The following is a 57,671-nucleotide window of genomic DNA, read 5'->3' as shown; positions in this document are numbered from 1 at the left end:
CATAAGTTCCGGGCCGTCCGTCCGGATTGGGAGTTTCGCCGGAACCGGCCCCGCTAGCGTGCTCCTTGTCCACGTTCCCCAGCGGATCGAGGCAGGAGCGGATGAGCAGCATCGCCGTACAGCGGTGCCGTCCGGGCGGACGGCGGCGGCCGATCGCCGATGCGACCGTGGCGGCCCTCGTCGCGGTCGGCGGACTCGTCCTGGCCGGCACGGTGACGGCCGGGCCGCGGTGCGCGCCGGACCCCACGACCGGCGCGACCGGGGCCCACCACCGGCTGTCGTACGACGGCGCGGAGGGCGGCCCGGCCGGGCCCGCCCACCGGGCACTCCTGCCGACCTCCACCCCCCACCACGGGGAAGGGGCCCCCTAGGCCCCGTCGCGGACCAGCCACCCCCCACGACAGGCGGGGCGCAGCGGTCTCCACCCCCCACACCCGCTGCGCCCCGCCCAGGGCTGTTCCCCCTCGGGCCGTGTCCTCGGGGTCCTCGGGCCGTGCCCCGGGCCGCCTCCGTCAGTCGGCCACCGGCTCCCGCACCGCGTCGGGCTCCCGCAGTTCACCGGTCCGGGCCACCTCGGCGTACCACAGGGCGCTGGACTTGGGGATGCGGGCCAGGGACTCGAAGTCCACGTACACCGTGCCGAACCGCTTGCTGTAGCCGTAGGCCCACTCGAAGTTGTCCAGCAGGGACCACAGGAAGTAGCCCCGCACGTCGGCGCCGTCGGCGATCGCCCGCTGCACGGTGCTCAGGTGGCTGTGCAGGTAGGCGATGCGGTCGGGGTCGTGGACGGTGCCGTCGGGGGACGGCTTGTCGTCGCAGGCCATGCCGTTCTCGGTGATGTAGAGCGGGACGCCGCCGGTCTCGCGGTGGTAGCGCATCAGCAGCTCGTGCAGGCCGGTCGGGTCGATCGTCCAGCCCATGTCGGTGGTCTCGCCCGGGGTCTGGTGGAAGGCGATGTCCTCGGCGGCGGGCCAGGGGGACTGGGCGCCGCCGCCGTGGCCGTCCCGGCGCGGCAGCTTCCGGTCGGCGGAGGCCGACACCAGGGTGGGCGTGTAGTAGTTGATGCCCAGCGCGTCCAGCGGCTGGTGGATGTCGGCCAGGTCCCCGTCCCGGACGAAGCTCCAGTCGGTGACGCGCGCGGTGTCCTGGATCAGGTCCTCGTCGTACGCGCCGCGCAGCAGGGGGCCGTCGAAGACGCGGTTGGCCAGGGCGTCGATGCGGCGCCGGGCGTCGAGGTCGTCGGGCTCGTCGGTGAGGGCGCGCACCGCGGCCGGGTTGATGCTGATGCCGACCTGGGCGCGGCCCGGGAGGGTGGCGCGCAGCGCCTGGGTGCCCAGGCCGTGGGCGAGGTTGAGGTGGTGGGCGGCGCGCAGGGCGGCGGCGTGGTCGGTGCGGCCGGGGGCGTGCACGCCCGAGCCGTAGCCGAGGAAGGCGGCGCACCAGGGCTCGTTGAGGGTGGTCCAGCGCTCCACGCGGTCGCCGAGCGCGTCGGCGACCAGCGACGCGTACTCCGCGAACCGCTCGGCGGTGGCGCGCTCCGGCCAGCCGCCGGCGTCCTCCAGCTCCTGCGGGAGGTCCCAGTGGTAGAGGGTGATCCACGGGGTGATGCCCTTCTCCAGCAGGGCGTCGACGAGCGAGCGGTAGAAGTCCAGCCCGCGCTGGACGGCGGGGCCGCGGCCGGTGGGCTGGACCCGGGACCAGGAGATGGAGAAGCGGTAGGCGTTCAGGTTGAGGTCGGCCATGAGCTGGACGTCGTCGCGCCAGCGGTGGTAGTGGTCCACGGCGACGTCGCCGGTGTCGCCTCCGAGCACCTTCCCGGGCGTGCGGCAGAAGGTGTCCCAGATCGACGGTGTGCGGCCGTCCTCGTCGGCGGCGCCCTCGATCTGGTAGGCCGAGGTGGCGGAGCCGAAGAGGAAGTTGGCGGGGAATGCGGACTGGCTCATATGGGAGCGCTCCCATCAAAGGTCGTACGGAAGGGATGGCGTGGGGGTCGGAAAACGATGGCGTGAGGGTCGGAAAACGGGCGGGACGGCCGGTCAGCCCTTGACGGCTCCCTGCATGATGCCGCCGACGATCTGCTTGCCGAAGACGGTGAGGATCAGCAGCAGGGGGAGGGTGCCGAGCAGGGCGCCGGCCATGATCACCGACTGGTCGGGGATGTAGCCCCGGCCCAGGCCGGTCAGGGCGACCTGGACGGTCGGGTTCTGCTGGGTCAGCGCGATGATCGGCCAGAAGAAGTCGTTCCAGGCCATCACGAAGGTCAGCATGCCGAGCACGGCCATCGCGGGCCGGGCGGCGGGGAAGACCACGTGCCACACCACGCGCAGGCTGTGCGCGCCGTCCACCCGCGCGGCCTCGATCAGCTCCGTGGGCAGCGCCTCCACCAGGTACTGCCGCATGAAGAACACGCCGAAGGCGCTGACGAAGGTCGGCAGGATGACGGCCTGGAGCTGGTTGGTCCACTCCAGTTCGGCGATCGCCATGAACATCGGCACCACGCTGAGCTGCGGCGGCACCATCATGGTGCCGATCGTCAGCATCAGCAGGACGTTGCGGAAGCGGAACCGCAGCTTGGCGAAGGCGAACCCGGCGATCGTGCCGAACAGCACGGTGCCCACCGCGATCGAGCCGGCGACGATCGTGGTGTTGAGCAGCGCCAGACCCATGTTGGCGTCGCTCCAGGCGATCTCCAGGTTCTTGAAGAGGTTGCCGCCGAACCAGAACGGCGGCGGCGACTCGGCGAGCCGGGTGTTGTTGCGGGAGGCGGCGACGGCCGTCCAGAACAGCGGGAACAGGGCGACCACGGTGACGACGATCAGCACCGCGTACGTCAGCTTGCCGCCGTGGAGCTGTCCGCCGGCGCTGCGGGCCTTCCCCCGGCGGCGGCCCGGTCCGGCCTGGCCGGGCGCCGTACCGCCGGGCGCCGTGCGGTCGGGCGCCGCACGGTGGGACTTCGTCATACTCATGAGCGCCTCCTCGCGGGCTTCCGGCCCAGCTCGCTCTTCCGCATGGCGCGCGCGATCAGCCAGTTGGCCAGCGCGATCAGCAGCAGGATCAGGAACATCATCCAGGCGATGGCCGAGGCCCGGCCCAGGTGCAGGTTCACCCAGCCCTGCTCGTACAGGTACAGGCCCAGGGTCTGGTACTGGTGGTCCGCGCCTCCGTTGGCGCCGCCGCCCGGGTTGAACAGCAGGGGCTCGCCGAAGAGCTGCATCGCGCCGATGGTGGAGACCACGATCGTGAACAGGATCGTCGGCCGCAGGGCGGGGACCGTGACGTGGACGAACTGCTGCCAGCGCGAGGCGCCGTCCAGCGCCGCCGACTCGTACAGGTCCTTGGGCACCGCCTGCATGGCGGCCAGGTAGATGAGGGTGTTGTAGCCGGTCCAGCGCCAGATCACGATCGAGGAGATGGCGACCTGCGAGGCCCAGGTGTCGTTCTGCCAGTCGACGGGGTCGATGCCGACGGTCCCCAGGGCCCAGTTGATCATGCCGTAGTCGCGGCCGAAGATCATGACGAAGACCAGGGTCGCCGCGGCCACCGAGGTGGCGTACGGGGCGAGCATCGTCACGCGGAAGAACATCGAGCCGCGCAGCTTGTAGTTCAGCAGGTGGGCCAGGCCGAGCGCCATCAGCAGCTGCGGGACGGTGGAGATCACCCCGATGGTGAAGGTGTTGCGCAGGGCGTTCCAGAAGAAGTCGTCCTCGAGCAGCCGGGTGTAGTTGTGCAGCCCGGCCCACTCCATCTCGGTGGGGGCCGTCAGCGACACCTTGTGCAGGGAGGACCAGCCCGTGTAGAGCAGCGGGAAGAGTCCGAAGGCGCCGAAGAAGACGAAGAACGGGGCGATGAAGCCGTACGGGCTCCACTTCACGTCGCGCTGGTACCAGCGGCTGCGGCGTTCGCGCCGCCGGTCCTCGCGGGAGGGTGGAGCGGTCCTGTGGCGCGGGCCCGCGCCCCCCTGCTTCACGGGGGGCGCGGACACCGGCGAACCGGTGGTGGTCACGTGATGATCACTCGTCCAGGGCGTTGTCGACGGTCTTGGTGGCCGCGGCCCACGCCTTGTCGGGGGACAGACCCTTCTGCTCGACCTGGAGGAGGCCGCTGCGCGTGATGTTCTCCTGGATGATCTGGTCCTTCGGGCCGATCACCTGGGTGGGAATCCCCTCGGCGGCGTCGGCGAAGATCTTGCCGATGGGGGCGTTCTCGAAGTACTCGTGCTTGGCGTCGGCGACCTCGGGGGTCTCGTACGACTTCGGGGCGCTGGGGAAGCTGCCGCGCTTGGCGAAGAGCTTGGCCTGCTGGGTGGGCGCGGTCAGCCAGGCGGCGAGCTTGATCGCCTCCTCCTTGTTCTTGCCCGCCTCGGGCACGCCGAGGAAGGAGCCGCCCCAGTTGCCGGGCTTGGGCGCGGGCGCCACGTCCCACTTGTTCTTGCCCTTGGCGCCGCCCTTGTCCTGGATGTAGCCGAGCATCCAGGCGGGGCAGGAGATGGTGGCGAAGGTGCCGTTGTTGATCGCCTTGTCCCACGGCGGCGTGAACTGCTCCTTCTTGTCGGTCATCCCCTCGGAGGCGGCCTTGGCGGCGATGTCCCAGGCCTTCTTGACCTCCGGGTTGGACTTGTAGATCACCTCCCCCTGCTCGTCGTAGTAGCGGGTGGCGCTGGAGGAGATGGCCGCGTTGAACAGGCCGCCGGCGGAGTCGACCCAGGCCACGCCCTCGGGGGCGTTCTGCATGAACCGCTTGCCGGTGTCCAGGTACTTCTGCCAGTCGCCCGCCCAGAGCTTGCCGACCTCCTCGCGGTCGGTGGGCAGGCCGGCGGCCTGGAAGTGGTCCTTGCGGTAGCAGATGGCCATCGGACCGATGTCGGTGCCCAGGCCGATGGTCTTGCCGTCCTTGGTGGTGGCCTGGTTCCACTTCCAGTCGAAGTAGTCGCTCTTGGAGACGCCGCCCGCCTTGGACAGGTCCGCGAACTTGTCGGCCTGGGTGGCGGTCACCTCGGCGATGTTGCCGACCTCGATGCCCTGGATGTCGGCGAGACCGCTGTTGCTGGCGAGGCGGGTGAGAAGCTGCGGGTAGTAGTTCTCGTTGCGCTCGATGACGGTCTGCTGGATCTTGACCTTCGGGTTGAGTCTCTCGTACTCCTCGTAGAGACCGGCCTCCTTGAAGCCGAACGTCCCGAAGAGGCCGACGGTGATGACGGTCTTGCCGTCGCTGTCACCGCTGCCGCCGGTGCCGCTTCCCGTGTCCTCGTCGCTCGCGCACCCGGCGAGCAGGCTCGTGCCGATCGCCGCGGCGGCCATGAGGGCCACGGCTCGGCGGGTGGTGCGGGTCTTGCGCACTGCGTCCTCCTAGCGCCCTGAACGTTTCACTCCCGGCCGAGGGAAGGTGTGGGGGGCCGCGGTGTCGACCGTTGCTGCGGCTCGGGTGGGAACGTGCGGGTTCTGTATGGGTCAGGTCCTTTGGGAGCGCTCCCAGGCGTGATGAGTTGAAGGGTCGCGGCTCCCTGGCGGGGGTGTCAAGGGAATGGACACACTGACCCGATGCAGTTATCCGGCTGTTAGCTTCGGTGGCTGATCGATACTTATGCGCAGGACCGATCGGTACTGTGCGCTTGAGCAGGTACGACCCGGGGAGGCGGTCATGACAGTGAGCGGACGGCGGGGCCGGCGGCCCACCCTGGAGCAGGTCGCCGCCTACGCGGGGGTGGGCCGCGGCACCGTCTCCCGGGTGATCAACGGCGCCGCCAACGTCAGCGACCAGACCCGCACCGCCGTCCAGCGGGCGATCGCCGAGCTGGGCTACGTGCCCAACCGGGCGGCCCGGGCCCTGGCCGCGGGCAGTACCGACGCGATCGCGCTGGTGATCCCCGAGGCCGAGACCAGGCTGTTCGCCGAGCCGTACTTCTCCGGCATCATCCGCGGGGTCAGCGCCGAGCTCGCCGACACCGACATGCAGCTCCTGCTGACGCTGATCCGCACCCCCAAGGAGCGCGAGCGCTTCGCCCAGTACGTCACCGCCCACCGCGTGGACGGCGTGCTGCTGGTGTCGGTGCACGCCGACGACCCGCTGCCGGACCTGCTGGAGGAGATCGAGATGCCCGCGGTCCTCAGCGGCCGCCGCAGCGGCGAGGAGCCCGTGCCCTACGTGGACTGCGACAACACCGGCGGCGCGCAGGCCGCCGTCGAGCACCTGATCGGCCGCGGGCGGCGGGCGGTGGCCACCGTCACCGGGCCGCCGGACATGTACGTCGCCCAGTGCCGCCTCCAGGGGTACCGCGACGCGCTGCGGGCCGCGGGCCTGGAGGAGGACGAACGGCTGGTCGCCACGGGCGACTTCACCGAGGAGGGCGGGCGCCGCGCCACCCGCGAGCTGCTGTCCCGCCGCCCCGACCTGGACGCCCTCTTCTGCGCCTCCGACGTGATGGCCGCGGGCGCCCGGGCCGTGCTGCGCGAGACGGGCCGCCGGGTCCCCGAGGACGTGGCCCTGGTCGGCTTCGACGACTCGGCCGTCGCCCGCCACATGGACCCGCCGCTGACCAGCGTGCGGCAGCCGATCGAGGAGATGGGCCGCGCCATGGTCCGGGTGCTGCTGGAGGAGATCGCGGGGCGCAAGGAGGGGCGGGACGAGCGGTCGAGCCGGGTGCTGCCGACCGAACTGGTCCGCCGCGCCTCGTCGTAGCCGCCGTAACCGCCGCGGCGGGCATGACGCGTGTGGCTCACGCGCCCTGTGCGGCCCGTGTGGCTGCTGCGGCTGTCGCGGCTCCATGGGCGCGGCCTCCTTCCCTTGCGGCGGCTTCGGTGGATTCGGCGGCCCCGGTGGAACTTACCGGTCGAGGGCCCCGGGAGGTACCCCGGTGCACGGTACGCGGACACGGAGAAGGGGCCGGTCGGCGAACCGACCGGCCCCCTGTGCCGTACCGCTCTCTCAGATCACGCCGTACCGGTGGTCACCGGTGATCAGTTGACCGGCGGGTAGGCGTTCCGGAGCAGCTCCTCGAACTGCGCCTGGAACCAGTGGCCGGAGAGCGGCGCGTCGGGCAGGGCCCCCGACTTGTTGTTGTTGTTCCGCGGGTTGCCCTCGTAGGTCGGGTCGCACATCCGGTCGAAGCCCTTGCCCTCGTCGTTCGGGATCTCCCGGCTGGCACCGTCCGACTCCCCCGGAGGCTTGATCCACGCGTAGGCGTCGATCCCCGTGGCGGGCGCGGCCTTCGGCCGCTCGCCGAGGCCGGCACCGGCCTGGTTGCACCAGTTGCCCGTGTGGATGCGGCGGTCGATGCGGCCGCCCTCGACGTAGGCGTCCACGCTGGTCTTCGGACCGGCGCCGGTGGGCCGGTTGGGACCGCCCCAGCCGTTGCGGGAGGTGTCGATGATCACGCCGACGTCGGAGCGGAAGCCGGCCTTGATGGCCTCCTGGCGGAAGGCCTGGGCGTAGGACAGCTCGTCGACGTAGCGGTTCCAGTCGACCCACTTGGACTGGCGCACCGAGGTGCCGTTCACGGAGTCGTTGATGGTGAAGTACGGCTCCTTGAGCGCGCCGTAGTTGGCGACGTTGGCGGCGAAGCCGGCGACGTCGTTGACCGTGGCGCCCTCGGCGGTCGCGGCCTTGTAGAGCATCTGCGCGGCCGCGCTGAAGTTGTCGTCCCAGCCCAGCCAGCCGTGGTGGCCGATGTCGATGTAGTTGTAGACGTTGTCGAACTGGCCCAGGGTGGCCAGGTTGTAGCCGACGCCCTTGACGTAGTTGCCGTTCGCCAGCATCTCGTCGCACTCGGGCGTGGCCGTCGCGCGGCTGCCGACGTTGGTGACCAGGTTCGGCAGCGAGTCGATCTCGACGATGTTGACGATCCGCAGGTCGGCGTACTTCGGGTCACCGACGATCTCGGCGATCGGGTCGATGAACTCGCGCTTGTAGATGTCGATGTCGTTCGGGCCGAGCTCGCCGTTGGAGGCCAGCGCGGCGCAGTCGCGGCCGGGCAGGTTGTAGGTGACGATCTGGACCAGGTCGGCACCCTGCTCCAGGGCCGCGTCGAGGTGGTCGCGCAGACCCATGCTGTTCTCGCCCGCGGAGCCCGAGGTGATGGCGGCCCGGCGGTCCAGCCACACCGCGGTCGGCTGGTTGGCGATCGCCGCACCGCCGCTCTCGCGGGCCTGGGCGGACCAGTCGGGGTTCACGTAGACCTGGGCGCCCTGGTACGGGTTGTCGACGCGGTCACCGCTCGGGTCGCCCGGGTCCTCGCCGCCGGAGTCGACGTTGCAGGTGACGCCGTTCAGCGTGAAGGCGCTGGGGACGGAGTTCGTCCCGGAGTAGGAGGCGTTGAAGCCGAAGCTGGCGGAGCCGCCCGCGGACAGCGTCGAGTTCCAGGAGGGCGCCGTGGCGGTCACGCGCGTACCGCTCTGGGCCACGGTGGCGTTCCAGCCCTGGCCCACTTTCTGGGCCCCGGAGAACTCCCACTCCACCTTCCAGTTGCTCAGGGTGGAGGCGGCGTTGTTGGTCACGGTGACCGAGGCGGAGAAGCCGGAGCCCCAGTCGTTCGAGATCTTGTAGTCGACCAAGCAGGCGGGGGCTGCCACTGCGGTGCCCTGCAGCATGCCGCCCGTTCCGAGCGCGCCGGCCAGCAGCGCGCCCGCGGCGAGTAACGCCGTCCGACGCTTGCGCGTCGGTGTTTCGGTGCCTGTCATGCGATCTTTCCTCTTCCTTCCGGTGGTCCTCCGGATGACGACGGAGCCCGGCTCCGTGTGTCGGTGGATTGCGGTCGTGTCACGGTCGCCGTCCCAGGGCGGGCGGCCTCCGTCGTGGTGGGGAACGACCGCGGTCGCGGCACGGAGCGAGACCTCGCTCCGGTCCCGTCTCCCGGCGGGTCCGCCGGGGGCGTGCCCCGCGACAACGGGAGCCGGGGGAGAGCGGGGCGTGATCGGAGGAACTGAGCCGGCCGCGGGGGCCGTGGGGGGAGGCGGCGGCGGGCGCCGCGGTGGGGGTGAGCAGCGCCCGGGGGCGCGGTGGGGGGTGCATGAAGCGGCTCCTGTCGGTCGAACGCGTCGTCCCGACGCACGACTGTGGAAGCGCTCCCACTGGTTGGGAGAAGAACGTAGCGTCAACTTCCGGTTGTGGCCAGACTGTCTTCAGGAATTGGCGAATCGAATTTCTTCGCCAGGGTCATCTCGTTCAGACCCTTGACAGGTGTCATGTCCGGCTTGACCCTTGGGAGCGCTCCCACTGGTTTCAGTTCCCCAGCACACGCGCCAGGCACAGCTCCTCCCCCCACCCCCGAGCCGCGAGGAGGGAACCTCCGCATGCGAGCGTTACCAGTACCGGAAGCGCCACCGAGGCACAGCAGGGGCAGATCCACGAGGCTGCTGGTAGCGGCCGCCGCGGCCATCTCCCTGCCGCTGGGCATGACCTCGGCGCTCAGCGGCACCGCCCAGGCCGCCGCCCTCCAGTGCAGCGTCGACTACAAGAAGAACGACTGGGGCTCCGGCTTCAGCGCCAGCGTCACCATCACCAACCGGGGCTCCGAGTCCATCGACGACTGGACCCTGACGTACGACTACAGCGGCAACCAGAAGCTGCTCCAGGGCTGGAACGGCCAGTGGTCGCAGTCGGGCAAGACCATCACCGTCAAGAGCCCGCAGTACAGCACGAAGATCGCCGCCGGCGCCGCCGTCACCGCGGGCGCCAACTTCAGCTACAGCGGCACCAACGCCGACCCGACCTCCTTCTCCGTCAACGGCACCCGCTGCGGCGGCGCCCTGGCCGCACCCGTCGCCACCCTGACCGGCCCGGGCGCGGGCGCGGTCTACTCCGCGGGCGCCACCATCCCGCTGACGGCCACCGCACGCGCCGTCCAGGAGGGCGCCTCCATCGAGAAGGTCGAGTTCTACAGCGACACCGAGCTGCTGGGCACCGACACCACGGCGCCCTACGGCTTCGACTGGGAGGACGTCCCGGCGGGCAACTACTCGATCTACGCCGTCGCCCACGACTCCAACGGCATGTCGAGCGAGTCCACCCCCGTCGGCATCCAGGTGACCGCCGGGCCCGCGGTGGTCGTGACCCCGGCCCAGCTCGGAGTGCGCCAGGGCGAGACGGCCTCGTTCGCCGTGAAGCTCTCCAAGCAGCCGTCCGCCAACGTGACGGCGACCGTGCGGCGCACCGAGGGCAACACCGGCCTCTCCGTGCTGAACGGCTCCCAGCTCACCTTCACGCCGTCCAACTGGAACACCCCGCAGACCGTGACGGTCTCGGCCGCCCAGACCGGTTCCGGCGCCGCGACCTTCACCGTCAGCGCCCCCGGCCACGACGACGCCGAGGTGACGGTGACCCAGCTCGCCGCCGGCGGTGACGCCACCGAGTACGAGGACCGGTTCCTGGAGCTCTACAACAAGATCTTCGACCCGGCCAACGGTTACTTCTCGCCGGAGGGCATCCCCTACCACTCGGTCGAGACGCTGATGGTCGAGGCGCCCGACCACGGTCACGAGACGACCTCCGAGGCGTACAGCTACCTGATCTGGCTGCAGGCCATGTACGGCAAGGTCACCGAGGACTGGGGCCCGTTCAACGAGTCGTGGGCGATCATGGAGAAGTACATGATCCCCACGCAGTCGGACCAGCCGACGAACAGCTTCTACGACGCCTCGAAGCCGGCCACCTACGCGGCCGAGCACCCGCAGCCGTCGAACTACCCGTCGCAGATCGAGTCCAGCGTCCCGGTCGGCCGTGACCCGATCGCCGCCGAGCTGCGCAGCGCCTACGGCAACAACGACATCTACGGCATGCACTGGCTGCAGGACGTGGACAACGTCTACGGCTACGGCAACGCCCCCGGCAGCGTCTGCCAGGGCGGACCGGGCCAGGAGGGCCCGTCGTACATCAACACCTTCCAGCGCGGCTCGCAGGAGTCGGTCTGGGAGACCGTGCCGCAGCCCACGTGCGACGACTACAAGTTCGGCGGCAAGAACGGCTACCTGGACCTGTTCATCAAGGACCAGGGCTACGCCAAGCAGTGGAAGTTCACCAACGCCCCCGACGCCGACGCCCGCGCCATCCAGGCCGCCTACTGGGCCGAGATGTGGGCCGAGGAGCAGGGCAAGAAGTCCGAGATCTCCGCGACCCTGACCAAGGCCGCGAAGATGGGCGACTACCTGCGCTACTCCTTCTTCGACAAGTACTTCAAGAAGGTCGGCAACTGCGTCGGTGCCACCTCCTGCGCCGCCGGCACCGGCAAGGACAGCGCGCACTACCTGCTCTCGTGGTACTACGCCTGGGGCGGCGCCACCGACACCAGCGCCGGCTGGGCCTGGCGGATCGGCAGCAGCCACAACCACTTCGGCTACCAGAACCCGATGACGGCCCATGCGCTGACCACGGTTCCGGAGCTGAGGCCCAAGGGCTCCACCGCCGTGGCGGACTGGCAGAAGAGCCTCCAGCGCCAGATCGAGTTCTACCGCTGGCTGCAGTCCTCCGAGGGCGCCATCGCCGGTGGCGCGACCAACAGCTGGGGCGGCAACTACGGCACCCCGCCGTCCGGCACCTCCACCTTCTACGGCATGTTCTACGACGAGAAGCCGGTCTACCACGACCCGCCGTCGAACCAGTGGTTCGGCATGCAGGCCTGGTCGATGGAGCGCGTCGCCGAGTACTACCACCAGACCGGCAACTCCATGGCCAAGCAGGTCCTGGACAAGTGGGTGGACTGGGTGCTCGGGGAGATCACCGTCAACCCCGGCGGCAACTACCAGATCCCGTCCACCCTCCAGTGGTCGGGCCAGCCCGACACCTGGAACGCCTCCAACCCCGGCAGCAACGCGAACCTGCACGTGACGGTCCGCGACTACACCACCGACGTCGGCATCACCGCGGCCCTGGCCAAGACCCTGATGTACTACTCCGCCAAGGCCGGCGACGAGGAGGCCAGGACCACCGCCAAGGCGCTGATGGACGCGATGTGGGACCACCACCAGGACGCGATGGGCATCAGCGTCGAGGAGACCCGCACCGACTACAACCGCTTCGACGACAAGGTCTACATCCCCTCGGGGTGGACCGGCACCATGCCGAACGGTGACAAGATCGACTCGAACTCCACCTTCCTGTCGATCCGGTCCTTCTACCAGGACGACCCGCAGTTCAACAAGGTGGAGAGCTACCTGAACGGCGGCGAGGCGCCGACGTTCACCTACCACCGCTTCTGGGCCCAGGCGGACGCCGCGCTCGCCCTGGCGACCTACGCGGACCTCTTCGGCGAGTAACGGCCGGAGGGAGCACGAGCCGGCCCCCCGGTCCGGTCTGGTCGACGGCGGCCGCACCGGGGGGCCTTCCAACCCCGATCCGCACACCGATCCGGGAACCACCGATCGGGGAACCACCGATCCGAGAACCGTCCGACCCACGCGATCCGCACCACCAGCACCACCGCACCACCGGCACGATCGCACCACCGGTTCCACTAGCCGGTGACGAGCTGAAGCAGTGGTCTGTCCTCCCCCGCCTCTCTGCTGCTCAGCCTCACCTGATGGCCGCGGCCGTCCTGCGCCAGCACCAGGGTGAACTCCCCGGTCGCCGCGCGCCGGACGGCCGCGGTCACGTCCAGGCCCGTCCAGTCGTCGTAGCTCGTGATCCGCCCCTCGCCCAGGGCGGGGCCCGGCGGCGGGGCGCTGTCCCAGGTGATGCCCGTCTCGCTCCAGCCGTTCCCGGCCGGGCCGTACGCGCGCAGGGACGCGGTGAGCATGTCGTCCGCGCGGGTGCCCGGGTCGTTCGGGACGTGCCCGCGCACCCAGAGCACCGCCCGGCGGACCGTCCCCGGCGCGACCGTGCGCGGCAGCCGGAACCGCAGGTACGCCCGCCGTACGTCGTCGGCGTACGGCTCGCCGGCGGTGTGCACGGTCAGCACCGCCGACGAGCCGTCGTTCTCCCCGGAGTACCGGCCGCCGCGCACCGTCGCGTCCGCCACCGGCTCCAGCAGCAGTCCCTCCCGCCGCGGCGCGGAGCGCGCCGGGCCCGGCTCCAGCACCGCCGTCAGCGTCGCGCCGTGGCGCCCGCCGGTCTCCGCGAGCAGCCGGACGCCGCGGTGGTCCGCGGAGAGCACGGTGAGCCCCTCGTCGCTCTCCCGCACCGCCCGCCGGCCCGCCGTCAGCGTCCGGTCCAGCGCCAGCCGCACCACCGCGGCCGTGCGGGACGGGTCGCTCACGGCGATCCGCAGGGCCCTCCGCTCCCGGAGCACCAGCACCGCGCACGGCCCGTCGGCGGTGATCCCGGCGGCCGAGCCCGCGGCGAAGAAGACCACGGCGGTCAGGCGCGTCCCGCGCGGGACGCCCGGCGCGCCCGGCACCGTACGGAAGGCGTGCACGTCACCGGCGTCCCCGCCCAGCGCGAGGACCTCCACGCCCGGGCGGACGGCGCGGGCGGCGGTGGCGGCGGACGGAGCGCCCGGCAGCACCAGATGGGCGTGGGCCGCGCCCGCCGGGTCGGTGCCGTGGTCGTGCCAGAGCGTCAGATGGCGGCGGGTGACCGGGGCGGCCGGGCCGCCCGCGTTCACATCCCGCCAGGCGCCCGTCCGGTCCTCGCGGCGGCTCAGCAGCTCGCGCGGCCCCGGGGAGCCACCGGGGAGCTGGAGGAAGACGTAGCCGCCGGTCCCCTCCAGGTGCGCCCAGCGGGGCCGGGGACGGCGCACGGTCTCGCCGAGCGCCTCGGGCACCGGCACGCCGTCCACGGTGAGCCGGGCGGGCGGGCCGGGTGGGGGAGCGTCCGGCGCGTGGAGGTTCCGGCTGTCCACCACCGTCTCGATCCGCCGCCCGCCCTCCGCGGTGATGCCGGAGGAGGCGGTCAGCACGGCGTCGTCCAGGAACAGCCAGGACCTGCGCGCCCGCAGCGGCGAGTCGGTCCCGCGGAAGTCCATTCCCGCGAGCCCGAGCCCGTTCCCCGCCGCCAGTCCCACCATGCCCGACCAGCGCGTCCCGGACAGCGGCACGTGGTCGTTGTCGCCGCCCGCCCCGGCCGGCAGCGGCGCGGTGTCCACGGTGATGCCCGGCAGCCGCTTGGGATCGGCGGTGGGCCAGTACTCGTCGGTGTACTGGAAGAGGTCGCCGTCCAGGTGGAGCTGGAACATCCCGTCGCCGGTGTGCCAGCCCCGGGCGTTCTCCCCGTTCATGTACTCGTAGCGCGCCACGCGGTCGGAGTTGAGCGACAGCGAGTACGTCCACCCCGGACGGCGGTGGGCGATCCGCTCCATGTCGGGGAAGGCGAAGTGCCCCACCGGCCCGTCCGCCTCCGGGACGGCCGGATCGGCCAGGACGCCCGCCACGGCGGCGATCTGCGCGGGCTGCCGCTCGGCGAGCGGGCGGTGGGTGTTGCGCCGCAGCCACCCCTTGGCCAGCGACCTCAGCCGCAGCGCGGTCGCGGCCTCCTCCGCCGGCAGCGCGCCGGCCAGGTCCACCGCGTCCACGGCGAGCAGGAAGCCGTCGTCCGCGTCGCGCGCCTGCGTCCGCGAGATCGCCCGGCCGCGCACGCAGTCCAGCATCAGCCCGCCGTGCACCAGCGGCACGAAGGTGCGCTCCAGCGCGCGCGTGGTGTGCCCGCGCTCGGCGGCCCCGACGTCCCACTCGGTGCCCGCCAGCAGCCGCATCAGCCCGGCCATGCCCCTGATCAGCACCTCGCCGTAGGTGCCGGGGTAGGCCACGCAGGTGTGCATGATGAACGAGCCGTCGGGGTGGAAGCCGTCGCCGATGAGCACCGGGTCGAGCACCCCGGTCAGGGAGGTGGAGGCGAGCGCCAGCCTGCCGGGGTCCGCGCCGAGCGCGCCGCGGACGGCCACGACCCGGCACAGGTCCACCCGGTTGGCGCCGGTGGACTCCAGCGTGTCGCGCAGCATCCGCCTCGGGTCGGGCACGAAGTGGTCGATCGCGGCGAGCAGCCCGCCGAGGGTGCCGGGCCCGACCGCGTCGCCGAGCAGGACGCAGGCGTCGCCGACGGCCCCCGGTGTGCCGATCTCCCAGTCCCACCAGTTGCCGTACTGCGCCCGCCCGGCGCGGTAGGCGGACGCGTGGAGGACGCGCAGCCCCTCGGCGGCCCGCGCGGCCGCCGAGGCGTCGCCGTACAGCCCGCTCGCGGGCGTCGCGCAGCCGAGGGCGATGGCCCGCAGCCGGTTCGCCACCGCGGTGACGTTGGACGACGGCCCCGCCGCCTCGCCCAGCGGCAGGTCGTCCCAGGGCGTGGTGCGGCCGGGGTCCGTCCGCAGCGCGGCGAGGTGGCGCAGGGCGGCGCGGTCCTGCGCCGCCACGGCGGCCGCGTAGGCGGCGCGGCCCGGGCCGTCCTCGGGGGCCGCGCCTCCGACCAGCGCCTCGCGCCGGCGCCGCAGGAGGTCCGCGTACACACCGTCAGAAGCCGTCCCGGCCGCCTCACGTGCCGCCTCGCGTGCCACCGCCCCCGCCGCCCCCGGCCCGGCGCCGAGCAGTCCGCCGGCGGCCAGGGAGAGCCCCGCGCCGACCACAACCCGCCTGCCCGGCCCGCCTGTTCGGTCCGTGTCCGCCATGGCGCCTCCCCGGCGTCCTCGTGCCGTCACCGCTCCGTCACCGTCCTGCTGCGGAACGTACCGGCTGATCCCGGCGCCGGCCATGCGCCGGAGCTGACCGTGCGTCGGACGGGCCGCCCGGGAACCCGTCGGTGGCGCTTCCGTCCGGCGCGGGGTGGTTCAGTCCATTCACCTGTACGGGGATTGTCGCGCGAGTCCGTGCGGAGCACCGCAACCGCACCCTCCGGCACGCGGGTTCACGCCCTCGCGGCCGGGGGGCGCTACGCCGTTCGGCGGCCCGGGAGACGGCCGCGGAGATGCGAGAAGGCGGCGGCTGACGTGTCCTCACATCTATGGCACCGCCGAATGGGAGGTCGGACCGATGGCTACTCAGGATGGACAACGGAAGCGTCGTCAGCCGCGCCGGCAGTGGACGCCCGACCGGCGCGGGCTGGTGCTGCGCGGAGCGGCACTGGCGGCGCTCGGGATCACACCGTTCCTGGCCGGGGAGCGGCGGGCGCCGGGCGGTGACGCCGTCCCCGCGGCGTACCCGTGGACGGCCCGCGCGGCCGCCGGTCACTGGGCCCGCCCGGTGGCGGGGGACTACCGGGTCACGGCCGCCTACGGGATTCCGGGGAACTGGCAGGCGGGCCGCCACACGGGCATCGACTTCGCGATGCCCGTCGGCACCCCCGTCTACTCGGTCGGCTCCGGCACGGTGGTGTTCGCGGGCCGGTCCGGCGCCTACGGGAAGGCGGCGACGATCCGGATGGACGACGACCACTACACCCTCTTCGCCCACCTGTCGGAGCTCTCCGTCCGCACCGGGGACCGGGTGCGGGCCGGCAGCCGCGTGGGCTCCTCGGGAGCCACCGGGCGGGTCACCGGGCCCCACCTCCACTTCGAGGTGCGCACCGGCCGCGGCTACGGCTCGGACGTCGATCCCGTCGCCTACCTCGCCCGGCGGGGCGTGCAACTGGTGTGACCCCGTCCGCGCCCCGCCGCCGTGACCGGCACGACACGGAACGAGGGCCCGGTCCGCTTCCGGACCGGGCCCTCGACACCCAGGGTGAGTAACGGGACTCGAACCCGCGACATCCTGGACCACAACCAGGTGCTCTACCAGCTGAGCTATACCCACCACGACCGGGGCTTTCCCGCACCGGCCGAGTAAGAGTGTACAGGGTTCCCGCCGGTGCCCGTGCATCCGTTTCCGCCGCGCGGCCCGGTGGCGGAGACGGACGCACGGTCCGGCGGTCACCCGGCGGCGGGCACCACGTGCCGGGCCGCGATCCTCCGCGCCGTCTCCGAGTCCGGGCCGGGCGGCGGCACGAAGACCGCCTCGCGGTAGTAGCGCAGCTCCGCGATGGACTCCTTGATGTCCGCCAGCGCCCGGTGGTTGCCGCTCTTCTCCGGGCTGTTGAAGTACGCCTTGGGGTACCAGCGCCGCGCCAGCTCCTTGATCGAGGAGACGTCGACGATCCGGTAGTGGAGGTAGTCCTCCAGCGTGGGCATGTCGCGCATCAGGAAGCCGCGGTCGGTGCCGACCGAGTTCCCGCACAGCGGGGCCCGGCCGGGCTCGGGGACGTACTTCCTGACGTACTCCAGGACCCGCTGTTCGGCGTCCTCCAGGGTGGTGCCCCCCTCCAGTTCGTCGAGCAGCCCGGAGGCGGTGTGCATCGCGCGCACGACGTCGGGCATGGAGTCCAGCGCCTCGGCGGGCGGGCGGATCACGATGTCCACACCGTCACCGAGCACGTTCAGCTCCGAGTCCGTGACCAGGGCGGCCACCTCGATGAGCGCGTCGTGGGACAGCGAGAGCCCGGTCATCTCGCAGTCGATCCACACCATGCGATCGTTCATGTGTCCAAGCCTAAGGGGCCCTGCCGGGCGTGCGACCCCGCTGGGACGGCAGCCGTGGGGTGTAGGTGTCGGAGTCCGGTTTGCTCTTTCCGCCCCGTCCGCTCCGTTCCTTCCGTCCGATCCGGTCCGCCCGCTCGCGCCGTTCACCCCTTTCGGTCCGTTCGTGCCGTTCGCGGTGCTCGTTCCCCTCGTGCCGCACGGTGTGGACCGCCCCGGCCCCGGTGGGCTCGGCCGCGGCGGCCTGCTCCGCCCGCGCCTCCGGCGCGCGGTCCTCGCCCGTGCCGCCGCCGTCCGCCCTGGTGCGGGCCCGGTAGGCCGCCCGGTACGCGGCCGGGGAGGCGCCGAGCTGCCGCCGGAAGTGCCCGCGCAGGGCGACCGGCGAGCGGAAGCCGCAGCGCCCGGCGACCTCGTCGACCGAGTAGTCGGACGTCTCCAGCAGCCGCTGCGCCTGGAGCACCCGCTGGGTGATCAGCCACTGCAGCGGCGCGCTGCCGGTCAGCGAGCGGAACCGCCGGTCGAAGGTCCGCCGGCTCATGTAGGCGCGTGCGGCGAGGGTCTCCACGTCGAACTGCTCGTGGAGGTGCTCCAGGGCCCAGGCGACGACCTCGGCGAGCGGGTCGGTGCCGATCTCCTCGGGTAAAGACCTGTCGATGTAGCGCTCCTGGCCGCCGTTGCCGCGCCGGGGCGGCACGACGAGACGGCGGGCCAGGGCGCCCGCCGCCTCGGCGCCGTGGTCGGTGCGCACCACGTGCAGGCACAGGTCGATGCCGGCCGCCGTCCCGGCCGAGGTGAGGATGTCGCCGTCGTCCACGAACAGCTCGCGCGGATCGACGTGGACCGCCGGGTAGCGCTTGGCCAGGGTCGGCGCGTACATCCAGTGCGTCGTCGCGGGGCGGCCGTCCAGCAGGCCGGCCGCGGCGAGCACGAAGGCGCCCGTGCACAGGCCGATGATCCGCGCCCCCTCCTCGTGCGCCCGGCGCAGGGCGTCGAGTGCGGCCGCGGGTGGTGGCTGGGTGATGGAGCGCCAGGCGGGCACGACGACCGTGCCCGCCCGGGAGAGCGCTTCCAGGCCGTACGGGGCGGTCAGCTCCAGGCCGCCGGTGGTGCGCAGGGGTCCTTCCTCGCCCGCGCACACCAGGAGGCGGTAGCGGGGGACGCCGGCGTCCTGCCGGTCGATGCCGAAGACGGACAGCGGGATGGAGCTCTCGAAGATGGGGCCGCCGCTGAAGAGCAGTACGGCGACGATCTCGCGGCGGCGGCGCGCGGACAGTTTGCGCGTCGTCCCAGGGCCGTGCGTTGGCTCCTGGCTCATGGAACTAAGCCCCCCTCAGTCGTCGCGTCCTTCCGGTCCTGCACGATTCCCCCGCCGTGGTCAGCCAAGATCGAATCTACTGTGTCCGACGAGGCTGACGTGACTAGTTCACCACTTGCTGCTATGTCGACAAGACAGCTTGGCGTGAAGCATTCGGTCACGAAGCGTTCCATTCGTCGGCACCCCAGGGAAGAACGCCTCGTTCGGTCGCCATCTGTCCGCAGGGTGCACTCGTTCCCCTCGATCCTGTCCGTCCTGACGGACGGTCTCCGGATTCGCCTCTGGCAAGTTGTGTACCACGGCTGGAAGTTGGCCGAAAAGCGCAGGGGCTCAGAACGTGGGGATCACGGTCCCCGGAGGATTGCGTTCCGTTTGGGGAGGCGCCCTACCGCTGCCGGCGTCCGCCCCTGTGCGCCCCCGTGCCGGTGCGGCCGTGGCGGCCCCGGTGCGGGCCGGCCTGCTCGCCGGCCGACCGGGCCGCGGCGCGTTCGCAGTGCCGCAGCAGGGCGTGGCAGACGGCGGTCACGAGGGCGAGTCCGGCGGCCGTGGCGGCCGCGGCGCCGAGCGGCCGGCCGCACGCGAGCAGCACCAGGGGCACCAGGACGCAGCCGAAGGCCGCCCAGCGGACGACCTCGCCCACCCGGTCGGCGCCCCGCGCCCCGCGGGGGACCGGACGGACCCACCGGCCCCGCGCGACGGCGCGCCGGGGGCCGGGCACCGCGCGGCGGGCGCGGGCGCGCCGCCGCGCGGGCGCCCGCGTGGGCCGGGGGGTGGGCGTCGGGCCGGACATGCCCTGCCTAACGCCGGGGCGGCGCCGCGGTCACTGCGCGTCACCCCGCCGGGAGCCGTTCCGGCGCCTCCCGCCCGTCGCCCTGCCCGCTGCCCCGCCCCCTGCTCCCGCCCGTTCCCGGGGCCGCCGCCCTCCGGGGGCGCCCGGGAGACCTTTCGGGACACGGAGAGCGGTCCGGGCATTGCGCAACGCTTCCGGCTCCGGCATGCTGCACCGGCAGTGACCGCAGCCTCTGGGCAAGAGGGGAGTGCCGACGTACCCTCGGGGGTATGGGCCGAGGAACACGGTTCCCGGTCGTATTCCAAGGTGAACGCGAAGTTACCGATGGCTGGACACGAGATCCCCGACCCCGCGGACCGCAAGCGGGTCGCCGATCCGACGGCGGCGCCCGAGGCGGCCGATGAGGCGCGCCACTCCTGCGATCCGGCGTTCCAGCACGGGGTCGTGGTGGGATTCGACGGCTCGACGTCGAGCGAGCGCGCGCTGGCCTACGCCGTCGGCATGGCCCGGCGCTCCCACTCCGGCCTGATCATCGTCCACGTGGCCAACCGCCTCCCGACGACCGTGTGGGCGGGCTGCGAGCCGCCCGTCTTCGTGGACGTGCCCGACCACCGCACCGAGGTGCTGGGCCTGGAGCTGGCCTGCGCGGACTACCTCTCCGACGTGCCCTGGATCCTGGTCGAGCGCGGCGGGGACATCTGCCACGAGCTGGAGGAGGTCGGCCGCGAGTACGAGGCCGACGCCATCGTCGTCGGCTCCACGCACGGCCTCGTCGGCCGGCTCTTCGGCTCGGTCGCGGGCCGCCTCGCCCGCCGGGCCCGGCGGCCGGTGATCGTCATTCCCTGACCGTTCCCCCGACCGATCCGCCGCTCACCCCGCTCCCAACTCGCCCCGCGGAAGCGGCTGTCGGCACATCCACCCCCGCGCGGAGGTGGATTGTGCATTTGTGACGGGCATATAAGGGGACAGCGCGCCGCCCACGGTGAGGTGACGGTCCCGTGGAGCGGCCCACCCGCCGGCGTGATGGGCGACGCCGGCGAGTAGGGAGGCGGTCCCCTCGTGCGCCTGGTGGCACGGACGGGGGGACCGCCCGCACGCCGCTGTCGGGCGCGCCCCCGGCCGGAGTCCCCGGTCGGAGCCCCGGGCTACTCCACCGTCACCGACTTCGCCAGGTTGCGCGGCTTGTCGATGTCCCGGCCCAGGACGAGGGCCGTGTGGTAGGCGAGGAGCTGGAGCGGGATGCCCATCAGGATCGGGTCCAGCTCGACCTCGTTGCGCGGTACCACGATCGTGTGGTCGGCCTTCTCCTGCTCGGCGTGCGCGACGGCCAGGATGCGGCCGCCGCGGGCCCGGATCTCCTCCAGCGTGGCGCGGTTCTTCTCCAGCAGCTCGTCCTCCGGCAGGATCGCCACGGTCGGCACCGCGGGCTCGATCAGCGCCAGGGGGCCGTGCTTGAGCTCGGAGGCCGGGTACGCCTCGGCGTGGATGTAGGAGACCTCCTTCAGCTTCAGGGACGCCTCGCGCGCCACCGGGTAGCCGCGCACCCGGCCGACGAACATCATCGACTTGGCGTCCGCGTACTCGGCGGCCAGCTTCGCGATCGTCTCCTCCTGCGCCAGGACCTCGGCGATCTGCCCGGGCAGCTTCCGCAGGCCCTCGATGATCCGCCTGCCGTCCGCCACCGACAGGTCCCGGATGCGGCCGAGGTGGAGGGCGAGCAGGGCGAAGGCGACGGCGGTGTTGGTGAAGCACTTGGTGGACACCACGCACACCTCCGGCCCCGCGTGGACGTACACGCCGCCGTCGGTCTCGCGGGCGATGGCGGAGCCGACGACGTTCACCACGCCCAGCACCCGGGCGCCCTTGCGCTTGAGCTCCTGGACGGCGGCGAGGGTGTCGTAGGTCTCACCGGACTGGCTGACCGCGATGTAGAGGGTGTCGGGGTCCACCACCGGGTTGCGGTAGCGGAACTCGCTGGCGGGCTCGGCGTCGGCCGGGATGCGGGCCAGCTCCTCGATGAGCTGGGCGCCGATCTGGCCCGCGTGGTACGCCGAGCCGCAGCCGAGGATCTTCACCCGGCGCACGCCGCGCGCCTGACGGGCGTCCAGGTTGAGGCCGCCGAGGTGGACGGTGGCGAAGCGGTCGTCGATCCGGCCGCGCAGCACCCGGTCCACGGCCTCGGGCTGCTCGGTGATCTCCTTGTGCATGTAGGTGTCGTGGCCGCCCATGTCGTACGACTCGGCCTCCCACTCCACCGTCGTCGGGGTGGCGGAGGTGCGGCTGCCCTCGGTGGTGTAGGTGCGGTAGTCGTCGGCCTTGAGGGTGGCCATCTCGCCGTCGTCGAGGGTGACCACCTGGCGGGTGTGGGAGACCAGCGCGGCGACGTCGGAGGCGACGAACATCTCGTGCTCGCCGATGCCGAGCACGACCGGCGAGCCGTTGCGGGCCACGACGATGCGGTCGGGGAAGTCGGCGTGCAGGACGGCGATGCCGTAGGTGCCCTCCACGTGCCGCAGCGCCTCGCGGACCCGCTCCTCCAGGGTCCCGGCCCGGGAGCGGCCGATCAGGTGGGCCAGCACCTCGGTGTCGGTCTCGGAGGAGAACTCCACACCCTCGGCGGCCAGCCGGGCGCGCAGCTCGGTGGCGTTGTCGACGATGCCGTTGTGGACGACCGCGACCCGCCCCCCGGCGTCCAGGTGCGGGTGGGCGTTCTCGTCGCTCGGGGCGCCGTGGGTGGCCCAGCGGGTGTGCGCGATGCCGACGGTGCCCGCGAAGCGCTTGGGGAGCCTGGCCTCCAGGTCGCGGACCCGGCCCTTGGCCTTGGCCGTCCGCAGCCCCCCGCCCCGGCCGGTGCCGCTGCCGTGGATGGCGATTCCGGCGGAGTCGTAGCCCCGGTACTCCAGGCGCTGGAGGCCTTCCAGCAGCAGGGGGGCGACGTCGCGCTTCCCGATGTATCCCACGATTCCGCACATGCGAGGTTCTCCGGTTCTCCAAGGGTGTCGGGTGCTCGGCTCCCGGCCTGCCCGGCTTCCGGCCTGCCCGGCTCGTCCGGCCGCCGGTCCGGGGCCCGGGCGGGCTCAGCCGTAGACGATGCGGCGAAGCTGCCGCAGGGAGAGCTCCGGCGGGGCCACCGCGCGGTGCGGCAGCTCGGCCGTGATCCGCTCGAAGATCTCCGGGTTCGTCAGGCCCCGCGCCTGCAGCTCGCGGTGACGGCGGCGCACGAACTCCTCGACCGTCTCGTCGAAGTACGCCAGGACGTCGAGGACCACGCGGGCCGCCTCGCCGCGCCGCAGCGGCGTGGAGCGGACGAGGTGGTCGATCAGGTCCTCATGGAAGGCGGGGCGTTCGAGCACCCGTCGATACTGGGGTTTCGACCGGCCTTTCGCAAGAATCCTGCCCGATATCGGGCAGGACCGTGGCGCAAGAGGGACGGGCCTGAGCCGGAAGTGGTCTATACATTGACCCCCGCCGGGGCACGCGGTACGCATGTGATCGAACGGTCGCTCCACGTACACCCGTCCGCCCCGCCCCGGCCCGAAGGGATCGCTTGTGAGACGACTCCGCCTCCGGCTCCTGGTGCTCTGCGCCGCCTTCCTCGCCATCGCCCCGCACGGAACCGCGGTGGCCGGTTCGGCGGCCTCTCCGGCCACCGCCGAACCGGCCGCCGCCGAACCGAGACCGCTGGACCAGGTGATCCCCGCGCCCGCCTCCGTACGGCCGGGCGGGGCCCCGTACGAGATCGGCGAGCGGACCGTGATCCGGGTGCCCCACGGGTCCGCCGGGGCGGGCCGGGTCGGCTCGTACCTGGCCGGACTGCTGCGGCCCTCCACCGGCTACGCGCTGCCGGTGACCGGCCGGCCCGGCTCCGACGGCATCCGGCTCAAGCTCGGCGGGCCGCGCGAACTGGGCGAGGAGGGCTACCGGCTGACCGTCTCGCCGCGTGCGGTGGTGCTGCAGGCCCGCACGGAGGCCGGCCTCTTCCACGGCGTGCAGACGCTGCGTCAGCTCCTGCCGGACAAGGTCGAGGCGCGCGAGCGGCAGCCCGGTCCGTGGCCGGTGGCCGGCGGCACCGTCACGGACGTCCCGCGCTACGCGTACCGCAGCGCGATGCTGGACGTGGCGCGGCACTTCTTCACCGTCGAGGAGGTCAAGCGCTACATCGACCAGCTCGCCCTCTACAAGATCAACACCCTCCACCTGCACCTGACGGACGACCAGGGCTGGCGCATCGCCATCGACTCCTGGCCGCGGCTGGCCACCTACGGGGGCAGCACCGAGGTCGGCGGCGGGCCCGGCGGCTATTACACCAAGGACGACTACCGCGAGATCCTGCGGTACGCCGCCGCCCGCCACATGACGGTCGTGCCCGAGATCGACATGCCCGGCCACACCAACGCGGCCCTCGCCTCCTACGCGGAGCTGAACTGCGACGGCGTCGCGCCGCCGCTCTACACCGGCATCAAGGTGGGCTTCAGCTCGCTGTGCGTGCCGCTGGAACTCACCTACGACTTCGTGGACGACGTGGTGCGGGAGATCGCCGAGCTGACCCCCGGCCCGTACCTGCACATCGGCGGTGACGAGGCGCACCAGACCAGCCCCGAGGACTACGCCGCCTTCATGGAGCGCGCGCAGCGGATCGTGGCGAAGTACGGCAAGACCGTCATCGGCTGGCACCAGCTCGTCGGCGCCGAGCCGGCCGAGGGCGCGATCGCGCAGTACTGGGGGACCACCGGCAAGGAGGCCGACGTCGCCGAGGCCGCGCGGAACGGGACGCGGCTGATCCTCTCCCCGGCCAACCGCTCCTACCTGGACATGAAGTACGACAAGGACAGCCCGCTGGGACTGAGCTGGGCGGGCTACGTCGAGGCGCGGCAGTCCTACGACTGGGACCCGGGCGCCTACTTCGAGGGCGTGCCGGAGGAGGCGGTGCTCGGCGTCGAGGCGCCGCTGTGGTCGGAGACCATCGAGACCACCGACCACATCGAGTTCATGGCCTTCCCGCGGCTGCCGGGCATCGCGGAACTCGGCTGGTCCCCGGCGTCGGCCCTGGACTGGGAGACCTACCGCACCCGGCTGGCCGCGCAGGGCCCGCGCTGGGAGCTGATGGGCATCGACTACTGGCGCTCGCCCCAGGTCCCCTGGACCTCCGGGACCGAGTGACGGCAGCCGGCCGGGCGTCCGGCCGGTGCGGTGGGGCGGCACGCGGCGTGCCGCCCCACCGCCGCCCCGCTTCGGAAGCGTTCAGAAGCGGCGCAGCACCGCCTGCTTGGCCGTCGCGAACTCCTCGTCGGTGAGCACGCCCTCCCTGTGCAGCTCGCCCAGTTCGCGCAGGCGCCGCAGCAGGACGTCGTGGTCGGCGTCCCCGCTCCCGGCACCGGAACCGGCACCGGACCCGGCCCTGGCGGGCGCCGCGGACGCCGCGGGTTCCGCGGGTTCCGCGGGTTCCGCCTCCGCCGGACCGCCCGCGGGCGGCAGGGCGGCGGCGCCGGATCCGGAGCCGCCGGCCGAGGGGTGCGGCAGACGGGCGGTGACGGCGGCGGCCAGCAGCACCGAGCTGGTGTCCTTGGCCTGCCGTATGCCCCACAGCACCAGGCAGTTGGGGTCGTGGTCGGGCTTGAGGACGGCGTGCGCGCCCTTGGGGCGGAACCGCAGGCAGCCGTTCTCCCAGCCGATCGCCGGAGTCCACTCCACGCTCTCCAGCTCGCGCAGCGCGAACGTCCGGGGCCCGGCGGAGGTCTTGCTGCTCTCGGCCATCCAGTTCCACTCGATCTGGACGCGCTCCCCGTCGAAGGACGCCGTGCCGTCGGTGCCCTGCACCGACAGCGGCACCGCGGGGCCGGGCAGCAGGTAGCGGTCGCAGGGCTGCTCGACGGGCACCTGCTCCAGCAGCAGGGCGTTGCGGACCTCGTCCACGAAGTACTCGGCGACCCCGGCGCGGTCCGACTCCACCTCCAGGCGGTACGGGTCGGCCGCGTCGGGGAGCCGGCCTCCCGCGGCCTGGAGGAGGGGGTCGGCCCCGTGCCGCAGCCTCAGCCGCAGCCACCCGCTCCTGCGCCCCGGCTCGTACGAGATCCCGGCCACCGCCTCCAGCGGGACCGCCAGTTCGCCGAGCAGCCTCCGTAGCCTGTGCACGCTTTTGTGGTGCCCCGGCACGATGCGCACGGTGTCACCGTCGAACGTCCATGCCCCCGCCTGCTGGAGAATCTCAGCCATGGGGGGATTCTCTCAGCCCGCCGGCCCGCGGCCTCCTGGTTCGCCGGTGATCCGGGGGAGTTCACGGCCCCTTCGGGGGAGGCCCCCGCCGGCCGGGACGTGCGGGAGCGGGTGCCGGCCGGCGCGGGGCGCGCGGGGCCGTGCCCCCGGGGCGCCGCGGACCTAGTTCCAGTACAGGCCGCGCAGGCGCGAGGTGGTGATGGTGACCGGCTCGGTGTCCTTCGGATCGGCCGGGTAGTACACCGCCTCGAAACGCAGCCGCTCCTCCCGGCCGATGCTGCCGGAGCTGTGGAAGTCGGCGAACGTGTCGCCCGCGGTGCCGACGCGCTCGCAGATCGGGCCGTTCCAGCGGGTGCCGTCCTTGCGCAGGTGGTAGAAGCGGCCCTGGAGCGTCGCGCCGACCGGCAGTGCCGCGGTGAGGTGCGCCATCGCCTGGTAGCGCGTCGCGCCGGTCAGGATGTCCACGCCCTCGATGTCGAGCGTCTTCCACTGGCCCGGGGTGAGCCGGATGTCGGTGGTCTCGTACTCGCCGATCACGTTCGGCACGTCGTCCTCCTCCTCGCCTCGGTCCCAGCCGGCGGCGTGGCTCAGGCGCTCCCGTATGCGGGTGCGCATGGTGTTCATGGAGAAGCCGCGGGGGTCGACCTTCCCGGGCTGCCACTCCAGGTGCCCGATCACGGACTCGGCCTTCCAGCCGTGGTGGCGGCAGAGCGCCGCCGCGGCGCGTTCGATCGCGTCGAGCTGGGCCGCGGGCCACGGGTCCTCGCCGTCGCCCAGGTTCTCGCACTCGAAGCCGTAGAAGTGGCGGTTGCCGTCGGTGTTGGCCTCGTTGTCCGGGGGCAGTGACCGTTCCTCGATCACCGCGCGCAGCACGTCGTCGTCGCCCAGACCGGCGTGGTTGGCGCGGCCGTGGCCGACCAGGTGCACCCGGCCGTCCTTGGTGATGACGCCGTGGCACAGCGGGCCGGGCAGGCTGCTGTAGCCGTTGCGGCAGATCTCGACCGTCCGCGCCGATCCGGAGGTGACGGTGTGGTGGATCATCACGCCGTGCACCGGCCCCCAGGCGCCCACGTGGTTGCGGTTGTGCGTGCGCCAGCCGCTGACCTCGACGACCCTGACTCCCTCTCTCTTCAGTGCGGCGACGAGCGCGCTCGCGCCGATGGGAGTGGCCATACGTGTTCTCCCGACTACTTTGGGTAGGCGTACTTGTTTACCTCTTACCCATCCCTACGCACGTGCCCCTGGGGGGTTTCAAGATTTTCCGGAGCGCTTCCCTCTCGTTTCCCGGTGTCCCCGGTGCGAACCCGCCCCGTCGGCCGGGGAGTTCGGGGCGCCGGGGCATGGCCGGGGGCGAACCGCAGGCGCCCGGCCGGGAATTCCCGGCCGGGCGCCTGTCCGTCCGCGGTCTCCGCGCCCCCTTCGCGGAAGGCCGCGGGGGTCACCGGCCGGTGCTCAGCACGTCTTGTAGTCGTAGCGCGAGCTGTTGTAGGAGCAGGTGTCCACCGTCGTGCCGGTGCTCCTGCGCAGGGTGGCGGTGTCGGAGGTGTTGTTCCACACGTACCAGGACTTGCCCCAGTAGCGGGTGGTGGACGAGTTGGTGCCCTTGCCCGTGCGGATCGTCACCGTCTTGCCCGCGCCCAGGGTGTAGGTGCCGAAGGTGTAGGTGTGGTTCGCGGCGTCCCTGACCGTCCAGCCCGTGAGGCTGACCCCCTTGGACGTGCTGTTGTGGATCTGCACGTACTCGCCGTTGAGGCTGGTGTTGCCGCCGCGGTCCGTGCCCGGGCTGTCGTAGTAGATCTTCTCCAGATGGACGGAGCCGGCGGCCTGGGCCTGGGCGGGCAGCAGGAGGGCGGTGGCGCAGCCTGCGGCCAAGGCCGCCGCCACGGTGGTGCGAATGCGCATTGCGGACGTTCCTGTCGATCGAGCCGGGTCCCCCCATGCGGTCCCGGCGGTGCCGCCACACTACAGAGGGTTGTTCAATGATGAACGGCCTGTTGCGGAATCGGTACACGGGCGGAGTGCCGGAGGGGCCCGCTCCCGGTCCGGCGGGGATGCGGCGCGGTGCCGTCGCCGCCCGGCCGGACGCCGGGGGTGACTGTTGGCCTCCGGACGGCATTCAATGTTAAGAATGAGCATGTGATCGGACTTTCCGACCGATCTTGGGATTCATTGCCCCGTCTGCTCCGGGCCCGACGCCTGCCGAAACGGCGCGGAAGCGGGAGGGCGGGCGGCGAGGATCCCGGGCACCGGACAAGGCAACCGTCGCCGGGACGGCACCCCGGCTCGCCGCTGCGCGTACGCAGCCTGGCGGGCCAGGTGTTCGTCCTGCAGGCCGTGCTCGTGGTGCTGCTCGTCCTCGCCGCCGCGGCGGCACTGCTGATCCAGGCCAGGAACGACAGCACGCGGGAGGCGCGCAACCGGTCGGTCGCGGTCGCCGAGACGTTCGCCAGCTCGCCCGGGCTGCGGGCCGCCCTGGAGGGCCCCGACCCCACCGCGGTGCTCCAGCCGCTCGCCGAACGGGCCCGGCAGCGTTCCGGGGTGGACTTCGTCGTCGTGACGGACACCGAGGGAATCCGCTACACCCACCCCAAACCGGACCGGATCGGGAAGCGGTTCGTCGGCACCATCGAACCGGCGCTGGAGGGGAAGGTCGTCACCGAGCAGGTCGTCGGGACCCTCGGCCCCCTGGTGCAGGCGGTGGTCCCCGTCACCGGCCCCGACGGCTCGGTGGTGGGCCTGGTCTCCGCGGGCATCACCGTCGAGAAGGTCAGCAGCGGGGTCACGGGCCAGCTACCGCTGCTCTTCGGCGCGTCCGCGGCGGCGCTGCTGCTGTCCACGGCGGGCACGGCGATGGTCAGCAGGCGGCTGCTGCGCCAGACCCACGGCCTGGGACCGGCCGAGATGACCCGCATGTACGAGCACCACGACGCCGTGCTGCACGCCGTCCGGGAGGGCGTGCTCATCGTCGGCGCCGACGGCCGGCTCGTGCTCGCCAACGACGAGGCGCGCCGGCTGCTCGACCTGCCCCCGGACGCCGAGGGCCGGCCCGTCGCCGACCTCGGCCTCGACCCGCGCATCAGCAGACTGCTGGTCTCCGGGCGGGTGGCCGTGGACGAGGTCCACATGGCGGGGGACCGGATGCTGGCCGTCAACCACCAGCCCACGGACCGCTTCGGAGGCCCCCCGGGCAGCGTGGCGACGTTCCGGGACTCCACCGAGCTGCGGGTGCTCTCCGAGAGCGCCGAGGCCGCGCGGCGGCGGCTCAAACTGCTGTACGACGCGGGCACGGGCATCGGCACCACGCTGGACATGGTGCGTACCGCCGAGGAACTGGCGGAGGCCGCGGTGCCCCGGTTCGCCGATTTCGTCACCGTCGACCTGGCCGACTCCGCGCTGAGCGGCGAGGAGCCGACGGGCGGTCTCGTGGGCATGCGGCGCGTGGCCGTCAGCGGGATCCGGGAGATCCCGCCCTTCTACTCCACGGGCGAACTGATCAGGTTCGCCCCCTCCACACCGCAGGCACGGGGCTACGGGAGCGGGCGGGCGGTCCTGGAGGCCGACCTGACCGCCGCCAGGGGGTGGCAGGCCCAGGACCCCGAACGCACGCGGGAGATCCTCAAGGAGGGGATCCACTCGCTCATCACGGTCCCGCTGCGGGCGCGCGGCACCGTCCTGGGAATGGTCAACTTCTGGCGCTCGGAGAAACCCGGTCCCTTCGACGACGAGGACCTGTCCCTGGCCGAGGAACTGGTGGCCCGTGCCGCGGTCGCCGTCGACAACGCCCGCCGCTACGCGCGCGAGCACGCCATGGCCGCCACGCTGCAGCGCAGCCTGCTGCCCCGCGCCCTGCCGGGACAGGACGCCCTGGAGCTCGCCCACCGCTACCTGCCCGCCCAGTCGGGGGTGGGCGGGGACTGGTTCGACGTGATCCCGCTGTCCGGGGGCCGGGTCGCGCTGGTGGTCGGCGACGTGGTCGGTCACGGCCTGCACGCGGCGGCCACCATGGGGCGGCTGCGCACCGCCGTCCACAACTTCTCCGCCCTGGACCTGCCGCCCGACGAGATCATCGGACACCTCGACGAGCTGGTGAGCAGGAGCGACCAGGAGGAGGGCGCCGGGAGCGGGGCGCTGGACGGCACGAACGGGATGATGGGCGCGACCTGCCTGTACGCGATCTACGACCCGGTCTCCCGGTCCTGCGTCCTGGCCCGCGCGGGCCACCCCCCGCCCGCGCTCGTCCACCCCGACGGCAGCGTGGAGTTCCCCGACATACCCGTCGGCGCCCCCCTGGGGCTGGGCGGACCGCCCTACGAGACGGCCGAGGTCGAACTGGCCGAGGGCAGCCGGCTGGTGCTGTACACCGACGGGCTCATCGAGGACCGGCAGCGCGACATCGACGTCGGGCTGGAACTCCTGCGGCGGTCCCTGGCCGGGGCCGACCGCTCCCCCGAGGAGACCTGCGACGCGGTGACCGGCGCGCTGCTGACCGAGCGGCCCCGCGACGACGTCGCCCTGCTGGTCGCCCGCACCCGGGCCCTGGGCGCCGACCGGGCCGCGACCTGGGACGTGCCGTCCGATCCCGCCGCGGTCTCGGTGGTCCGCGGCGACGTCGCCCGGCGGCTGGCCGACTGGGGGCTGGACGACCTGGCGTTCTCCACCGAGCTGATCCTCAGCGAGCTGGTCACCAATGCCATCCGGCACGCCGCCGGCCCGGTGCGGGTCCGGCTGCTGAGGCTGGAGCGGAGCCTGATCTGCGAGGTCTCCGACGCCAGCAGCACCTCGCCGCACCTGCGCCGCGCGGCGACGACGGACGAGGGCGGGCGAGGACTGTTCCTCGTGGCCCAGCTCTCCGAGCGCTGGGGCACCCGGTACACCGGGACCGGCAAGGTCATCTGGGCCGAGCAGCCGCTGCCCTCGGCCTGATCGAGCGACCCGGCCGGCCGGGCCCGGCCTGACCGACGGCCGACCCGGCCGACCGGTGCGCCGGACGGGGAAGGGCCCCTGGAATCCGCCGACGGCGGATTCCAGGGGCCCTTCCCCGTCTTGTGGGGCCTGCGCCCTGTGACGTGCGCCCTCAGGCCGTCATGCCCAGCTCCCGGGCGATGAGCATGCGCTGGACCTCGCTGGTGCCCTCGCCGATCTCCAGGATCTTGGAGTCGCGCCACATGCGGGCCACCGGGTACTCGTTCATGAAGCCGTAGCCGCCGTGGATCTGGGTGGCCTCGCGGGCATTGGTGACCGCGATCTCCGAGGAGTACAGCTTGGCGATCGCCGCCTCCTTCTTGAACGGCTCGCCCGCCAGCAGGCGGCAGGCCGCGTCGCGCCAGGCGAGGCGGGCGGTGTGGGCGCGCATCTCCATGTCGGCGAGCTTGAACTGGATGGCCTGGTTGGCGCCGATCGGCCTGCCGAACGCGTGCCGCTCCCGGGCGTACTTCACCGACTCGTCCACACAGCCCTGCGCCAGGCCGGTGGCCAGGGCCGAGATGGCGATGCGGCCCTCGTCCAGGATGCGCAGGAACTGGGCGTAGCCGCGGCCCTCCTCGCCCAGCAGGTTGGCGGCCGGGACCCGTACGTCGGAGAAGGACAGCTCACGGGTGTCCGAGGCGTTCCAGCCGACCTTGGAGTAGGGCGCGGCGACGGTGAAGCCCGGGGTGCTGGAGGGGACGATGATCGAGGAGATCTCCGGGCGGCCGTCGGGCTTGCGGCCGGTGACGGCGGTGACCGTGACCAGGCCGGTGATGTCCGTGCCGGAGTTGGTGATGAAGCACTTGGTGCCGTTGATCACCCACTGGTCGCCGTCGCGGACGGCCGTGGTGCGGGTGCCGCCCGCGTCCGAGCCGCACTCCGGCTCGGTCAGGCCGAAGGCGCCGAGCATCTCGCCCGAGCACAGCCTCGGCAGCCACTCGCGCTTCTGCTCCTCGGTGCCGAAGCGGTAGATCGGCATGGCGCCCAGCGAGACGGCGGCCTCCAGGGTGATGGCGACCGAGGAGTCCACCCGGGCCAGCTCCTCCAGGGCCAGGCACAGGGCGAGGTAGTCGCCGCCCATGCCGCCGTACTCCTCGGGGAAGGGCAGCCCGAACAGGCCCATCCGGCCCATCTCGCGGACGATCTCGTAGGGGAACTCGTGGTTCTCGTAGAACTCACCGATCTTCGGAGCGATGACGTCGTGCGCGAACTCCTCGACGGTGCGGCGCAGTTCCTCGTGCTCGGGGGAGAGGCGGTGGTCAAGGGACATGGCTGTCACTGCTCCTTGTGGGAGGCGCGGGAGTCCTGGTCGGGAGAGCCCTGGGGGGCCAGGGCGCGGACCGTGCGGGACGGGCTCGGCCGGCCCAGGCGGTCGGCCATCCACACGCTGGTGGCGGTGAGACGGCCGAGGTCGACCCCGGTGTCGATGCCGAGGCCGTGCAGCATCCACACCAGGTCCTCGGTGGCGAGGTTGCCGGTGGCGCTCTTGGCGTACGGGCAGCCGCCGAGGCCGCCCGCGGAGGAGTCCACGGTGGTGACGCCGTGCCGGAGCGCGGCCAGGGTGTTGGCCAGTGCCTGGCCGTAGGTGTCGTGGAAGTGGACGGCGAGGCGGTCGGTGGGCACCCCCGCCTCGTTCAGGGCGGTCAGCAGGGCGGTGACGTGGCCGGGGGTGGCCACGCCGATGGTGTCGCCCAGGCTCAGCTCGTCGCAGCCGAGGTCGAGCAGGCGGCGGCAGACGCCGACCACCTGCTCCACGGGCACCGGGCCCTCCCACGGATCGCCGAAGCACATCGACAGGTAGCCGCGCACCCCGGCGCCCGCCTCCCTGGCACGGGCGACCACCGGCTCGAACATCGCCAGCGCCTCGTCGACCGTGCGGTTGAGGTTGGCCTTGGCGAAGGACTCGGTGGCGCTGCCGAAGACGGCGATCTCGCGGACGCCGAGGGCCAGCGCCCGCTCCAGGCCGCGCTCGTTCGGTACGAGCACCGGCAGCCGTACGGCCTCCTCCCCCGCGCGGTCGGCGAGGTCGCGGACGGCCGGGAAGAGCTGCTCGGCGTCGGCGAGCTGGGGCACCCACCTGGGGTGGACGAAGCTGGTCGCCTCGATGGTGCGCAGCCCGGCGTCGGCGAGCCGGCGGATGAACTCCGCCTTCACCTCGACGGGGACGATCGCCTGCTCGTTCTGCAGGCCGTCGCGCGCGCCCACCTCGTGGATGCGGACGCGGGCCGGAAGTCCCTCGGCCGGGAAGGCCATGGGCAGTCCTTCGATCATCGCGCGGCCTCCTCGGCCGGTCCGGCGGACTCGGCGGCCCCGGCGGATTCCTTGGGCTCGACGACGGCGAGCACCTGGTCCATGGCGACCGTGCTGCCCGGGGTGACGTCCAGCTCGGTGACGACGCCGTCGTGGGGGGCGGCGATGACGTGCTCCATCTTCATCGCCTCCACCACCAGCAGGCTCTGGCCCGCGGTGACCGTGTCGCCGACGGCCGCCTTGACGACGGTGACCGTGCCGGGCATCGGTGCCGTCAGCGCGTCGGCGCCGTGCGCTCCGGCGCCGCCCCGCAGGGACGCCTCGACCGGGTCGTGGTCGGTGAGGTGCCAGCCGGTGCCGTCCCGGCCGAGCCACCGGCCGTCGGCCGCGGCGGCGTGGGCGAAGGCGTGGGTCATCCCGTCCCACTCCAGCAGCACCCGGCCCGGCCCGTCGGTACGCAGCGCGGCCCTGACCGGCGGGGCGTCCCCGACGCGGACCTCGGCACCGCCCGCCCGGCCCCGCACCCGTACGGCCACCGGCTCGCGGCCCGGCACCTTCAGGTGGTGGACCGTCCAGGCGGGCTCGCCGCCGAGCCGCCAGCCGCTCGGCACGGAGAACGGGTCGGTCCAGCCGGTGGCGGACGCCTCCGGCTCCAGGGCGGTGTGCCGCAGCAGCGCCGCCGCCGCGTACACCTCCTCGGGCACCTCCGACGGCAGCAGCGAGGCCGCGTCCCGGTCGACCAGACCGGTGTCCAGCTCCCCGGAGACCACCGCCGGATGCCCCAGCAGGGCGCGCAGGAAGCCGGTGTTGGTCTCCACGCCCAGCACCGTCGTCTCCGCCAGCGCCGAGCGCAGCCTCCGCAGCGCGGAGGCCCGGTCCGGGCCGTAGGCGATCACCTTGGAGAGCATCGGGTCGTAGACGGTGCCGACCTCGGTGCCCTGGGTGAGCCCGGAGTCCACGCGCACGCCCTCGCCCGACGGCTCGGACAGCAGGTGCACCGTGCCGGCGGAGGGCAGGAAGTCCACCCGGCCGCCCGTGGCCCGCGCGCTCTCGGCGCAGATCCGGGCCTCGACCGCGTGGCCGTCGAGGGTGATGTCGTCCTGGCCGAAGGGCAGGGGCTCGCCCGCGGCCACCCGTAGCTGCCACTCCACCAGATCCAGGCCGGTGATCAGCTCCGTCACCGGGTGCTCGACCTGGAGGCGGGTGTTCATCTCCATGAAGCAGTACGCGGAAGGGTCGCCGCCGGGGACGATGAACTCCACCGTGCCCGCGCCGGTGTAGCCGCAGGAGCGGGCGGCGCGTACGGCGGCCTCGCCCATCGCGGCGCGCGTGGCCGGGTCCAGCAGCGGGCTGGGCGCCTCCTCGATGATCTTCTGGTGGCGGCGCTGGAGGCTGCACTCGCGCTCACCGAGGTGGACGACGGTGCCGTGGCCGTCCGCGAGCACCTGGATCTCGATGTGCCGCGGCCGGTCGATCCACCGCTCGACCAGCAGGGTGTCGTCACCGAAGGCACCGCGGGCCTCGCGCCGCGCGGCGGCGATCTCGTCGGCCAGCAGCGCCTCGTCGCGCACCAGCCGCATGCCCTTGCCGCCGCCGCCCGCCGAGGGCTTGAGCAGCACCGGCATGCCGATCTCCAGGGCGGCGGCGGCCAGTTCGGCGTCGGTCAGCCCGCTGCCGCTGCTGCCGGGCACCACCGGCACCCCGGCGGCCTTCACCGTCTCCTTGGCGCGGATCTTGTCGCCCATCAGCTCGATGGCGTCGGCGGGCGGGCCGACGAAGACCAGCCCCGCGTCGGCCACGGCCCGGGCGAAGGCGGCGTTCTCGGCGAGGAAGCCGTAGCCGGGGTGCACGGCCTGCGCTCCCGTCCGCCCGGCCGCGTCCAGCAGCCGCTCGATCGACAGATAGCTCTCGGCCGCCACCGCCGGACCGATCCGCACCGCGGTGTCGGCCTCCCGTACGTGCCGGGCGTCGGCGTCGGCGTCGCTGAAGACGGCGACCGAGCGCACGCCCAGCCGGCGCAGCGTGCGGATGACGCGGACGGCGATCTCGCCGCGGTTGGCGACCAGCACCGTGTCGAACATGGAACGCATCCCCCTCACATCCGGAAGACGCCGTAACCGGGCGCCGCGGGATCCTTCTCGGGCAGCGGCGCGTTGGCGCACGCCGTCAGCGCCAGGCCGAGCACCGTGCGCGTCTCCAGCGGGTCGATCACACCGTCGTCCCACAGCCGCGCGGTCGCGTAGTAGGCGTTGCCCTGGGTCTCGTACTGCTCGCGGATGGGGGCCTTGAAGGCTTCCTCCTCCTCGGCGCTCCACTCCTCGCCGCGCGCCTCCAACTGGTCGCGCTTGACGGTGGCGAGCACCGAGGCGGCCTGCTCGCCGCCCATCACCGAGATCTTGGCGTTGGGCCACATCCACAGGAAGCGGGGGGAGTAGGCCCGGCCGCACATCGAGTAGTTGCCCGCGCCGTAGGAGCCGCCGATGACCACCGTCAGCTTGGGCACCCGGGTGCAGGCCACGGCCGTCACCATCTTGGCGCCGTGCTTGGCGATGCCGCCCGCCTCGTACTGGCGCCCCACCATGAAGCCCGAGATGTTCTGCAGGAACAGCAGCGGGATGCCGCGCTGGTCGCACAGCTCGATGAAGTGCGCGCCCTTCTGGGCGGACTCGGAGAACAGGATGCCGTTGTTGGCGACGATCCCCACCGGGTGGCCGTGGATGTGCGCGAAGCCGGTGACCAGCGTCTGCCCGAACTCGGCCTTGAACTCCGCGAACCGCGAGCCGTCCACGATCCTCGCGATCACCTCGCGCACGTCGTAGGGGGTGCGCGAGTCCACCGGCACCGCGGCGTACAGCCCGGCCGGATCGACCTTCGGCTCCTCCACCGGCTCCACCGGCCACGGCGGGGTGCCGCGCCGGGGCAGCGTGGAGACGATGTTCCGCACGATCCGCAGGGCGTGGGCGTCGTCCTCGGCGAGGTGGTCGGTCACCCCGGAGGTGCGGGAGTGGACCTCGCCGCCGCCCAGCTCCTCGGCCGTGACGACCTCGCCCGTGGCCGCCTTCACCAGCGGCGGCCCGCCCAGGAAGATCGTGCCCTGGCCGCGCACGATCACGGCCTCGTCGCTCATCGCCGGCACGTACGCCCCGCCCGCCGTGCACGAGCCGAGCACCGCCGCGATCTGCGGGATGCCGGCGCCGGACATCCGCGCCTGGTTGTAGAAGATCCGCCCGAAGTGCTCCCGGTCGGGGAAGACCTCGTCCTGCATCGGCAGGAAGGCGCCGCCCGAATCCACCAGGTACACGCACGGCAGCCGGTTCTCCAGGGCCACCTCCTGGGCGCGCAGGTGCTTCTTGACCGTCATCGGGTAGTACGTGCCGCCCTTGACCGTGGCGTCGTTGGCGACGACCACCACCTCGCGCCCCGCCACCCGGCCGATCCCGGCGATCACGCCCGCGGCCGGCGCCTGCCCGTCGTACATCCCGTCCGCGGCGAGCGGCGCCAGCTCCAGGAAGGGCGAACCCGGATCCAGCAGGGTGTCCACGCGGTCGCGCGGCAACAGCTTGCCGCGCGCGGTGTGCCGCGCCCGTGCCCGCTCGCCGCCGCCCAGCCGCGCCGCGGCGAGCTTCTCCCGCAGCCGCGCGGCCAGCTCGCGGTGCGCGGCCTCGTTCGCCCGGGCGGCCTCGGACGTCGGGTCGACTGCGCTGACCAGCGGCGGTGCCTGCTGCATGCCCTCGTGCCCCCTTGCTCGGTTAGTGAGCGTTAACCTGCCCATCAGGTTAACGCCCACTAACGTGGCTGTCTACAATTTCCTCCATGACCACCAGGACCGACGCCCCCACCCGCCGCGAGCAGATCCTCGGCGAGGCCGCCCGTCTGTTCGCCGAGCGCGGCTTCCACGGTGTCGGGGTGGACGAGATAGGCGCGGCGGTCGGCATCAGCGGCCCCGGGCTCTACCGCCACTTCGCGGGCAAGGACGCGATGCTCGCGGAGCTGCTGGTCGGCATCAGCGAGCGGCTGTACACGGGCGGGCGCAGGTGCCTGGCGGAGTCCGCCGAGGCCGGGCTCGCGCCGGGGGCCACCCTGGACGCGCTCATCGGCCGCCACATCGACTTCGCGCTCGACGACCGCGCCCTGATCACCCTCCACGACCGCGAGCTGGACCGGCTGCGCGACAGCGACCGCAAGCTGGTGCGGCAGCTCCAGCGCCAGTACGTGGAGCTGTGGGTCGAGGTGGTCCGCGAGGTCCATCCGGTCCTGCCGGAGAAGGAGGCCCGCGCCTCGGTGCACGCCGTCTTCGGCCTCCTCAACTCCACGCCCCACCTGAGCCGCCCCTCGGCCCTCCCGGACCGCGACACGACGGCCGCCCTCCTCCACCGGCTGGCCCGCGGCGCCTTCGCCGCCGCCGCGAACGGTGTCGCGGACGGTGGCGCGAACGGTGTCGCCGTGGACGGCGCGGCCCCGGCGGACGCCGCCGCGGGCGCGTGACGCCGCGCGGGCGCGCACCCCGGCCCGGACGTCAGCGGCACCCCTGGACAGCCGGACGGCCCTTGGATAGCTTGCGCTGAGCAAGCGCTTAGTTGCCCGGCCCCAGGAGGCGAGACGTGCGTCGGACGGTGTTCAACGAGGACCACGAGGCGTTCCGCGAGACCATCCGCGACTTCATCGCCGCCGAGGTCGTCCCCCACTACGACGAGTGGGAGAAGCAGGGGTACGTCCCCCGCAGCCTCTACCGGAAGCTCGGGGAGCTGGGCGTCTTCGGGATCGAGGTGCCCGAGGAGTACGGCGGCGCCGGTGAGACCAGCTTCAAGTACCACGCCGTCATATCGGAGGAGTGCGCCCGCGCCGGCGTCAGCTTCGGCGGCTCCGGCGTCCACACGGCGCTGTGCCTGCCCTACCTGCTGAAGTACGCCACCGAGGAGCAGAAGCGCCGCTGGCTGCCGCCCTTCGTCACCGGCGAGATGATGACCGCCATCGCCATGACCGAGCCCGGCACCGGCTCAGACCTGGCCGGGATGAGGACCACCGCGAAGCTGTCGGAGGACGGCACGCACTACGTCCTCAACGGCGCCAAGACCTTCATCACCGGCGGCGTGCAGGCCGACCGCGTCCTGGTCTGCTGCCGCACCGCCCCGCCCTCCCCCGAGGACCGGCGCGCGGGCATCTCCATCCTGGTGGTGGACGCCAGGAGCGAGGGCTACACCGTCGGCCGCTCCCTGGACAAGCTGGGCCTGAAGTCCTCCGACACCGCCGAGCTGTCCTTCACCGACGTCAAGGTCCCCGTGGAGGACCTGCTCGGCGAGGAGGGCGAGGCGTTCTCCTACCTCACCCACAACCTCCCGCAGGAGCGCCTGGGCATCGCGATAGGCGCCTACGCCCAGGCCGCGGCCGCCGTCCGCTTCGCCCACGAGTACGTCAGGGGCCGCACGGTCTTCGGCAAGCCCGTCGCCTCCTTCCAGAACACCAAGTTCGTGCTCGCCGACTGCAAGGCCGACGTGGACGCCATGCAGGCGGTGGTGGACCGGGCGCTGGAGGCCCTGGACGCCGGGGAGCTGACGCCCGCCGACGCCGCCTCCGCCAAGCTGTTCACCACCGAGCTGGCGGCGCGGGTCATCGACAAGTGCCTCCAGCTCCACGGCGGTTACGGCTACATGCGGGAGTACCCGATCTCCCGCCTCTACGCCGACACCCGCGTCACCCGCATCTACGGCGGCACCAGCGAGGTCATGCGGTCCATCATCGCCAAGTCCATGGGCCTGTGAGGCAGGGGTCCGGACCCGGCCCCGGGCCGGGTCCGGACCCCTGCCTACCGGCCCCGGTCCAACTCCCCGAACAGCACCAGCCACTGGCCCGGCGTCACCAGCCCCACCGGCGAGGCCCGGTCCAGCCCCGCCTCCCGGCAGGCCGCCCGCACCGCCCGCCCGCCGTACCGCCGCGTCAGCGTGGCGGCCAGCGAGCCCCCGAGGCCGGTGAAGCCGTACGAGACGAACTCCCGGTAGGCGGCGAGCCGGTGACGGGGCAGCAGCGGGGCGCGGCGGCGTGCGATCCGCAGCACGCCCGAGTCGGTGCGCGGCACCGGCACGAAGCTCCCGCGCCCGACCCGGCCGCCCAGCCGCCAGTCGTACTCCGGCCAGGTGCGCACCGTCAGCAGCGGCCAGCGGCCGTAGTCCCCGGTGTGCTTGCGGGCGTACTCCCACTGGGTGAGCAGCGTCGCCGAGGTCAGCGCGGGAGCCTCCAGGCACCACCGCACGATGGCGGAGGTGCGGGAGTACGGGATGTTGCCCACCACGGCGAACGGCTCGTGCGGCGGCCTGGCCCGCAGGAAGTCGCCCCGGACGGCGCGGACGCCCGGACGTCCGGCGAAACGGCGCGCGAGGTGGGCGGCCAGGCGGGGGTCGATCTCGTAGGCCACCACCGCGCGGCAGGTCCGGGCCAGGACGGCGGTGACCGGCCCCTCCCCGGCGCCGGGCTCGACGACCAGGTCACCGGGCCCGACCCCGGAGAAGCGCACGAGGCGGCGGATGGCGGCGGTGTCGTACAGGAAGTTCTGGGAGAGGGTGATGCGGCGGCGTGCCACGGGCTCGAGTCCTCTGCTGGAGGACAGGCCGGAGCCCGTGCCGGCGGAACGCGGCGGCGCGCGGGCGCGGAGGGCCGGGGCCTGTCCGGGTCTACGGGGACACCGGGGCCCTGGGCACGCACGGGATCGGGAACGCGGGAGGTACGGCGCGGAAAGGACGCGGAAAGGACGACGCCGGGTGTACGGCGTGAGGGTGTGCCGCGGTACCTCCCGGTCCGGTGGACCGGGAGACGGCGCGCACGCCCGCTCACCGCGCACGCACACGGCGGGCGCGGAAGGGCGTACGGGCGTCAGAGGCTCGACGAGTCCCGGCGGGCCAGGGCCGGACGCCGAGCACGCGGGCGGCGGGTCATCGACGGACACCAGCCGGTGCGCCGCGCGCCGGCGTACGCCCCGTCGGTGACCGCCGCACAGGCTGCGGAACACATGCCGCCGACGCTAGGGGCCGCCCGTGCCGCCGGGCAACCGGATTTGTGCCGCACCGGCCGGAGGGGGCGGTGCGGCGGCCGCGCCGGGGGAGCGGGAGCCGCGCCCGCCCTACGCGGGCACCAGGCCCGCCGCGTCCAGCAGGTAGGCCGTCAGGGGCTCGTAGTAGCGGGGGTCGACCACGTGGTCGTCCAGGGGGACGGTGACGGCGAGGGTGCCCTCCGCCTCGCCGATGAAGAGCGCCGGGTCGTTGCAGTCGGCGAAACCGACGGTGAGGATGCCGCGCTGCGCCGCGCAGCCCGCCCAGCCGTGGTCGGCGAAGACCAGGTCCGGCAGGGGCTCGCCCTCCCGCTCCAGGGCGTCCAGGATCGCGGTCATCGGCTCGGGGGAGTGGGTGTGCCACAGCGTCGCCCCGCGCTCGTGCATCGCGATGTCCGCGAGCTGCACCACCACGCCCTGGTCCGCGATCAGCCCCAGCGGCACCCGCACGATCTCGCACCCGGCCAGGCGCAGCGCGTTCGCCACCCGGCTGTGCAGGTCGATCAGCGCTCCCGGATGGCCGGTGGCGAACAGCACCCGGTGCCCGGCGTCCGCCGCCTTGCGCAGTTGCGCCGCGGCCCGGTCCAGGGCGGCGACGGTCAGCTCCGGGTCGATGGTGTCCTGGCCCCGGCGGTGCCGGGGGTCGTCGATGACGCCGCAGCGCTCGGCCATCACCGCCAGCACGTCCTGCTCGTCGGTCCACCTCTCGCCCAGCTCCAGCCCCAGCCAGTAGTGCCGGTCCCCGTTGGCGAGTCTGCGGTAGTGGTCCAGGTTGTTCTCGCGCGGAGTGGCGACGTCTCCCGCGATACGGGTGCGCACGAGGTGGTCGATCAGCTCGGAGCGGGTGGGGGCGGGAGTTATCGGCATGGGGGCATTGTCTCCCGGGCACGCCCGGGAGGGCGATCGGCTCGGGCCGCGTCGTCGCCGCGGTGTTCTGTACGGGGCGTACAAAAGGCCCCGGCGGGCTGTGGGTTCCGTCCATGTGGCCCCGCCCCGCCCGCCCCTACCCTCGACCGCATGAGCACCGACCAGCAGCCCCGTGGCCCCGTCGACTCCTCCCGCGTGCCGCGCTTCGCGGGCCCGGCGACCTTCGCCCGGCTGCCGCGCCTGGACGAGGTGGGCGGCCGCACCGACATCGCCGTCGTCGGGGTGCCCTTCGACTCCGGCGTCTCCTACCGGCCCGGCGCCCGCTTCGGCGGCAACGCCATCCGCGAGGCGTCCCGCCTGCTGCGCCCCTACAACCCGGCGCAGGACGCCTCGCCCTTCGCGCTCGCCCAGGTGGCCGACGCGGGCGACATCGCGGCGAACCCCTTCAACATCAACGAGGCGGTCGAGACGATCGAGGCGGCGGCCGGGGACCTGCTGGAGACCGGCGCCCGCCTGATGACCCTCGGCGGCGACCACACCATCGCCCTGCCCCTGCTGCGCGCGGTGGCCCGGAAGCACGGCCCCGTGGCCCTGCTCCACTTCGACGCCCACCTGGACACCTGGGACACCTACTTCGGCGCCGAGTACACCCACGGCACGCCCTTCCGCCGCGCGGTGGAGGAGGGCATCCTCGACACCTCCGCGCTCTCCCACGTCGGCACGCGCGGCCCGCTGTACGGGAAGAAGGACCTGGACGACGACGCCAAGATGGGCTTCGGCATCGTCACCTCCGCCGACGTGATGCGGCGCGGCGTGGACGAGGTGGTGGACCAGCTCCGGCAGCGCATCGGCGACCGCCCGCTGTACGTCTCCATCGACATCGACGTCCTGGACCCGGCCCACGCCCCGGGCACCGGCACCCCCGAGGCGGGCGGCCTCACCTCGCGGGAGCTGCTGGAGATCCTGCGCGGCCTGGCCGACTGCCGGCTGGTCTCCGCGGACGTGGTGGAGGTGGCCCCGGCGTACGACCACGCCGAGATCACCTCGGTGGCCGCCTCCCACACCGCGTACGAGCTGACGACGATCATGGCGCGCCAGATCGCCGCGGACCGGGCGTGAGGCCCCCGCGCGGGAGGCGGTCCGCGGTCACTCGGTGACGAGGTCCTCCGGCGCCGACCGCGCCAGGGCGGCGAGGGTGCGAAGGGCGCGGTCGAGGACCTCGGGCGGCGGCGAGGCCAGGCCGAGGCGCACCGCGCCCGGGGCGCGGGAGTCGCCGACGGCGAACGCCGCCGCGGGGGTGACCGCGATGCCGTGCCGGGCCGCGGCGGCCGTGAACGTGTCCGCCCGCCACGGGCGCGGCAGCTCCCACCAGCAGGAGTAGGAGTGCGGGCCGCCGCGCACGGCGAAGCCGTCCAGATGGCGGGCGGCGATCTCCTGGCGGGCGGCGGCATCGCGCCGCTTGGCCGCGACGACGGCGCGCACGGTGCCGTCGGCCAGCCAGCGGGCCGCCGCGTCCAGGGCGAACCCCGCGGGTCCCCAGCCGCCCGAGCGCAGCGCGGCGGCGACGGCGGGCACCAGGGGGCGCGGAACGACGGCGAACCCCACCGTCAGGCCGGGGGCCAGCCGCTTGGAGAGGCTGTCGACGAGGACGGTCCGCTCGGGGGCCAGGGCGGCCAGCGGCGGCAGGTCCTCGCGCAGGAAGGCCCAGACGGTGTCCTCGATCGCGGGCACCCCCAACGCGCCGAGGACGTCCGCCAGTTCCGCCCTCCGCCCCTCCGGCATCACCAGGCCCAGCGGGTTGTGCAGGGTCGGCTGGAGGTAGACGGCCCGCAGCGGCGCGGTGCGGTGGGCGGCGGCGACGGCCTCCGGGACCAGGCCCGCCTCGTCCACGGCCAGCGGGACGACCGTCACGCCCAGCCGGGCCGCGACGGCCTTGACCACCGGATAGGTCAGCTCCTCGACGCCCAGCCGCCCGCCCGCCGGGACCAGGGCGGCGATCGCGGCCGCGATCGCCTGGCGGCCGTTGCCGGCGAACAGCACCCGGTCCGCGTCCGGCCGCCAGCCGCCGCGGGAGAGCAGCGCGGCCGCGGCCTCCCGCGCGGCGGCCGTACCCGCGGCGCCGACGGGCCGCAGGGCGGACTCCAGGACGTCCGGGCGCAGCAGCGGGCCGAGCCCCGCGGTCAGGAGCGCGGCCTGCCCGGGAACCACCGGGTGGTTGAGCCCCAGGTCGACCGGCCGGCCCGCCGGCTCGGCCAGCGCCGGGTCCGGCGCCGGGGCGGACGCCCGGACGAAGGTGCCCCGGCCGACCTCGCCGACCGTCAGGCCGCGGCGGCCCAGTTCCCGGTAGACGCGGGCGGCCGTGGAGGCGGCGATGCCGTGCCGCCCGGCGAACTCCCGCTGCGGCGGCAGCCGGTCACCCGGCTTCAGCCGCCCCGCGGTGATGTCGGCCGCCACCGTATCGGCGACCTTCCGGTAGTCGTCCACCCGTCCCGCCTCCCCTGGCCGGCGCCCGGGGTCCCGGAGCGCAGCGGTGCGCCGAAGTCAAACACGAAATTGCACCGAGTGCAATTATCAATATTGCACTCGCTTATGACGAAGTATTACTCTGTGGCGATCGGCGGCCCGGACCGCCGGAGTCGGGGGAGGGGCCTGCCGGGTCATGCTTCCGCCGGGTAATTCGGGAAATCCAGGAAACCCGGGAAATCCATGGAATCCGGCGCGGAACCCAGTACGGGATTCGGCGTGGACCGCGCCACGGGATTCGGCATGGAATTCGGGGAGTTCGAGGAGGGGGAACGACCGGTGGCCGTCCTCCTCGTGCGCCGTCTGCGGATTCGTGCCCGCGGGTGCGGACCGGTGGAGAATTCCCGAACTGCTCCGGGAGAGCGCGGCGCGGTGGTACGGAATCCTCGCCGGGCACCACGACCGGCTCGCCTGCGCGGAAGGCTCGCCGTGAGCGGCTGGTCGCCCCTGGAGCACGGCTGCCGCGTGCGCGACATGTGCCTCCTCTTCCGGCACCGGCCGCCGGGGGCGCCGGAGCGCGCGGCGCACCGCGGGCCGGACGGGCCGGGGTCGCCGCCCCACCGGGAGGAGCCGCGGCGCGTCGCGCCGGAGGCGGTCGGCGCCGCCGGTGCGCCGGCCGCGGAACTCGGCCGCCCGACGGACGCCGAACGGGGCGGCGGGAACGCCGGATTCCCCGCGGCGGGGCCCACGGTCGGACTCTCCGCCCGTTCTCTCGTCCACGACATCGTTCACAACCTGTCCGTCGTGCTGAATTCCTCCGGGAACGCGGCGGCGCACCGGAGGGGCGGAATCAGTCCGTGATCGGAACGAGCGCCGTGCTCGGCGTCGCGGTGGTGTCCCTGGGAATGGTCCTCACTCCCGGGCCCAACATGATCTACCTGGTGTCGAGGAGCATCACCCAGGGACGGCGCGCCGGGATCACGTCCCTGGGCGGGGTCGCGCTCGGCTTCGCGGTCTACCTGGTGGCCGCGAACCTGGGCCTGTCGGTGGTGTTCCTGGCCGTTCCCGGGCTGTACACGGCCGTCAGGCTGGCCGGTGCCGCGTATCTGGCGTGGCTCGCCTGGCAGGCGCTCAGGCCCGGCGGCACGTCCGTGTTCGCCCCGCGGGAGGTCCCGCACGACTCGCCCCGCAGGCTCTTCGCCATGGGGCTGATGACGAACCTGCTCAATCCCAAGATCGCCGTCATGTACCTCTCGCTCATCCCCCAGTTCGTCGACCTGCGGGCGGGACACGTCCTTTTGCAGGGACTCGTGCTCGGCGCGGTCCAGATCGCCGTCAGCGTGGCGGTCAACCTGGCCATCGTCCTGGCCGCCGGCGCGATCGCGGGCTTCCTCGCCCGCCGCCCCTCCTGGCTCCGCGTCCAGCGGTACGCCATGGGGTCCGTCCTGGGGGCCCTGGCCGTCGCACTGGCCGTCGACAACGCGCGGCCCGCTTCGACGGCCTGAGGGCCGGGGCCGGGCGGCGGACGGCCGGCGCGGAGAAGTTGCGGGAGCAACCGGTTGCCGGGGCGGGGGAGGAGGCGGTGCGCTCCCGCGGTCGCTCCGGCGGGCCCGTACCGGATGGATTTCGGCCGTCTTTGGTACGGGACGTATCGGACCGTGCGCGGTACGTGTCCGCATGCGCCCGGGGTGACGGTCGCAACGTCGCTGATGGTCAGGGGGTGAGTCCCACTGCCCCGGGAGTGCCGGGACGTCACGCGAAGCCACTCATTTAACACGCAACGTTACTGAAAATGATCGATCGAGGTGCATTCGGCGGCAGTTCTCGACAGACTCGCGTTCGCTATCCGTTACACCCAACGGAAGGACGCCTCATGCGGAACGCGGTGAAGTGCACCCTGGCGGGCGGCGGCCTGCTGGTGGCGGGCGCCCTCGGTCCGCTGTGCGGGGCGGCGCTCGCCGCCCCGCAGGCCACGGCGCCGTCGGCGCTGGTGCTCACCGAGGCGCCGGAGCGCACGGTCACGCTCGTCTGCCACGCCGGCGCGCCGGACGCCCGTTCCGCGCCGGAACTGGTATGCGTCACGGTGGACGGCGGCGGGGCGACGGCCTGTCCGGTGCCCGGCGGCCCGGTGCCCCGCATGCCGGTGGTCGTCACCGCCGGGAGCGGCGCGGAGGGCGTCTGCGCGGAGCCCTCCGGGGGACCCGGGAGCGGGGAGGCGCCCGGCTTCTGAACCTTCCGGGATCCCGGGACCGGCCTCCCCCGGGATCCCGTACGACGGCCGGTGCGCCGTGCACGCCGGAACAGGCGGCGCGAACGACACCGGCGGGTCCCGCGGTCCCTCCTCGCCGCGGGACGGGCCGAACGAGCGGACGGACGGCGAGTCGGTCCTGTGGGGGGTACCGGCACACCGCCGCCCGTCACCGCCGCGGCCCGCACAGGGGCGCGGCCCGGAGAGAATGCCTGGCTCCCCGGGCCGCGCCCCCTCTGCTTCGCACCCCTTCCGGCCCCCCGCCCCGCGCCCCTCCCGCCCTCCGGGCCACCGCCGCGAACGGACGGTTCCCCGCGGCCGGGCGCAGCCGGAACGCCCGCTCCCACTTCCGTGTCGCCGGGATGAAACGCGCACCCGCGCGCGTTGGATCACTGCGGCGATGTGAACGCGGTGTGACAGACGGTCACGCACGGCGACTTGCGGTCAGCGGGAGGTAACCACGTGGCGGGCACCGAGGCGGCGGAGAGCGGGAAGGCCGGGGACGCACGGCAGCCGGGATGGGCGCGGCGGCTGACCGCGTACTGCTGGCGGTACCGCCGCAACGTGCTGCTGGCCCTGGGCGCCTCGCTCACCGGAATGACCGTGATGGCCCTCGTCCCCCTCGTCGTCAAGGTGGTCATCGACGACGTCGTCGTCGGCGGGGGCGACGGCCTCGGGCTGTGGATCGGGCTGCTGGTCGCCGCCGCGGTGGCGGTGTACGCGCTGACGTACGTGCGCCGCTTCTACGGAGGCAGACTGGCGCTCGACGTCCAGCACGACCTGCGCACCGAGATGTACGGCTCCCTGACCCGCCTCGACGGGCGCCGCCAGGACGAGCTGTCCACCGGGCAGGTCGTCGGGCGGGCCACCAGCGATCTCCAGCTCATCCAGGGCCTGCTGTTCATGGTGCCGATGATGATCGGCAACGTCCTGCTCTTCGCCGTCTCGCTGGTGGTGATGGTCACCCTCTCCCCGCTGCTGACGCTGGTGGCGCTGGCCGTGGCGCCCGCCCTGTGGTTCATCGCCCAGCGCAGCCGCGACCGGCTCTTCCCCGCCACCTGGTACGCCCAGAGCCAGGCCGGAGTGGTGGCCGGGGTGGTGGACGGGGCCGTCACCGGCGTACGGGTGGTCAAGGGGTTCGGGCAGGAGGAGCAGGAGACCGGCAAGCTGCGCGCGGCCGGCCGCGAACTGTTCGCCGCGCGGCTGCGGACGGTGCGGCTCAACGCCCGCTACACCCCCGCCCTCCAGGCCGTCCCCGCGCTCGGCCAGGTGGCGATGCTCGCCTTCGGCGGCTGGATGGCCACCCGCGGCCAGATCACCCTGGGCACCTTCGTCGCCTTCTCCACCTACCTCGCCCAGCTCGTCGGGCCGGTGCGGATGCTGACCATGATGCTGACGGTGGGCCAGCAGGCGCGGGCGGGCGTCGAACGCGTCCTGGAGCTGATCGACACCGAACCGGAGATCCGCGAGAGCGAGGACGCCCGCGAGCTGCCCGCCGACGCGCCGGCCACCGTCGAGTTCGACCGCGTGGGCTTCTCCTACGACACCCGGCCCGGGGCGCGGCCGGTGCTGGAGGACTTCTCCCTGCGCATCGAACCGGGCGAGACCGTCGCCGTCGTCGGCACCTCCGGCAGCGGCAAGTCCACCGTCTCGCTGCTGCTGCCGCGCTTCTACGACGTCACCTCCGGCGCGGTCCGGATCGGGGGCCACGACGTGCGCGACCTGACCTTCGACTCGCTGCGCGCGGCCATCGGCCTGGTCCCGGAGAACAGCTTCCTGTTCTCCGACACCGTCCGCGCCAACATCGCCTACGGCCACCCCGACGCCACCGACGAGCAGATCCGGGCGGCGGCGCGCGCCGCCCAGGCCGACGGCTTCATCTCCGAGCTGCCGGACGGCTACGACACCCCCGTGGGCGAGCAGGGCCTGACCCTATCCGGCGGCCAGCGGCAGCGCATCGCCCTGGCCCGCGCCATCCTCACCGACCCCCGGCTGCTCGTCCTGGACGACGCCACCTCCGCCGTGGACGCCCGCGTCGAGCACGAGATCCACGAGGCGCTGCGCGGGGTGATGGCCGGCCGCACCACCCTGCTGATCGCCCACCGCCGCTCCACCCTCTCCCTCGCCGACCGCATCGCCGTCCTCGACGGCGGGCGGCTGGTGGACGTCGGCACGGACGCCGAGCTCCAGGAGCGCTGCGAGCTGTACCGGCGGCTGCTCAGCGACCCCGACGAGCTGGGGGACGTCGAGCGCGACCCGGCCGGACTGGCCGCCCGGGCCGCCTCGGACGGCGACGGCACCGGCCGCACCGACGGCACCGGCCCGGCCGACGGCACCGGCCCGGCCGACGGCGCCGACGGACGGGTCGACGGCATCACCCCCGAGCTGTGGATCCGCGAGGGGGACCCGGAGGACACCGCCGGCACGGGCCCCGGCTCGCCCCCGCCCGCCACCGGCGGCGGCCCCGGCTTCGCGGGCGCCCTCGCCGGAAGCCCGGCCACTCCGGAACTGCTCGCCAAGGTGGCCGCCCTGCCGCCCGCCACCGACACCCCCGACGTCGACGAGGAGCGCGCCGCCGCCCCCGAGTCCGCCTACGGGCTGCGCCACCTGCTGCGCGGCTTCCGCGCGCCGCTGCTGGTGAGCCTGCTGCTGGTCGTCGTCGACGCCGTTGCCGGGCTGCTGCTGCCCGTCCTGGTCCGGCACGGCATCGACGAGGGCGTCCAGCGGGCGGCGCTCGGCGCGGTCTGGGTCGCCTCCGGGCTCGCCCTGCTGGTCGTGCTCGTCCAGTGGGCCGCGCAGATCGGCGAGACCCGTGCCATCGGCCGCACCGGCGAGCGGATCCTCTACACCCTCCGCGTCAAGATCTTCGCCCACCTCCAGCGCCTCGGGCTCGACTACTACGAGCGCGAGCTGACCGGGAGGATCATGACCCGGATGACCACCGACGTCGACGCGATGACGACCTTCCTGCAGACCGGCCTGGTCCAGGCGATCGTCGCGGTGCTGACCTTCTTCGGCATCATGGTCGCCCTCGTCGTCATCGACGCCGGGCTGGCGCTGGTGGTCCTGGCGACCCTGCCGCCGCTGGTCGTCGGCACGATCGTCTTCCGCCGCAAGAGCCTGAAGGCGTACGAGCTGGCGCGCGAGCGCGTGAGCGGCGTCAACGCCGGCCTCCAGGAGGGCGTCGCGGGCCTGCGGATCGTGCAGGCGTTCCGCCGCGAGCGCCGGGACGCCCAGCGCTTCGCCGAGCGCAGCGACGGCTACCGGCAGGCGCGCGTCCACGGCCAGTGGCTGATCTCGGTCTACTTCCCCTTCATCCAGTTCCTCGCCTCCCTGGCCACCGCCGCCGTCCTGGTCGTCGGCGCGCACCGGGTGGGCGCCGGCACGCTGACGGCGGGCGCGCTGGTGGCGTACCTGCTCTACATCGAGCTGTTCTTCGCCCCCGTGCAGCAGCTCTCGCAGGTCTTCGACGGCTACCAGCAGGCCGTCGTCTCGCTCGGCCGCGTCCAGGAGCTGCTGCGCGAGCCGACGACGACGCCGGCGCCGCGGCGGCCCCGCGCGGTGGGGAGGCTGCGCGGTGAGATCACCTTCGAGGACGTGCACTTCCGCTACGGGAGCGCGGGGGGCGCCGGGGACGGGGAGGAGGCGCTGTCCGGCATCGACCTGACGATCCCCGCCGGGCAGACGGTCGCCTTCGTCGGCGAGACGGGCGCGGGCAAGTCCACGCTGGTCAAGCTGGTGGCCCGGTTCTACGACCCGACCTCGGGCACCGTCCGCGTGGACGGGGTGGACCTGCGCGAACTCGACCTGCCCGGCTACCGGCACCGGCTCGGGGTGGTGCCGCAGGAGCCGTACCTCTTCCCGGGCACCGTGCGCGACGCCATCGCCTACGGCCGCCCCGACGCCTCGGACGCCGAGGTGGAGGCCGCGGCGCGGGCGGTCGGCGCGCACGACATGATCGCCACCCTCTCCGGCGGCTACCTCCACCCGGTGGCCGAACGCGGCCGCAACCTCTCGGCCGGGCAGCGGCAGTTGATCGCCCTGGCCCGCGCCGAACTGGTGCGGCCCGACATCCTGCTGCTGGACGAGGCCACCGCCGCGCTCGACCTGGCGACGGAGGCGCTGGTCAACCAGGCCACCGACCGTCTGGCGGGCCGCCGCACCACCCTGGTCGTCGCCCACCGCCTGACCACGGCCGCCCGCGCCGACCGGGTGATCGTCCTGGACCACGGCCGGGTGGTGGAGGACGGCACCCACGCGGAACTGCTGGCGCGCGACGGGCGGTACGCGGAACTGTGGCGCACCTACGCGGGGGAGGCGGAGCCCGCGGCGGCGTGAGGGCGTCCCGCCGTGCCCGCGCGGCCCCGCCCGGGCACGGCGGTCAGGGGCGGCAGAGCGCCGCCAGGTACTCGTCCACCGTCTGCACCTGCCCGCCCGCCAGCGGCTCCTCGCCGTCCCGCCAGTGGATCGCGGCGATCTCCTCGGTGGGCGCGAACGGCGCCGCCTCGTCCGCCTCGGCGGTGTACAGGGCGCCGTACAGCACCCGCCGCTCGGGGCCGAGCGCGGTCCGGGCGAAGCCGGCGAACCGCAGCCGCTCCGGCGCCACCGTCTGGCCGGTCTCCTCCCACAGCTCCCGTACGGCCGCCTGACGGGGCGTCTCCCCGGGCTCGATGCCGCCGCCCGGCAGCTCCCAGCAGTCGCGTCCGCGCACCCGCACCATCAGCAGCCGCCCCCGGTGCCACAGGGCCACCAGGACGTAGCCCACGCGCGCGTCGTCGAAGAGGGCGTCCTCCGGCTCCCGGTGGAAGCCCAGCAGTTCCATCCCCAGCGGCCCGCGGGCCAGCGGGACCGGTCCGTCGGTCGTGGCATCGGTCGTGGTGTCGGTCATGGGCGGAGCGTACGCGCGAAACCGCTCGCGGCACGCGGCAACCGGTCACCACCGTGCGGTGGACGACCGGATCCGGTCCCAAGGAGGTCGTGCGGCGCGGCCACGACACCGTCCCGGCGCACCACCGCGCCGACGACGGCGAGGGCCGGTACGGGCCCTGGCCGGCGGACCCGCGCGAGCGGCTCCCCGCCGGCGGCTCCGTGCCCGGCCTCGGCTGCGGCCGGGCGGGGCGCCGGTGGCGCGTCCGCCGAGCACGGCCGGCCACGCCGTCACCGGAGTGGACCGCGGGAGGTGCAGATCGAGCGGGCCCGTCGCCTGGTGCCGGGTGCCGCCTTCGTGTGCGCCGACGCCACCGAAGTCGGCTTCCCCGCGGCCTCGTTCGACGCGGCCGCCTGCTTCCACGCCCCCATCCACGTCCCCCTCGACGAGCAGCCGCCGCTGCTGGGGCGCGTCGCGTCCGCGCAGCGGCCCGGCGGGGTGCTGCTCGCCACCGTCGGCCACACGGCGTGGACCGGTGGCGACGGGAACCGGCCGGGCGGTGGGCCGCGATGTGGTGGAGCACGAGGAGTCCGTCCCCGGAGGGCGACGGCGGACACGCGCTGTTCCGGGCCCGTCGGCCCCGGGACAGGCACCGGGGGCGGCGGACGCGACGCGGGGTCTGGCGGCGCCGTGCCGCGCCGGATAGGTTCGCGGCGTTCGAGGACAAGCCCAGGGGAGGGCACACATGCGCAAGGCGCTCAGAGCGCTGCTGACCCTGCTGGTGCTCATCGGCACCGTCAGCGCCGGCGGCGCGTCGGCGGGGGCCGCCACCGCGGCCGGGGCCGACGGAGCCGACAGACCCGGCGGAGTCGGCGGAGCCGACATCAAGGCCGACATCAAGGACCGCATCCTCGCGATACCGGGCATGAGCCTCATCGAGGAGAAGCCGGTCGAGGGCTACCGCTTCTTCGTGCTGAACTACCGTCAGCCGGTCGACCACCACAGGCCCTGGAAGGGCACCTTCCAGCAGCGCCTGACGGTGCTGCACAAGGACGAGGACCGGCCCACCGTCTTCCACACCTCCGGCTACGGGCTGAACACCAACCCGGCGCGCAGCGAGCCGACGCGGATCACGGACGGCAACCAGGTCTCCATGGAGTACCGGTTCTTCACCCCCTCGCGGCCCCAGCCCGCCGACTGGTCCACGCTCGACATCTGGCAGGCGGCCAGCGACCAGCACCGCATCTTCCGCGCCCTGCACCGGATCTACGACGAGGAGTGGATCTCCACCGGCGGCAGCAAGGGCGGGATGACGGCCACCTACTACCGCCGCTTCTACCCGCACGACATGGACGGCACGGTCGCCTACGTCGCGCCCAACGACGTGAACAACGAGGAGGACTCGGCCTACGACGAGTTCTTCGCCACCGTCTCCACCAAGGAGTGCCGCGACCGGCTGAACGCCGTGCAGCGCGAGGTCTTCGTGCGCCGCGACGAGATCGTGGCCCGCTACGAGGCGTGGGCCGAGCAGGAGGGCCACACCTTCGAGGTGGTCGGCAGCGCCGACAAGGCGTTCGAGAACGTCGCCCTGGACCTGGTGTGGGCCTGGTGGCAGTACGGCTCGGAGGCCGACTGCGGCGAGGTGCCCCCGGCGACCGCGAGCACCGACGAGCTGTACGCCTTCGTCGACGAGGTGTCGGGCTTCTCCTTCTACACCGACCAGGGCCTGGAGTACTACACGCCGTACTTCTACCAGGCGGGCACCCAGCTCGGCTCGCCGCAGTTCGCCACCCCGCACCTGGACGGACTGCTGCGCTACCCGGGCATCTACGACCCGCGCTCCTACGTGCCGCGCGACATCCCGATGAGCTTCGACAGGAAGGCCATGCGGGACATCGACAGGTGGGTGCGCACGGACGCCGAGCGGATGCTGTTCGTCTACGGCGAGAACGACCCGTGGGGGGCGGAGCCCTTCCGCCTGGGCCGCGGCAGCGAGGACTCCCACGTCTTCACCGCGCCCGGCGCCAACCACGGCGCGAACATCGCCGGCCTCAAGGAGGACGACCGGGCCGTCGCCACCGCCGCCCTCCTTGAGTGGGCGGGCCTGGACGCCGAGGTGCCGGCGGCGCGGAAGGCGGCGCCGCTCGCGCCGTACGACGCGAAGCTCGACCGGGCGGAGCAGGCCGACCGGCGGATGCTGCGCCCCTAGGGCGCCCGACCGCCCCGACGACGGTGGGCGCGACCGGACCTCCGGTCGCGCCCACCGGTGCGTCCGGGGGCGCGTTCGGCGGCGCGCCCGCCGGGGGAACCGGCCCAGGGAGCCGGTCGAGGGCGTCAGTCGGCGCGCGGCGGCGCGGTGGAGGCGCGGGCCATCAGCTCGGTGCGGACGGTCGCCACGCCGCCGGGGGGCGCCGGCTCGCGGCCCAGCGCCAGCCGTCCGGCACGGGCGCCCGCCTCGTGGAGCGGGATGCGGACGGTGGTCAGGGCGGGGGCGGCGTCCGCGCTGAACGGCAGGTCGTCGAAGCCCGCCACGGACACGTCCTCGGGGATGCGCAGGCCCCGGTCGCGCAGGGCGGCGCAGACGCCGAGGGCGACGGTGTCGTTGGCGGCCAGGACGGCCGTCAGGTCCGGTTCGCGGCGCAGCAGCTCCAGGGCGCCGTCGTAGCCGGAGGAGCGGTCGTAGGCGCCGTGCACGGTGAGGCGCCCGGCGTCGGCCAGGAGTGCCGGGTCGTGGTCGGCCAGCGCCGCCCGGTGGCCCTCCAGGCGGTGCCGGGTGGTGGTGCGCTCGACCGGGCCCGCCACGTAGCCGATGCGGCGGTGGCCGAGGGCCAGGAGGTGCTCGGTCAGCCGGCGGGCGCCGCCGCGGTTGTCGAAGGCCACGGTGACCGGCGCCGCCGCGCGCTTCCCGTCCTCCTCGCCCTTCCCGCCGTCCGCCTCGCGCTTCCCGTTCCCCTCGTCCGCCCCGCCGTCCGCCTCCGGCAGCGGCGGCCTGCCGCACAGCACGACCCGGGTGCCGGCCTCGGCCAGCCGGCGCAGCCGGGCGGCCAGCGCCGAGGTGTGCTCCTCGTCCTCGACCGCGCTGCCGGTGAGGACCACGGCGGCGGCGCGCTGGCGCTGGAGGAGCGTGAGGTAGGTCAGCTCGCGCTCGGGGGAGCCGCCGGTGTTGCACACGACCGCCAGCTTCCGGCCCGCCTTCTCCGGTTCCATCTCCGACTGGACGGCGCTTGCCATGATGCCGAAGAAGGGGTCGGCGATGTCGTTGACGAGGACGCCGACGAGGTCCGAGGTCGCGGCGGCCAGCGCGCTGGCCGGTCCGTTGACGACGTACTCCAGCTCCTCCACCGCGCGCAGCACCCGGCTCCGGGTGGCTCCCGCCACCGGATAGTTGCCGCTGAGTACGCGCGAGACGGTGGCCGCCGAGACCCCGGCCCGGGCCGCCACATCCGCCAGCGTCACTGCCATTCAGTCCTCCGGTGCGGGTGTTGTCTGCGGGTCTTGTCCTGGGTGCTGTGGGCAGGCTAGCTTGCTCAGGGATAGAAAGCGCTTTCTAGGGCGAGAGGGAACCGCTCATGACACGCAGGGTCGTACGGATCGCCATGAACGGCGTCACCGGCCGGATGGGGTACCGCCAGCATCTGGTCCGCTCCATCCTCGCCATCCGCGAGCAGGGCGGACTGGACCTCGGCGACGGTGACGTGCTGTGGCCCGAGCCCGTCCTCGTCGGCCGCCGTGAGCACGCCCTGAAGGCCATCGCCGAGCGGCACGGACTCGACCCGGCGGCCGTGAGCTGCGACCTCGACGCCGTCCTGGCCGACGACTCCGTCGAGATCTACTTCGACGCCCAGGTCACCTCCGCCCGGGAGGCCGCCGTCCGCAAGGCCGTCGCGGCGGGCAAGCACGTCTACACCGAGAAGCCCACCGCCACCGGCCTCGACGGCGCCCTCGCCCTGGCCCGGCTCGCCCGCGACGCGGGGATCAAGCACGGCGTCGTGCAGGACAAGCTCTTCCTGCCGGGCCTGCGCAAGCTCAAGCGCCTGATCGACGGCGGTTTCTTCGGCCGGATCCTGTCGGTGCGCGGCGAGTTCGGCTACTGGGTCTTCGAGGGCGACTGGCAGCAGGCCCAGCGGCCCTCGTGGAACTACCGGGCCGAGGACGGCGGCGGCATCGTGGTGGACATGTTCCCGCACTGGGAGTACGTGCTGCACGGGCTGTTCGGCCCGGTGCGCACCGTCCAGGCCGTCACCGCCACCCACATCCCGCAGCGCTGGGACGAGCGGGGCAAGCCCTACGAGGCCACCGCGGACGACGCCGCGTACGGCATCTTCCAGCTCGACGGCGGCATCGTCGCCCAGATCAACTCCTCCTGGGCCGTGCGCGTCCACCGCGACGAGCTGGTGGAGTTCCAGGTCGACGGCACCGAGGGCTCGGCCGTCGCCGGGCTGCGCACCTGCCGCGTCCAGCACCGCTCGGTCACCCCCAGGCCGGTGTGGAACCCGGACCTGCCCGTCACCGAGTCCTACCGCGCCCAGTGGCAGGAGGTGCCGGACAACAACGAGGAGGGCGAGGAGTTCCCCAACGGCTTCAGGGCCCAGTGGGAGCTGTTCCTGCGCCACGTGGTGCGGGACGAGCCGTACGCCTGGGACCTGCTGGCCGGCGCCCGCGGCGTCCAGCTCGCCGAACTGGGCCTGGCCTCGGCCGCCGAGGGCCGCCGCCTGGACGTACCGGAGCTGAGCCTGTGATCCGCCTGCCCGACGCCTCCGGCGCCTTGCGCGTCCACACCCCCCGCACCGAGCCCTCGGTGCCCGCCGCCGGGGGCCCGCCGCCGGTCTCCCGCACGGTGTTCGCCGCCGCCCACGTCGTCGCCGACCCCTTCGCCGACCCTTCCCCTGGCCACGCCGGGGAGGCCCCTACCCCCGGCCACGCCGGGGGTGCCCCCGCGCCCGGCGGCCCGGCCGCCCTGGACTGGGACGCCACGCTCGCCTTCCGCCGCCACCTGTGGTCCCACGGGCTCGGCGTCGCCGAGGCCATGGACACCGCCCAGCGCGGCATGGGCCTGGACTGGACCACCGCCGCCGAACTGATCCGCCGCTCGGCCGCCGAGGCCGCCGCCTGCGGGGGCCGCATCGCCTGCGGCGTCGGCACCGACCAGCTCACCGGGCCCGCCGGCTCCCTGGCGGAGATCCGCGCCGCCTACGAGGAGCAGCTCGCCGTGGTGGAGGAGGCCGGTGCCCAGGCGATCGTGATGGCCTCCCGCGCCCTGGCCGCCCTCGCCCGCGGACCCGAGGACTACCTGGAGGTCTACGGCCGGCTGCTGCGCCAGGCGTCCGAACCGGTGATCCTCCACTGGCTCGGCCCGATGTTCGACCCGGCGCTGGCCGGCTACTGGGGCAGCGAGGACCTGGACACCGCCACCGAGACCCTCCTCGCCGTCATCGCCGAGCACCCCGACCGGGTCGACGGCGTCAAGGTCTCGCTGCTGGACGCGCGCCGCGAGGCCGAGCTGCGCCGCCGCCTCCCCGACGGGGTGCGCTGCTACACCGGCGACGACTTCCACTACCCCGAGCTGATCGCGGGCGAGGAGCCCGCCGCCGGAGGACGCTTCAGCCACGCCCTGCTGGGCATCTTCGATCCGCTGGGCCCGCTGGCCGCCGAGGCCGTACGGGTGCTGGACACCGGCGACCGGGCGGGCTTCCGCGCCCTGCTGGACCCCACCGTCGAGCTGTCCCGCCACCTGTTCCGGGCGCCCACCCGCTACTACAAGACCGGCGTGGTCCTCCTGGCCTGGCTGGCCGGGCACCAGGAGCACTTCGCCATGGTCGGCGGGCTGCAGTCCGCGCGCTCGCTGCCCCACCTGGCGCGGGCGTACGAGCTGGCCGACTCGCTCGGGCTGTTCCCCGACCCGGGGCTGGCCGAGTCCCGGATGCGGCACCTCCTGGCGGTGTACGGGGTGACGGCGTGAGCGCCCCGGCGGACACCGGCGGCGGGCTCGCCCGCTTCTCCATCAACCAGGAGACCGTCAGGCAGCTCTCCCTGCCCGACCTGGCCGCCGCGTGCACCGAGCTGGGCATCGGCGGCGTCGGCCTGTGGCGGGACCCCGTCCGGGCGTACGGCGTGGCGGCCACGGCACGCCTGGTGCGGGACGCGGGGCTGACGGTCACCAGCCTCTGCCGCGGCGGCTTCCTCACCGCCACCGACCCGGCCGAGCGGACCAGGGCGCTCGACGACAACCGGGCGGCGGTGGACGAGGCGGCCGGGGTCGGCACCGACACCCTGGTCCTGGTCTCCGGCGGCCTCCCGCCCGGCGACCGCGACCTGTCCGGCGCCCGCGAGCGGATCGCCGACGCGCTGGCCGAGCTGGCCCCGTACGCCGCCGAGCGCGGGGTGCGGCTGGCCATCGAGCCGCTGCACCCGATGTTCGCCTCGGACCGCTGCGTGGTCTCCACCCTCGGCCAGGCCCTCGACCTGGCCGAACGCTTCCCGGCCGACCAGGTCGGCGTGGTCGTGGACACCTACCACGTCTGGTGGGACGACCGGGCGCCCGCCCAGGTCGCCCGGGCGGGCGGGGACGGCCGCATCGCCGCCTTCCAGCTCGCGGACTGGTGCACCCCGCTCCCGGCGGGCGTCCTGCTGGGCCGCGGCCTGCCCGGGGACGGCTCGGTCGACTTCCGCGTGTGGCGGAACCTGGTGGAGGCGGCCGGCTACCGGGGCTGGACCGAGGTGGAGATCTTCAACGAGGAGCTGTGGGCCCGCGACGGCCGCGAAGCCCTGGCGGAGACGGTGGAGCGCTACCGCGCCCACGTGCTGTGAGGGGCGCGTCCCGAAAGGACCCCGGCGCGGTGAGCCCTGTCGCGCCGCTCACCGCGCCGGTCCGCCGCCGTCGCCGCCCGGACGCCGGGCGGCGACGGCGGTCTCACCGCTCGCCGCGGTCCTGCTCGGCCGCCTCCTCGTCCGCGCGGCCGCCCTCGGCCTGGGACGGCGTCCGGGGTTCGCCGCCGGTCCCCGCGGCCCGCTCGGCGGCGTGCCGCTCACTCAGCCCGCGGGACTGGTCGACGCCCTCGTCGTCGTCCCGCTCGCCCTCGGCCTGGGAGGGCGTCCACCCGCTCATGCGCCTCCTCCTTCGCTGCTCTGGTCCGCTCGGGGACACCGGTCGAAGCTCTTGCCGGGTACCCAGACCCGCGCCGAATCCACCCGGCGTCCACCTGGCCGCACGGCCGCCGGAGAACCCGTGAAAAAAATTACGTCCCGCCGTGCAACCCTTCCGGAGCGTCGTGGGTCATAGCTGGTGTCGGCCGCAC

General features: G+C 73.5%; 40 protein-coding genes, 1 tRNA gene and 2 pseudogenes. 18 read left to right on the top strand and 25 right to left on the bottom strand.

Annotated elements, in window-relative coordinates:
- Positions 1-101: 101 nt before the first annotated feature.
- The gene (locus VE546_RS14855) at positions 102-371 is read left to right on the top strand and encodes a hypothetical protein (RefSeq protein ID WP_324922416.1); all 270 of its coding nucleotides are present in this window, start codon (positions 102-104) and stop codon (positions 369-371) included.
- Positions 372-512: 141 nt separating this feature from the next.
- Here the strand turns inward: VE546_RS14855 and VE546_RS14850 are convergent, their stop codons facing one another.
- The 4 genes from VE546_RS14850 to VE546_RS14835 form a co-directional block, all read right to left on the bottom strand.
- A complete protein-coding gene (locus VE546_RS14850; protein WP_324922414.1) occupies positions 513-1,943 on the bottom strand; it encodes a GH1 family beta-glucosidase in 1,431 nt (476 codons plus the stop codon).
- Positions 1,944-2,036: 93 nt separating this feature from the next.
- Positions 2,037-2,966 carry a carbohydrate ABC transporter permease gene (locus VE546_RS14845; protein ID WP_324922412.1) on the bottom strand — a complete coding sequence of 310 codons (930 nt, stop codon included), beginning with the start codon at positions 2,964-2,966 and terminating at the stop codon, positions 2,037-2,039.
- Positions 2,963-3,967 (bottom strand): sugar ABC transporter permease, encoded by a 1,005-nt coding sequence (locus VE546_RS14840; protein WP_324922469.1) that lies wholly within the window; start codon positions 3,965-3,967, stop codon positions 2,963-2,965. Before VE546_RS14840 ends, VE546_RS14845 begins: the two co-directional genes overlap by 4 nt.
- Positions 3,968-4,010: 43 nt before the next feature.
- Entirely contained in the window at positions 4,011-5,297 is a 1,287-nt protein-coding gene (locus VE546_RS14835) for an extracellular solute-binding protein (protein WP_324922467.1), read from the bottom strand.
- Positions 5,298-5,637: 340 nt separating this feature from the next.
- On the opposite strand from VE546_RS14835, the gene VE546_RS14830 reads away from it, so the two are divergent.
- Positions 5,638-6,675 carry a LacI family DNA-binding transcriptional regulator gene (locus tag VE546_RS14830; protein ID WP_324922410.1) on the top strand — a complete coding sequence of 346 codons (1,038 nt, stop codon included), beginning with the start codon at positions 5,638-5,640 and terminating at the stop codon, positions 6,673-6,675.
- A gap of 278 nt (positions 6,676-6,953) precedes the next feature.
- Here VE546_RS14830 and VE546_RS14825 read toward each other — a convergent pair whose 3' ends face one another.
- Entirely contained in the window at positions 6,954-8,672 is a 1,719-nt protein-coding gene (locus VE546_RS14825) for a glycoside hydrolase family 6 protein (RefSeq protein ID WP_324922408.1), read from the bottom strand.
- 612 nt (positions 8,673-9,284) lie between these two features.
- Here VE546_RS14825 and VE546_RS14820 point away from each other — a divergent pair.
- Positions 9,285-12,242 (top strand): glycoside hydrolase family 48 protein, encoded by a 2,958-nt coding sequence (locus tag VE546_RS14820; protein ID WP_414720484.1) that lies wholly within the window; start codon positions 9,285-9,287, stop codon positions 12,240-12,242.
- A gap of 197 nt (positions 12,243-12,439) precedes the next feature.
- Here VE546_RS14820 and VE546_RS14815 read toward each other — a convergent pair whose 3' ends face one another.
- Positions 12,440-15,520 carry a polysaccharide lyase family 8 super-sandwich domain-containing protein gene (locus tag VE546_RS14815; RefSeq protein ID WP_324922406.1) on the bottom strand — a complete coding sequence of 1,027 codons (3,081 nt, stop codon included), beginning with the start codon at positions 15,518-15,520 and terminating at the stop codon, positions 12,440-12,442.
- Positions 15,521-15,881: 361 nt separating this feature from the next.
- Between VE546_RS14815 and VE546_RS14810 the strand changes: the two genes are divergently transcribed.
- Complete coding sequence (locus VE546_RS14810) at positions 15,882-16,484, top strand: M23 family metallopeptidase (RefSeq protein WP_324922404.1); 603 nt, start codon at positions 15,882-15,884, stop codon at positions 16,482-16,484.
- Positions 16,485-16,567: 83 nt separating this feature from the next.
- Here the strand turns inward: VE546_RS14810 and VE546_RS14805 are convergent.
- The 4 genes from VE546_RS14805 to VE546_RS27975 all read right to left on the bottom strand — a co-directional run bounded on the left by VE546_RS14805 (position 16,568) and on the right by VE546_RS27975 (position 19,464).
- Positions 16,568-16,640: transfer RNA gene (locus tag VE546_RS14805), tRNA-His, on the bottom strand.
- 116 nt (positions 16,641-16,756) lie between these two features.
- Positions 16,757-17,362, bottom strand: a complete 606-nt coding sequence (orn, locus tag VE546_RS14800) for an oligoribonuclease (protein WP_324922402.1) — start codon at positions 17,360-17,362, stop codon at positions 16,757-16,759.
- Positions 17,363-17,372: 10 nt separating this feature from the next.
- Entirely contained in the window at positions 17,373-18,674 is a 1,302-nt protein-coding gene (locus tag VE546_RS14795) for a helix-turn-helix domain-containing protein (RefSeq protein ID WP_324922400.1), read from the bottom strand.
- A 385-nt stretch (positions 18,675-19,059) separates the two neighbouring features.
- A complete protein-coding gene (locus VE546_RS27975; RefSeq protein WP_414720483.1) occupies positions 19,060-19,464 on the bottom strand; it encodes a hypothetical protein in 405 nt (134 codons plus the stop codon).
- Between the two features lie 324 nt (positions 19,465-19,788).
- Between VE546_RS27975 and VE546_RS14785 the strand changes: the two genes are divergently transcribed.
- Complete coding sequence (locus tag VE546_RS14785) at positions 19,789-20,310, top strand: universal stress protein (RefSeq protein ID WP_324922398.1); 522 nt, start codon at positions 19,789-19,791, stop codon at positions 20,308-20,310.
- Between the two features lie 299 nt (positions 20,311-20,609).
- Here VE546_RS14785 and glmS read toward each other — a convergent pair whose 3' ends face one another.
- A complete protein-coding gene (glmS, locus tag VE546_RS14780) occupies positions 20,610-22,436 on the bottom strand; it encodes a glutamine--fructose-6-phosphate transaminase (isomerizing) (RefSeq protein WP_324922396.1) in 1,827 nt (608 codons plus the stop codon).
- Between the two features lie 105 nt (positions 22,437-22,541).
- Positions 22,542-22,817, bottom strand: coding sequence for a hypothetical protein (locus VE546_RS14775; protein ID WP_324922395.1), 276 nt, complete (start codon positions 22,815-22,817; stop codon positions 22,542-22,544).
- A 196-nt stretch (positions 22,818-23,013) separates the two neighbouring features.
- Between VE546_RS14775 and VE546_RS14770 the strand changes: the two genes are divergently transcribed.
- The gene (locus VE546_RS14770) at positions 23,014-24,624 is read left to right on the top strand and encodes a beta-N-acetylhexosaminidase (protein WP_324922393.1); all 1,611 of its coding nucleotides are present in this window, start codon (positions 23,014-23,016) and stop codon (positions 24,622-24,624) included.
- 81 nt (positions 24,625-24,705) lie between these two features.
- Here VE546_RS14770 and VE546_RS14765 read toward each other — a convergent pair whose 3' ends face one another.
- The 3 genes and pseudogenes from VE546_RS14765 to VE546_RS14755 all read right to left on the bottom strand — a co-directional run bounded on the left by VE546_RS14765 (position 24,706) and on the right by VE546_RS14755 (position 27,579).
- Positions 24,706-25,677, bottom strand: a complete 972-nt coding sequence (locus VE546_RS14765) for a DUF4429 domain-containing protein (RefSeq protein ID WP_324922392.1) — start codon at positions 25,675-25,677, stop codon at positions 24,706-24,708.
- A gap of 588 nt (positions 25,678-26,265) precedes the next feature.
- Positions 26,266-26,850 (bottom strand): annotated as a pseudogene (locus tag VE546_RS14760) (N-acetylmuramoyl-L-alanine amidase); the annotation flags it as partial.
- Positions 26,851-27,129: 279 nt separating this feature from the next.
- Positions 27,130-27,579: a lamin tail domain-containing protein gene (locus tag VE546_RS14755; RefSeq protein ID WP_324922390.1), complete on the bottom strand. Its 450-nt coding sequence runs from the start codon at positions 27,577-27,579 to the stop codon at positions 27,130-27,132.
- Positions 27,580-27,993: 414 nt separating this feature from the next.
- Between VE546_RS14755 and VE546_RS14750 the strand changes: the two genes are divergently transcribed.
- The gene (locus VE546_RS14750) at positions 27,994-30,600 is read left to right on the top strand and encodes a SpoIIE family protein phosphatase (protein WP_324922388.1); all 2,607 of its coding nucleotides are present in this window, start codon (positions 27,994-27,996) and stop codon (positions 30,598-30,600) included.
- Positions 30,601-30,751: 151 nt separating this feature from the next.
- Here VE546_RS14750 and VE546_RS14745 read toward each other — a convergent pair whose 3' ends face one another.
- Genes VE546_RS14745 through VE546_RS14730 form a run of 4 tightly spaced genes read right to left on the bottom strand, consistent with a single transcriptional unit; the run spans position 30,752 to position 36,619 of the window.
- Complete coding sequence (locus VE546_RS14745) at positions 30,752-31,912, bottom strand: acyl-CoA dehydrogenase family protein (protein WP_324922387.1); 1,161 nt, start codon at positions 31,910-31,912, stop codon at positions 30,752-30,754.
- 5 nt (positions 31,913-31,917) lie between these two features.
- A complete protein-coding gene (locus VE546_RS14740; protein WP_324922385.1) occupies positions 31,918-32,913 on the bottom strand; it encodes a hydroxymethylglutaryl-CoA lyase in 996 nt (331 codons plus the stop codon).
- Complete coding sequence (locus VE546_RS14735) at positions 32,910-34,973, bottom strand: acetyl/propionyl/methylcrotonyl-CoA carboxylase subunit alpha (protein WP_324922384.1); 2,064 nt, start codon at positions 34,971-34,973, stop codon at positions 32,910-32,912. The genes VE546_RS14740 and VE546_RS14735 overlap by 4 nt, the downstream gene beginning before the upstream one ends.
- Positions 34,974-34,987: 14 nt before the next feature.
- The gene (locus VE546_RS14730) at positions 34,988-36,619 is read right to left on the bottom strand and encodes a carboxyl transferase domain-containing protein (protein WP_324922383.1); all 1,632 of its coding nucleotides are present in this window, start codon (positions 36,617-36,619) and stop codon (positions 34,988-34,990) included.
- An 86-nt stretch (positions 36,620-36,705) separates the two neighbouring features.
- Between VE546_RS14730 and VE546_RS14725 the strand changes: the two genes are divergently transcribed.
- Together VE546_RS14725 and VE546_RS14720 are read left to right on the top strand one after the other, a co-directional pair.
- The gene (locus VE546_RS14725) at positions 36,706-37,377 is read left to right on the top strand and encodes a TetR/AcrR family transcriptional regulator (RefSeq protein WP_324922381.1); all 672 of its coding nucleotides are present in this window, start codon (positions 36,706-36,708) and stop codon (positions 37,375-37,377) included.
- 116 nt (positions 37,378-37,493) lie between these two features.
- The gene (locus VE546_RS14720) at positions 37,494-38,651 is read left to right on the top strand and encodes an acyl-CoA dehydrogenase family protein (protein ID WP_324922380.1); all 1,158 of its coding nucleotides are present in this window, start codon (positions 37,494-37,496) and stop codon (positions 38,649-38,651) included.
- 44 nt (positions 38,652-38,695) lie between these two features.
- On the opposite strand, the gene erm is transcribed toward VE546_RS14720, so the two are convergent.
- Together erm and VE546_RS14710 are read right to left on the bottom strand one after the other, a co-directional pair.
- A complete protein-coding gene (gene erm, locus VE546_RS14715) occupies positions 38,696-39,493 on the bottom strand; it encodes an ErmE/ErmH/ErmO/ErmR family 23S rRNA (adenine(2058)-N(6))-methyltransferase (RefSeq protein WP_414720487.1) in 798 nt (265 codons plus the stop codon).
- A gap of 510 nt (positions 39,494-40,003) precedes the next feature.
- On the bottom strand, positions 40,004-40,798 hold the full coding sequence (locus VE546_RS14710) for a phosphatase (protein ID WP_324922377.1): 795 nt from the start codon (positions 40,796-40,798) through the stop codon (positions 40,004-40,006).
- Between the two features lie 150 nt (positions 40,799-40,948).
- Here VE546_RS14710 and speB point away from each other — a divergent pair, with 150 nt between their 5' ends.
- A complete protein-coding gene (speB, locus tag VE546_RS14705) occupies positions 40,949-41,917 on the top strand; it encodes an agmatinase (protein WP_324922376.1) in 969 nt (322 codons plus the stop codon).
- Between the two features lie 27 nt (positions 41,918-41,944).
- Here speB and VE546_RS14700 read toward each other — a convergent pair whose 3' ends face one another.
- On the bottom strand, positions 41,945-43,282 hold the full coding sequence (locus VE546_RS14700; protein ID WP_324922375.1) for a PLP-dependent aminotransferase family protein: 1,338 nt from the start codon (positions 43,280-43,282) through the stop codon (positions 41,945-41,947).
- Between the two features lie 884 nt (positions 43,283-44,166).
- On the opposite strand from VE546_RS14700, the gene VE546_RS14695 reads away from it, so the two are divergent.
- The 3 genes from VE546_RS14695 (at position 44,167) to VE546_RS14685 (ending at position 49,847) form a co-directional block, all read left to right on the top strand.
- Positions 44,167-44,766, top strand: coding sequence for a LysE family translocator (locus tag VE546_RS14695; protein ID WP_414720486.1), 600 nt, complete (start codon positions 44,167-44,169; stop codon positions 44,764-44,766).
- A gap of 368 nt (positions 44,767-45,134) precedes the next feature.
- Positions 45,135-45,491, top strand: coding sequence for a hypothetical protein (locus VE546_RS14690; protein ID WP_324922372.1), 357 nt, complete (start codon positions 45,135-45,137; stop codon positions 45,489-45,491).
- A gap of 480 nt (positions 45,492-45,971) precedes the next feature.
- The gene (locus VE546_RS14685; RefSeq protein ID WP_324922370.1) at positions 45,972-49,847 is read left to right on the top strand and encodes an ABC transporter ATP-binding protein; all 3,876 of its coding nucleotides are present in this window, start codon (positions 45,972-45,974) and stop codon (positions 49,845-49,847) included.
- 43 nt (positions 49,848-49,890) lie between these two features.
- Here the strand turns inward: VE546_RS14685 and VE546_RS14680 are convergent, their stop codons facing one another.
- Positions 49,891-50,397: an NUDIX domain-containing protein gene (locus VE546_RS14680; protein ID WP_324922368.1), complete on the bottom strand. Its 507-nt coding sequence runs from the start codon at positions 50,395-50,397 to the stop codon at positions 49,891-49,893.
- Here VE546_RS14680 and VE546_RS14675 point away from each other — a divergent pair.
- Positions 50,311-50,823: pseudogene (locus tag VE546_RS14675) on the top strand (class I SAM-dependent methyltransferase); the annotation flags it as partial. The gene VE546_RS14680 and the pseudogene VE546_RS14675 overlap by 87 nt on opposite strands.
- A 298-nt stretch (positions 50,824-51,121) precedes the next feature.
- Positions 51,122-52,585, top strand: a complete 1,464-nt coding sequence (locus VE546_RS14670; protein ID WP_324922366.1) for a S28 family serine protease — start codon at positions 51,122-51,124, stop codon at positions 52,583-52,585.
- Positions 52,586-52,710: 125 nt separating this feature from the next.
- Here VE546_RS14670 and VE546_RS14665 read toward each other — a convergent pair whose 3' ends face one another.
- Positions 52,711-53,838 (bottom strand): LacI family DNA-binding transcriptional regulator, encoded by a 1,128-nt coding sequence (locus VE546_RS14665; protein WP_324922364.1) that lies wholly within the window; start codon positions 53,836-53,838, stop codon positions 52,711-52,713.
- A 107-nt stretch (positions 53,839-53,945) separates the two neighbouring features.
- Here VE546_RS14665 and VE546_RS14660 point away from each other — a divergent pair, with 107 nt between their 5' ends.
- Genes VE546_RS14660 through VE546_RS14650 form a run of 3 tightly spaced genes read left to right on the top strand, consistent with a single transcriptional unit; the run spans position 53,946 to position 57,183 of the window.
- Positions 53,946-55,115, top strand: a complete 1,170-nt coding sequence (locus tag VE546_RS14660; protein ID WP_324922362.1) for a Gfo/Idh/MocA family oxidoreductase — start codon at positions 53,946-53,948, stop codon at positions 55,113-55,115.
- On the top strand, positions 55,112-56,335 hold the full coding sequence (locus VE546_RS14655) for a dihydrodipicolinate synthase family protein (RefSeq protein WP_324922360.1): 1,224 nt from the start codon (positions 55,112-55,114) through the stop codon (positions 56,333-56,335). The genes VE546_RS14660 and VE546_RS14655 overlap by 4 nt, the downstream gene beginning before the upstream one ends.
- Positions 56,332-57,183: a sugar phosphate isomerase/epimerase family protein gene (locus VE546_RS14650; protein ID WP_324922358.1), complete on the top strand. Its 852-nt coding sequence runs from the start codon at positions 56,332-56,334 to the stop codon at positions 57,181-57,183. Before VE546_RS14655 ends, VE546_RS14650 begins: the two co-directional genes overlap by 4 nt.
- A gap of 103 nt (positions 57,184-57,286) precedes the next feature.
- Here VE546_RS14650 and VE546_RS14645 read toward each other — a convergent pair whose 3' ends face one another.
- Positions 57,287-57,481: a hypothetical protein gene (locus tag VE546_RS14645; protein ID WP_324922356.1), complete on the bottom strand. Its 195-nt coding sequence runs from the start codon at positions 57,479-57,481 to the stop codon at positions 57,287-57,289.
- Positions 57,482-57,671 lie beyond the last annotated feature (190 nt).

The sequence above is a fragment of the Streptomyces sp. genome (genome assembly GCF_035644915.1).
Taxonomy (GTDB): Bacteria; Actinomycetota; Actinomycetes; order Streptomycetales; family Streptomycetaceae; genus Streptomyces.
Note: the sequence above shows the minus strand (reverse complement) of the source record. Positions and strands in the feature narration are given on the sequence as shown.

What these genes read in the sequence shown, in the direction of transcription:
- VE546_RS14695 (WP_414720486.1), top strand. Translation starts at nt 44,167, where the DNA reads ATGGTCCTCACTCCCGGGCCCAACATGATCTACCTGGTGTCGAGGAGC.
- VE546_RS14835 (WP_324922467.1), bottom strand. Translation starts at nt 5,297, where the DNA reads ATGGCCGCCGCGGCGATCGGCACGAGCCTGCTCGCCGGGTGCGCGAGC.
- VE546_RS14670 (WP_324922366.1), top strand. Translation starts at nt 51,122, where the DNA reads ATGCGCAAGGCGCTCAGAGCGCTGCTGACCCTGCTGGTGCTCATCGGC.
- VE546_RS27975 (WP_414720483.1), bottom strand. Translation starts at nt 19,464, where the DNA reads ATGTCCGGCCCGACGCCCACCCCCCGGCCCACGCGGGCGCCCGCGCGG.
- VE546_RS14690 (WP_324922372.1), top strand. Translation starts at nt 45,135, where the DNA reads ATGCGGAACGCGGTGAAGTGCACCCTGGCGGGCGGCGGCCTGCTGGTG.
- VE546_RS14745 (WP_324922387.1), bottom strand. Translation starts at nt 31,912, where the DNA reads ATGTCCCTTGACCACCGCCTCTCCCCCGAGCACGAGGAACTGCGCCGC.
- speB (WP_324922376.1), top strand. Translation starts at nt 40,949, where the DNA reads ATGAGCACCGACCAGCAGCCCCGTGGCCCCGTCGACTCCTCCCGCGTG.
- VE546_RS14645 (WP_324922356.1), bottom strand. Translation starts at nt 57,481, where the DNA reads ATGAGCGGGTGGACGCCCTCCCAGGCCGAGGGCGAGCGGGACGACGAC.
- VE546_RS14740 (WP_324922385.1), bottom strand. Translation starts at nt 32,913, where the DNA reads ATGATCGAAGGACTGCCCATGGCCTTCCCGGCCGAGGGACTTCCGGCC.
- VE546_RS14725 (WP_324922381.1), top strand. Translation starts at nt 36,706, where the DNA reads ATGACCACCAGGACCGACGCCCCCACCCGCCGCGAGCAGATCCTCGGC.
- VE546_RS14820 (WP_414720484.1), top strand. Translation starts at nt 9,285, where the DNA reads ATGCGAGCGTTACCAGTACCGGAAGCGCCACCGAGGCACAGCAGGGGC.
- orn (WP_324922402.1), bottom strand. Translation starts at nt 17,362, where the DNA reads ATGAACGATCGCATGGTGTGGATCGACTGCGAGATGACCGGGCTCTCG.
- VE546_RS14855 (WP_324922416.1), top strand. Translation starts at nt 102, where the DNA reads ATGAGCAGCATCGCCGTACAGCGGTGCCGTCCGGGCGGACGGCGGCGG.
- VE546_RS14830 (WP_324922410.1), top strand. Translation starts at nt 5,638, where the DNA reads ATGACAGTGAGCGGACGGCGGGGCCGGCGGCCCACCCTGGAGCAGGTC.
- VE546_RS14665 (WP_324922364.1), bottom strand. Translation starts at nt 53,838, where the DNA reads ATGGCAGTGACGCTGGCGGATGTGGCGGCCCGGGCCGGGGTCTCGGCG.
- VE546_RS14755 (WP_324922390.1), bottom strand. Translation starts at nt 27,579, where the DNA reads ATGCGCATTCGCACCACCGTGGCGGCGGCCTTGGCCGCAGGCTGCGCC.
- VE546_RS14850 (WP_324922414.1), bottom strand. Translation starts at nt 1,943, where the DNA reads ATGAGCCAGTCCGCATTCCCCGCCAACTTCCTCTTCGGCTCCGCCACC.
- VE546_RS14710 (WP_324922377.1), bottom strand. Translation starts at nt 40,798, where the DNA reads ATGCCGATAACTCCCGCCCCCACCCGCTCCGAGCTGATCGACCACCTC.
- VE546_RS14825 (WP_324922408.1), bottom strand. Translation starts at nt 8,672, where the DNA reads ATGACAGGCACCGAAACACCGACGCGCAAGCGTCGGACGGCGTTACTC.
- VE546_RS14845 (WP_324922412.1), bottom strand. Translation starts at nt 2,966, where the DNA reads ATGAGTATGACGAAGTCCCACCGTGCGGCGCCCGACCGCACGGCGCCC.
- VE546_RS14660 (WP_324922362.1), top strand. Translation starts at nt 53,946, where the DNA reads ATGACACGCAGGGTCGTACGGATCGCCATGAACGGCGTCACCGGCCGG.
- VE546_RS14680 (WP_324922368.1), bottom strand. Translation starts at nt 50,397, where the DNA reads ATGACCGACACCACGACCGATGCCACGACCGACGGACCGGTCCCGCTG.
- VE546_RS14785 (WP_324922398.1), top strand. Translation starts at nt 19,789, where the DNA reads ATGGCTGGACACGAGATCCCCGACCCCGCGGACCGCAAGCGGGTCGCC.
- VE546_RS14810 (WP_324922404.1), top strand. Translation starts at nt 15,882, where the DNA reads ATGGCTACTCAGGATGGACAACGGAAGCGTCGTCAGCCGCGCCGGCAG.
- VE546_RS14765 (WP_324922392.1), bottom strand. Translation starts at nt 25,677, where the DNA reads ATGGCTGAGATTCTCCAGCAGGCGGGGGCATGGACGTTCGACGGTGAC.
- VE546_RS14730 (WP_324922383.1), bottom strand. Translation starts at nt 36,619, where the DNA reads ATGCAGCAGGCACCGCCGCTGGTCAGCGCAGTCGACCCGACGTCCGAG.
- VE546_RS14735 (WP_324922384.1), bottom strand. Translation starts at nt 34,973, where the DNA reads ATGTTCGACACGGTGCTGGTCGCCAACCGCGGCGAGATCGCCGTCCGC.
- VE546_RS14815 (WP_324922406.1), bottom strand. Translation starts at nt 15,520, where the DNA reads ATGGCGGACACGGACCGAACAGGCGGGCCGGGCAGGCGGGTTGTGGTC.
- glmS (WP_324922396.1), bottom strand. Translation starts at nt 22,436, where the DNA reads ATGTGCGGAATCGTGGGATACATCGGGAAGCGCGACGTCGCCCCCCTG.
- VE546_RS14795 (WP_324922400.1), bottom strand. Translation starts at nt 18,674, where the DNA reads ATGAGCCAGGAGCCAACGCACGGCCCTGGGACGACGCGCAAACTGTCC.